The 55,633-nt window shown below is 73.7% G+C and carries 56 protein-coding genes (1 of these 56 cut by a window edge); 19 read left to right on the forward strand and 37 right to left on the reverse strand.

Annotation, left to right across the window (positions count from 1 at the left end; translation table 11 throughout):
- Positions 1-210 precede the first annotated feature (210 nt).
- Positions 211-1,680: an alpha,alpha-trehalose-phosphate synthase (UDP-forming) gene (locus OO48_RS18400; protein ID WP_033217577.1), complete on the forward strand. Its 1,470-nt coding sequence runs from the start codon at positions 211-213 to the stop codon at positions 1,678-1,680.
- A 73-nt stretch (positions 1,681-1,753) separates the two neighbouring features.
- Here the strand turns inward: OO48_RS18400 and otsB are convergent, their stop codons facing one another.
- The 4 genes from otsB to OO48_RS18420 all read right to left on the reverse strand — a co-directional run bounded on the left by otsB (position 1,754) and on the right by OO48_RS18420 (position 5,176).
- Complete coding sequence (otsB, locus tag OO48_RS18405) at positions 1,754-2,599, reverse strand: trehalose-phosphatase (protein WP_033217579.1); 846 nt, start codon at positions 2,597-2,599, stop codon at positions 1,754-1,756.
- Between the two features lie 46 nt (positions 2,600-2,645).
- Complete coding sequence (locus OO48_RS18410; protein WP_033217581.1) at positions 2,646-2,876, reverse strand: DUF3263 domain-containing protein; 231 nt, start codon at positions 2,874-2,876, stop codon at positions 2,646-2,648.
- Positions 2,877-2,972: 96 nt separating this feature from the next.
- Complete coding sequence (locus tag OO48_RS18415; protein WP_245194706.1) at positions 2,973-4,238, reverse strand: extracellular solute-binding protein; 1,266 nt, start codon at positions 4,236-4,238, stop codon at positions 2,973-2,975.
- A 149-nt stretch (positions 4,239-4,387) separates the two neighbouring features.
- Positions 4,388-5,176, reverse strand: a complete 789-nt coding sequence (locus OO48_RS18420) for a DeoR/GlpR family DNA-binding transcription regulator (protein ID WP_033217583.1) — start codon at positions 5,174-5,176, stop codon at positions 4,388-4,390.
- Between the two features lie 182 nt (positions 5,177-5,358).
- Here OO48_RS18420 and OO48_RS18425 point away from each other — a divergent pair, with 182 nt between their 5' ends.
- From OO48_RS18425 to OO48_RS18440, 4 genes are all read left to right on the forward strand, one after another.
- Complete coding sequence (locus tag OO48_RS18425; protein WP_033217585.1) at positions 5,359-6,279, forward strand: SIS domain-containing protein; 921 nt, start codon at positions 5,359-5,361, stop codon at positions 6,277-6,279.
- Positions 6,280-6,426: 147 nt separating this feature from the next.
- Positions 6,427-7,359, forward strand: a complete 933-nt coding sequence (locus OO48_RS18430; protein WP_033217587.1) for an ROK family protein — start codon at positions 6,427-6,429, stop codon at positions 7,357-7,359.
- Positions 7,356-8,531 carry an N-acetylglucosamine-6-phosphate deacetylase gene (nagA, locus tag OO48_RS18435; RefSeq protein WP_033217589.1) on the forward strand — a complete coding sequence of 392 codons (1,176 nt, stop codon included), beginning with the start codon at positions 7,356-7,358 and terminating at the stop codon, positions 8,529-8,531. The genes OO48_RS18430 and nagA overlap by 4 nt, the downstream gene beginning before the upstream one ends.
- 95 nt (positions 8,532-8,626) lie before the next feature.
- Positions 8,627-9,484 (forward strand): class II fructose-bisphosphate aldolase, encoded by an 858-nt coding sequence (locus tag OO48_RS18440; protein WP_033217590.1) that lies wholly within the window; start codon positions 8,627-8,629, stop codon positions 9,482-9,484.
- Between the two features lie 39 nt (positions 9,485-9,523).
- Here OO48_RS18440 and OO48_RS18445 read toward each other — a convergent pair whose 3' ends face one another.
- Positions 9,524-10,468, reverse strand: coding sequence for a carbohydrate-binding protein (locus OO48_RS18445; protein ID WP_033217593.1), 945 nt, complete (start codon positions 10,466-10,468; stop codon positions 9,524-9,526).
- 75 nt (positions 10,469-10,543) lie between these two features.
- Positions 10,544-12,340: a GGDEF domain-containing protein gene (locus OO48_RS18450; protein WP_033217595.1), complete on the reverse strand. Its 1,797-nt coding sequence runs from the start codon at positions 12,338-12,340 to the stop codon at positions 10,544-10,546.
- A 234-nt stretch (positions 12,341-12,574) separates the two neighbouring features.
- On the opposite strand from OO48_RS18450, the gene OO48_RS18455 reads away from it, so the two are divergent.
- On the forward strand, positions 12,575-13,129 hold the full coding sequence (locus OO48_RS18455) for a flavin reductase family protein (protein ID WP_033217690.1): 555 nt from the start codon (positions 12,575-12,577) through the stop codon (positions 13,127-13,129).
- 7 nt (positions 13,130-13,136) lie between these two features.
- Here OO48_RS18455 and arfB read toward each other — a convergent pair whose 3' ends face one another.
- Positions 13,137-13,574, reverse strand: a complete 438-nt coding sequence (gene arfB, locus OO48_RS18460; RefSeq protein WP_033217692.1) for an alternative ribosome rescue aminoacyl-tRNA hydrolase ArfB — start codon at positions 13,572-13,574, stop codon at positions 13,137-13,139.
- Positions 13,575-13,642: 68 nt separating this feature from the next.
- On the opposite strand from arfB, the gene OO48_RS18465 reads away from it, so the two are divergent.
- A complete protein-coding gene (locus tag OO48_RS18465; protein WP_033217693.1) occupies positions 13,643-14,134 on the forward strand; it encodes a hypothetical protein in 492 nt (163 codons plus the stop codon).
- A 115-nt stretch (positions 14,135-14,249) separates the two neighbouring features.
- A complete protein-coding gene (locus tag OO48_RS18470; RefSeq protein WP_033217596.1) occupies positions 14,250-14,825 on the forward strand; it encodes a TerD family protein in 576 nt (191 codons plus the stop codon).
- Positions 14,826-14,886: 61 nt separating this feature from the next.
- On the opposite strand, the gene OO48_RS18475 is transcribed toward OO48_RS18470, so the two are convergent.
- From OO48_RS18475 to OO48_RS18505, 7 genes are all read right to left on the reverse strand, one after another.
- Positions 14,887-15,897, reverse strand: a complete 1,011-nt coding sequence (locus OO48_RS18475; RefSeq protein WP_157845489.1) for a hypothetical protein — start codon at positions 15,895-15,897, stop codon at positions 14,887-14,889.
- A gap of 104 nt (positions 15,898-16,001) precedes the next feature.
- Entirely contained in the window at positions 16,002-16,499 is a 498-nt protein-coding gene (locus OO48_RS18480) for a DUF3180 domain-containing protein (RefSeq protein WP_033217598.1), read from the reverse strand.
- A 112-nt stretch (positions 16,500-16,611) separates the two neighbouring features.
- Entirely contained in the window at positions 16,612-17,361 is a 750-nt protein-coding gene (gene folK / locus OO48_RS18485) for a 2-amino-4-hydroxy-6-hydroxymethyldihydropteridine diphosphokinase (protein ID WP_425338558.1), read from the reverse strand.
- Entirely contained in the window at positions 17,247-17,606 is a 360-nt protein-coding gene (folB, locus tag OO48_RS18490; protein WP_033217694.1) for a dihydroneopterin aldolase, read from the reverse strand. The genes folK and folB overlap by 115 nt, the downstream gene beginning before the upstream one ends.
- Positions 17,607-17,779: 173 nt before the next feature.
- A complete protein-coding gene (locus OO48_RS18495; protein ID WP_209439506.1) occupies positions 17,780-18,286 on the reverse strand; it encodes a nuclear transport factor 2 family protein in 507 nt (168 codons plus the stop codon).
- A gap of 2 nt (positions 18,287-18,288) precedes the next feature.
- Positions 18,289-19,155, reverse strand: a complete 867-nt coding sequence (folP, locus tag OO48_RS18500; protein ID WP_209439507.1) for a dihydropteroate synthase — start codon at positions 19,153-19,155, stop codon at positions 18,289-18,291.
- 92 nt (positions 19,156-19,247) lie between these two features.
- Entirely contained in the window at positions 19,248-21,086 is a 1,839-nt protein-coding gene (locus OO48_RS18505) for a phosphatidylglycerol lysyltransferase domain-containing protein (RefSeq protein ID WP_033217604.1), read from the reverse strand.
- Between the two features lie 393 nt (positions 21,087-21,479).
- Between OO48_RS18505 and OO48_RS18510 the strand changes: the two genes are divergently transcribed.
- On the forward strand, positions 21,480-22,661 hold the full coding sequence (locus OO48_RS18510; protein ID WP_051732284.1) for an alpha/beta hydrolase: 1,182 nt from the start codon (positions 21,480-21,482) through the stop codon (positions 22,659-22,661).
- A gap of 72 nt (positions 22,662-22,733) precedes the next feature.
- Here the strand turns inward: OO48_RS18510 and folE are convergent, their stop codons facing one another.
- From folE to dacB, 6 genes are all read right to left on the reverse strand, one after another.
- Complete coding sequence (folE, locus tag OO48_RS18515) at positions 22,734-23,342, reverse strand: GTP cyclohydrolase I FolE (protein ID WP_033217605.1); 609 nt, start codon at positions 23,340-23,342, stop codon at positions 22,734-22,736.
- Positions 23,343-23,466: 124 nt separating this feature from the next.
- On the reverse strand, positions 23,467-25,509 hold the full coding sequence (gene ftsH / locus OO48_RS18520; protein WP_033217607.1) for an ATP-dependent zinc metalloprotease FtsH: 2,043 nt from the start codon (positions 25,507-25,509) through the stop codon (positions 23,467-23,469).
- Between the two features lie 223 nt (positions 25,510-25,732).
- Positions 25,733-26,272 (reverse strand): hypoxanthine phosphoribosyltransferase, encoded by a 540-nt coding sequence (gene hpt / locus OO48_RS18525; RefSeq protein ID WP_033217699.1) that lies wholly within the window; start codon positions 26,270-26,272, stop codon positions 25,733-25,735.
- 78 nt (positions 26,273-26,350) lie between these two features.
- The gene (tilS, locus tag OO48_RS18530; protein ID WP_033217609.1) at positions 26,351-27,484 is read right to left on the reverse strand and encodes a tRNA lysidine(34) synthetase TilS; all 1,134 of its coding nucleotides are present in this window, start codon (positions 27,482-27,484) and stop codon (positions 26,351-26,353) included.
- A gap of 235 nt (positions 27,485-27,719) precedes the next feature.
- Complete coding sequence (locus tag OO48_RS18535) at positions 27,720-28,901, reverse strand: zinc-dependent metalloprotease (RefSeq protein WP_033217611.1); 1,182 nt, start codon at positions 28,899-28,901, stop codon at positions 27,720-27,722.
- 178 nt (positions 28,902-29,079) lie between these two features.
- Entirely contained in the window at positions 29,080-30,579 is a 1,500-nt protein-coding gene (gene dacB / locus OO48_RS18540) for a D-alanyl-D-alanine carboxypeptidase/D-alanyl-D-alanine endopeptidase (RefSeq protein ID WP_033217613.1), read from the reverse strand.
- Positions 30,580-30,674: 95 nt separating this feature from the next.
- Here dacB and OO48_RS18545 point away from each other — a divergent pair, with 95 nt between their 5' ends.
- A complete protein-coding gene (locus tag OO48_RS18545) occupies positions 30,675-31,166 on the forward strand; it encodes an inorganic diphosphatase (protein WP_033217614.1) in 492 nt (163 codons plus the stop codon).
- A gap of 94 nt (positions 31,167-31,260) precedes the next feature.
- Here OO48_RS18545 and OO48_RS18550 read toward each other — a convergent pair whose 3' ends face one another.
- The 3 genes from OO48_RS18550 to OO48_RS18560 all read right to left on the reverse strand — a co-directional run bounded on the left by OO48_RS18550 (position 31,261) and on the right by OO48_RS18560 (position 33,123).
- The gene (locus tag OO48_RS18550; RefSeq protein WP_030458156.1) at positions 31,261-31,482 is read right to left on the reverse strand and encodes a dodecin; all 222 of its coding nucleotides are present in this window, start codon (positions 31,480-31,482) and stop codon (positions 31,261-31,263) included.
- Between the two features lie 111 nt (positions 31,483-31,593).
- Positions 31,594-32,544: an asparaginase gene (locus OO48_RS18555; protein WP_033217615.1), complete on the reverse strand. Its 951-nt coding sequence runs from the start codon at positions 32,542-32,544 to the stop codon at positions 31,594-31,596.
- A gap of 60 nt (positions 32,545-32,604) precedes the next feature.
- Positions 32,605-33,123 carry an RsiG family protein gene (locus OO48_RS18560; protein WP_033217616.1) on the reverse strand — a complete coding sequence of 173 codons (519 nt, stop codon included), beginning with the start codon at positions 33,121-33,123 and terminating at the stop codon, positions 32,605-32,607.
- A gap of 347 nt (positions 33,124-33,470) precedes the next feature.
- On the opposite strand from OO48_RS18560, the gene dtd reads away from it, so the two are divergent.
- A complete protein-coding gene (gene dtd, locus OO48_RS18565) occupies positions 33,471-33,902 on the forward strand; it encodes a D-aminoacyl-tRNA deacylase (RefSeq protein ID WP_033217701.1) in 432 nt (143 codons plus the stop codon).
- A 3-nt stretch (positions 33,903-33,905) separates the two neighbouring features.
- Here dtd and ygfZ read toward each other — a convergent pair whose 3' ends face one another.
- The 3 genes from ygfZ to OO48_RS18580 form a co-directional block, all read right to left on the reverse strand.
- Complete coding sequence (ygfZ, locus tag OO48_RS18570) at positions 33,906-34,862, reverse strand: CAF17-like 4Fe-4S cluster assembly/insertion protein YgfZ (protein ID WP_033217618.1); 957 nt, start codon at positions 34,860-34,862, stop codon at positions 33,906-33,908.
- 10 nt (positions 34,863-34,872) lie between these two features.
- Positions 34,873-35,319, reverse strand: coding sequence for a Fur family transcriptional regulator (locus tag OO48_RS18575; RefSeq protein WP_033217623.1), 447 nt, complete (start codon positions 35,317-35,319; stop codon positions 34,873-34,875).
- A gap of 85 nt (positions 35,320-35,404) precedes the next feature.
- Positions 35,405-35,989: a heme-binding beta-barrel domain-containing protein gene (locus tag OO48_RS18580; RefSeq protein WP_033217625.1), complete on the reverse strand. Its 585-nt coding sequence runs from the start codon at positions 35,987-35,989 to the stop codon at positions 35,405-35,407.
- 241 nt (positions 35,990-36,230) lie between these two features.
- On the opposite strand from OO48_RS18580, the gene OO48_RS18585 reads away from it, so the two are divergent.
- Entirely contained in the window at positions 36,231-36,593 is a 363-nt protein-coding gene (locus OO48_RS18585; protein ID WP_033217627.1) for a DsrE family protein, read from the forward strand.
- Here OO48_RS18585 and OO48_RS18590 read toward each other — a convergent pair.
- The 5 genes from OO48_RS18590 to OO48_RS18610 form a co-directional block, all read right to left on the reverse strand.
- Complete coding sequence (locus OO48_RS18590) at positions 36,587-36,868, reverse strand: DUF3099 domain-containing protein (protein WP_033217629.1); 282 nt, start codon at positions 36,866-36,868, stop codon at positions 36,587-36,589. The two genes, OO48_RS18585 and OO48_RS18590, sit on opposite strands and share 7 nt — an antisense overlap.
- A gap of 75 nt (positions 36,869-36,943) precedes the next feature.
- Positions 36,944-37,234, reverse strand: coding sequence for a DUF1416 domain-containing protein (locus OO48_RS18595; RefSeq protein WP_014137449.1), 291 nt, complete (start codon positions 37,232-37,234; stop codon positions 36,944-36,946).
- Positions 37,235-37,273: 39 nt separating this feature from the next.
- Positions 37,274-38,107, reverse strand: a complete 834-nt coding sequence (locus tag OO48_RS18600; protein WP_033217631.1) for a sulfurtransferase — start codon at positions 38,105-38,107, stop codon at positions 37,274-37,276.
- A 533-nt stretch (positions 38,108-38,640) separates the two neighbouring features.
- Positions 38,641-39,297: an LmeA family phospholipid-binding protein gene (locus OO48_RS35245; RefSeq protein WP_051732285.1), complete on the reverse strand. Its 657-nt coding sequence runs from the start codon at positions 39,295-39,297 to the stop codon at positions 38,641-38,643.
- 134 nt (positions 39,298-39,431) lie between these two features.
- The gene (locus OO48_RS18610) at positions 39,432-39,737 is read right to left on the reverse strand and encodes a MoaD/ThiS family protein (RefSeq protein WP_081952213.1); all 306 of its coding nucleotides are present in this window, start codon (positions 39,735-39,737) and stop codon (positions 39,432-39,434) included.
- Positions 39,738-40,330: 593 nt separating this feature from the next.
- Here OO48_RS18610 and OO48_RS18615 point away from each other — a divergent pair.
- The 5 genes from OO48_RS18615 to OO48_RS18635 all read left to right on the forward strand — a co-directional run bounded on the left by OO48_RS18615 (position 40,331) and on the right by OO48_RS18635 (position 45,911).
- Entirely contained in the window at positions 40,331-41,062 is a 732-nt protein-coding gene (locus tag OO48_RS18615; RefSeq protein WP_033217633.1) for a response regulator transcription factor, read from the forward strand.
- Positions 41,063-41,210: 148 nt separating this feature from the next.
- Positions 41,211-42,251 (forward strand): LacI family DNA-binding transcriptional regulator, encoded by a 1,041-nt coding sequence (locus OO48_RS18620; protein ID WP_033217635.1) that lies wholly within the window; start codon positions 41,211-41,213, stop codon positions 42,249-42,251.
- A gap of 125 nt (positions 42,252-42,376) precedes the next feature.
- Positions 42,377-43,576, forward strand: coding sequence for a S1C family serine protease (locus OO48_RS18625; RefSeq protein WP_280842424.1), 1,200 nt, complete (start codon positions 42,377-42,379; stop codon positions 43,574-43,576).
- 110 nt (positions 43,577-43,686) lie between these two features.
- The gene (locus OO48_RS18630; RefSeq protein ID WP_033217643.1) at positions 43,687-44,460 is read left to right on the forward strand and encodes a response regulator transcription factor; all 774 of its coding nucleotides are present in this window, start codon (positions 43,687-43,689) and stop codon (positions 44,458-44,460) included.
- Positions 44,461-44,519: 59 nt separating this feature from the next.
- On the forward strand, positions 44,520-45,911 hold the full coding sequence (locus OO48_RS18635) for a sensor histidine kinase (RefSeq protein ID WP_051732286.1): 1,392 nt from the start codon (positions 44,520-44,522) through the stop codon (positions 45,909-45,911).
- A gap of 58 nt (positions 45,912-45,969) precedes the next feature.
- Here the strand turns inward: OO48_RS18635 and OO48_RS18640 are convergent, their stop codons facing one another.
- The 6 genes from OO48_RS18640 to OO48_RS18665 all read right to left on the reverse strand — a co-directional run bounded on the left by OO48_RS18640 (position 45,970) and on the right by OO48_RS18665 (position 53,444).
- Entirely contained in the window at positions 45,970-47,775 is a 1,806-nt protein-coding gene (locus OO48_RS18640; protein ID WP_033217647.1) for a bifunctional metallophosphatase/5'-nucleotidase, read from the reverse strand.
- 144 nt (positions 47,776-47,919) lie between these two features.
- On the reverse strand, positions 47,920-49,266 hold the full coding sequence (locus OO48_RS18645) for an ATP-binding protein (RefSeq protein ID WP_033217649.1): 1,347 nt from the start codon (positions 49,264-49,266) through the stop codon (positions 47,920-47,922).
- Positions 49,267-49,283: 17 nt separating this feature from the next.
- Complete coding sequence (locus tag OO48_RS18650; RefSeq protein ID WP_033217651.1) at positions 49,284-50,867, reverse strand: SCO6880 family protein; 1,584 nt, start codon at positions 50,865-50,867, stop codon at positions 49,284-49,286.
- Positions 50,868-50,874: 7 nt separating this feature from the next.
- On the reverse strand, positions 50,875-52,152 hold the full coding sequence (locus OO48_RS18655; protein ID WP_051732287.1) for a hypothetical protein: 1,278 nt from the start codon (positions 52,150-52,152) through the stop codon (positions 50,875-50,877).
- A complete protein-coding gene (locus OO48_RS18660; RefSeq protein WP_033217655.1) occupies positions 52,142-52,960 on the reverse strand; it encodes a hypothetical protein in 819 nt (272 codons plus the stop codon). Before OO48_RS18660 ends, OO48_RS18655 begins: the two co-directional genes overlap by 11 nt.
- A gap of 136 nt (positions 52,961-53,096) precedes the next feature.
- Positions 53,097-53,444, reverse strand: a complete 348-nt coding sequence (locus OO48_RS18665; protein WP_033217657.1) for a hypothetical protein — start codon at positions 53,442-53,444, stop codon at positions 53,097-53,099.
- Positions 53,445-53,693: 249 nt separating this feature from the next.
- Between OO48_RS18665 and OO48_RS18670 the strand changes: the two genes are divergently transcribed.
- Both OO48_RS18670 and OO48_RS18675 read left to right on the forward strand, forming a co-directional pair.
- Complete coding sequence (locus OO48_RS18670; RefSeq protein WP_033217658.1) at positions 53,694-54,752, forward strand: bifunctional lytic transglycosylase/C40 family peptidase; 1,059 nt, start codon at positions 53,694-53,696, stop codon at positions 54,750-54,752.
- 167 nt (positions 54,753-54,919) lie between these two features.
- Positions 54,920-55,633: the 5' portion of a phosphatase PAP2 family protein gene (locus OO48_RS18675; protein ID WP_051732288.1), read on the forward strand. Its footprint extends 36 nt past the window's final position; 714 of the gene's 750 nt are visible here — the first part of the coding sequence; its start codon is at positions 54,920-54,922; its stop codon lies off the right edge, out of view.

Consider the following 55,633-nt stretch of genomic DNA (forward strand, 5'->3'; position numbering starts at 1 on the left):
GGCCCACCGACCGGCACCCACTGTTCACCCGGTCCGGGCCGCGTCGACACCCCGCACCCCGCACCCTCCCGCCCCGTCCCGCCCCTGTCCCGCACCGCCCCTCCTCCCGCGGCCACCGCCCCCGCGGCCCACCGACCGGCACCCACTGTTCACCCGGTCCGGGCCGCGTCGAGTGGTTTGGTCGGCTGATCGCACGGCAAGGTTGGCTGTATGGCCGATCACGTGTCCGAACGCCCCCAGCACTCCGGAGCCGCCCCGATCCTGGTGGCCTCCAACCGCGGCCCGGTGTCCTTCCGCACGGAGGACGACGGCACGCTGACCCTCCGCAGAGGCGGCGGCGGCCTGGTCTCCGGCCTCTCCGCGATCGACGACCCGAACGCGGTGTGGGTCTGCGCCGCGCTCTCCGACGCCGACCGCACCGCCGCCCGGCAGGCCCCCGAGGGGCGCCTCGACCTGGCCGGGCACGACGTCGGCGGACAGGCCGTCCGGATGCTGGACATCGATCCGGAGACCTTCGCCCGCGCCTACAACGGCGTCGCCAACTCCACCCTCTGGTTCGTCCACCACCTGCTCTACCAGACGCCCGTGCAGCCCGCCTTCGACGCGGACTTCCGCACCGAGTGGGACGCCTACCGCGCCTACAACGCCGCCTTCGCCGAGGCGCTCGCCGCCGAGGCCGCCCCCGGCGCGGCCGTCCTGGTGCAGGACTACCACCTCTCGCTGGCCCCCGCGCTGCTCCGCGAGCTCCGCCCCGACCTGCGGATCGGCCACTTCTCGCACACCCCGTGGGCCCCGCCGGACTACTACCGGCTGCTGCCCGACGACGTCGCCGCCGCCGTCCTCGAAGGCATCCTCGGCGCCGACCGCGCCGCCTTCCTCACCCGCCGCTGGGCCCTCGCCTTCGCCGACTGCTGCGAGGCCGTCCTCGGCGCGGAGGTCGACCGCGACGCCCTGACCGTCACCCACGGCGGCCGCACCACCCGGCTCGGCGTGCACGGCCTCGGCGCCGACGCCGAGTTCCTGCGCGAGCGCGCCCACCGGCCCGACGTCGACGAACGGCTCGCCGCCCTGCGCGGGGCCGTCGGCGACCGCCGCACCATCGTCCGGGTCGACCGCACCGAGCTCAGCAAGAACATCGTCCGCGGCCTGCTCGCCTACCGGCACCTGCTGCGCACCCGCCCCGAATGGCTCGGCGAGGTCGTCCACGTCGCCTTCGCCTACCCCTCCCGCACCGACCTCGCCGAGTACCGCGACTACACCGCCGCCGTGCGGCGCGTCGCCGAGGAGATCAACACCGAGTTCGCCACCGACGACTGGCAGCCGCTCATCCTGCACGTCGACGACGACTTCCCGCGCTCCCTCGCCGCCTACCGGCTCGCCGACGTCGCCTTGGTCAACCCGATCCGCGACGGCATGAACCTGGTCGCCAAGGAGGTCCCCGTCGTCTCCGACCACGGCTGCGCCCTCGTCCTCTCCCGCGAGGCCGGCGCCCACGCGGAACTCGCCGACGACGCGATCACGGTCAACCCGTACGACGTCATCGCCACCGCCGACGCCCTCGCCGAAGCCCTCGCCATGCCCGCCGCCGAACGCGCCGACCGCACCAAGCGCCTCGCCGCGGCGGCCACCGCCCTGCCGCCCCAGCAGTGGTTCCTGGACCAGCTGGACGCGCTCCGGTAGCCACGGGACCGGCGTGGGACCGGCGGAGGACGGGCGTGCGGGGGACCGCGCGCCCGTCCTCCGCCGGTGCCTCCTACCGCAGCAGTTCCGCGAGCCCGTTCAGCAGGTCGACCACCCCCGCCGGTCCGGCGACCACCAGGTCCGCACGGTCCGCCAGTTCCGCGACCGGAGGCTCACCGGTGACGGGGCCGCTGCAGACCAGGAGCCCGGGGTGGCCGGCTTCGCGGCGGGCGGCGACCTCCGCGTAGGCGGCGAGGTCACCGAGGTCGTCGCCGGCGAAGACCACCGGGCCCGCGTCCCGTTCCGCCAGGAACCCGCGGAGGGCGACGCCCTTGTCGACCCCCGGCGGCCGCAGTTCGAGGACCATCCGGCCGGGTTCGACGACCAGCCCGTTGCGGTGGGCCAACTCGCCGAGCGGGCCGCGCAGCCGCTCCAGCAGCGCGTCCGGCTCGGCGGCCCGCCTGGTGTGGACGGCCAGCGCGCGCTCCTTGTCCTCCACGAAGGTGCCCTCGGGCACGCCCAACTCGCGCAGCAGCGCGGGAAGTCCGTCCCGGACGGCGGCGACTCCCGGCGGGGGCGGGGCGGCGGTGACGGCACCGCTGTCCGCGTCCCAGCGCTCGGCGCCGTAGTGGCCGAGGACGGTGAGGTGTTCCAGGCCGGGGGCGTCCGCGAAACCGCCGTACGCGGCGGCGGTCGCGGCGGGCCGCCCGGTGACCACCACGACCGCGCCGACCAGCGGGGCGAGCGCACCGAGCGCGGGGACGACGCCGGGGTGGGCGCGGGCCCGGTCCGGGTCGGGGACGATCGGGGCGAGCGTGCCGTCGAAGTCGAGCCCGACGACCGCGGACTTCGGATCGGCGAGCAGCCCCGCCAGTCCGGTCCGCCCCGCCTGGGTCGTGATCTGTTCAGCGATTCCCATGCCCCGACGCTACCCGCCACCGGGGGTCGGCAGCCCTACCTCGGCGTCACTGCCTGGCGTCGCGCCGCTGCTGGCGGACCCGGCGCAGCCGGTTGACCAGGACCGGGTCGTGGGCGAGCGCCTCGGCGCGGTCGAGCAGGGCGTTGAGCAGCTGGTAGTAGCGGGTGGCGGAGATGCCGAGCTCCTGCCGGATCGCCTGCTCCTTGGCGCCGGCGGTCCGCCACCCGCGGGCTTCCAGTTCGAGTACCGCCCGGTCGCGTTCGGTCAGTTCGGCCATGCGTCCAGGCTAGGCCCCGGGGCCGTCAGCACCCGGTCCGGCCAGCCCCGGCGGCCCGGCGCAGCCCCGGCGGCCCGGTCAGCCCTGGCGGCCCGGTCAGCCCTGGCGGGCCCGGTTCGACTCGGCGGTGGCGTCGGACTGCAGGTCGCCGAGCACCTGGTCGCCACCGCTCTTCACGGCGCCGCCGATGCGCTGCTTGATCAGGCTGCTGACCTTGTCCCAGGAGGGCGCGCCGTACGGGTAGAAGTTGGCGCTGGGCAGGTTGTCCAGGAACTGGGTGAGGTCCTGGTGCTGGGGGTTGTCCTTCATCTCCGTCAGGGTGTCCTGGGTGACGGGGAGCATGTTGTACTCCTCGTCGAACTCCAGGGTGTTCTGCTTGGAGAGGGCGAAGTTCAGGAACTTCTTGATCTCGGTCCGGTGCCCGTTGGCCTTGAAGGCCATCAGCCAGTCGGCCACGCCGAAGGCGACCGGCTTGGCCTCCTTCGTGCTCTTGAGCGGGATCGGCGCGATGCCGTACTGGATGCCGGCCGCGGCGGCGTCCTTGAGCAGCGCGGGGTGGCCGTTGAGCATGGCGACCTCGCCCTTGGCGAAGGCGGTGAAGGCGGCCTTCCGGTTGACCGTGCCGGGGTCGGGGTAGGTCAGGCCCTTGTCGACCAGGTTGGTGCGCAGCCACTTGAAGGTGTCGCGGTTCTGCTGGCTGTCGATGGTGTAGTTGCCGACGCTGTCGGAGATCGCGCCGCCGCCGCTCATCGTCCAGATCATCGACTCGGCCTGGGCCTCCTCGGGGCCGAGCGGCAGCGCGTACGGGGTGACGCCCGGCACCTTGGTCTTGATCAGTTCGGCGTCCTTGCGCAGCTCCTCCCAGGTGGTGGGCGGGGCGCCGATGCCGGCCCGCTCGAAGATCGCCTTGTTGTAGACGAACGCCCGGCTGGAGGAGATGAACGGGATGCCGTACTGGCTGCCGAGCACCTGGCCGGCCTTGTTGAAGGAGTCCAGCAGGTTGGCCTGGGCCTCCATGGAGAGCACGTCGCCGACGGGGTAGAGGCGGTCGGCGGCGACCTGGTCGACGAAGCCGCCGGTCTGCACGATGTCGGGGGTGTCGCCCTTGGCGATCAGCTCGGCGACGTGCTTGTCGATGTCGTCCCAGGAGACCACGTCGACGTGCACCTTGATGCCGGAGTTGGCGGCCTCGAAGTCCTTGGCGACCTTGTTCCAGTAGATGCTGCTGCTGTTGGAGTCGTTGGTGCCGTAGTCGGCCGCGACCAGGTCGAGCGTCACCTCTCCCCCGTCGGACAGGATGCCGCAGCCGGACAGCAGGAGGCATCCGGCGAGGGGCAGAGGGATCAGCGCTGATCGCTTCAAGGGGGACCGCCTTAGGGAGGGTGACAGGCGCGACCCTGGCAGTTACCGCGCGCGATGGTCCAGACCTCTTGGGGCGGAAGTTATCGAAGTGTCAGATCCTGTTGCACCAGGCGCAACGTGGACTGCACAACTGTCCGATATGCGGACTGTCATGCCGTCAGTACGGTCACCCCGGCGTCGGCGAAGGCGGCCGCCACCGCGTCCGGCACCTGGTCGTCGGTGACCAGGGTGTCGACCGCCTCCGAGCCGCAGATCCGGGCGAAGGTCCGGCGGCCCAGCTTGGAGGAGTCGGCGGCCACCACCACCCGCCGGGCCCGCTCGGCGAGCAGCCGGTTCACCGCCGCCTCGCCCTCGTGGTGGGCGGTCGCGCCGTGCCCCGGGTCGAACCCGTCCACGCCCAGCACCGCGGTGTCCAGGGCGAGTTCGCCGAGCACCCGGGCGGCCAGCGGGCCGATCAGCTCGTACGACTGGGGGCGGGCGACGCCGCCGGTGACCACGATCTTCACCTGCGGACGGACCGTCAACTCGTTGGCGATGTTGAGCGCGTTGGTGACCACGGTGAGGCTGCGGCCGCCCTCGGGGCGCTCGGCCAGGTCGGGGCGGACGGCCAGCGCCCGGGCCACCTCGGTGGTGGTGGTGCCGCCGTTCAGGCCGACCACCTCGCCGGGCTCGACCAGGCCGGCCACCAGCGCGCCGATCCGCTGCTTGGCGTCGGCGTTGCGGGCGGTCTTGTACCGCAGCGGCAGGTCGTAGGAGACGCTGTGCGCCACCGCGCCGCCGCGGGTGCGGGTGAGCATCTGCTGGCGGGCCAGTTGGTCGAGGTCGCGGCGGATGGTCGCGGCCGAGACGTCCAGCGCGCCGGCCGCCTCCTCGACCTCCAGCCTGCCGTGCTCGGCCAGCAGTTCCAGCAGCGCGTTCCACCGCTCGTACCTGGACACCGTCCTCGCTCCTCCCGCGCTCGGCCGCGCGCCCCGCGCCCGGTCGGGACAGCTTCGCACACCCGGACCCCACCTCATCGTTGCGTAATCATGCGCGAAACAGCTATAAATCAATCATCTTCGCGCACTCGACTCCGCTCGTCCGTGCGCAGCCCCCGGGGAAGCCGAAGGAGCCCTCACCCATGCCGCACCCCTCCCTCACCGCCCAGGAGATCGCCACCCAGCCCGAGGACTGGCGCACCGCCGCCGCACTGGCCGCGAGCGGCCCGGCCGGGCTGCCGCGGCGCGGCGAGCGGGTGGCCGTGGTCGGCTGCGGCACCTCCTGGTTCATGGCCCAGGCGTACGCCGCGCTGCGCGAGTCGGGCGGCCACGGCGAGACCGACGCCTTCGCCGCCTCCGAGTTCCCGCACCCGCGCCGCTACGACCGGGTGCTGGCGATCACCCGCTCGGGCACCACCACCGAGGTGCTGCGGCTGCTGGACGGCACCGACCTGCCGTCCACCGCGATCACCGCCTGCACCGACCAGCCGGTGGCCGCCGCCGCCGACCACCTGGTCGACCTGGGCTTCGCCGACGAGCGCTCGGTGGTGCAGACCCGCTTCGCCACCACCGTGCTCGCCCTGCTGCGCGCCCACCTGGAGCTGGAGGACGCCCTCCCGGCCGGGGTGCGCACCGTCGCCGAGGCGGCCGGGGACGCCGAGCGGGCGGTCGCCTGGCAGGTGCCGGACGAGCTGGTGGCGCTGGAGCAGGTCTCCTTCCTGGGTGCGGGCTGGACCAACGGCCTGGCCCAGGAGGCCGGCCTGAAGATGCGCGAGGCGGCGCTGGCCTGGACCGAGGCGTACCCGGCGATGGAGTACCGGCACGGCCCGGTCTCGATCACCGCCCCGGGCCGGGCCGCCTGGATGTTCGGCGAGCTGCCCGCGGGCCTGGCCGACGAGGTGGCCGCGGTCGGCGGCCTGCTGGTGGCCGACTCCGGGGCGGGCGGCCTCGACCCGCTGGCCGACCTGGTCCGGGTGCACCGGCTGGCCGTCGCGCTGGCCGCGCACCGCGGCCTGGACCCGGACCGGCCCCGCAACCTGACCCGCTCGATCGTCCTCGGCTGACCGCCGCCACCCGGCGCGGTCGGTAACGGCTTCGCCACCCAAACCGCCCAGGAGGCGGCAAAGAGCGATAAACCTCACCTCTCAGGACCAGACCAATCGAGCAACTGGACTAGACCTCTTAGACCCGGCCAAGGGAAACTGTCCCCCGTGAAGCACGTCATCGCACTCGATGTAGGCGGCACCGGCATGAAGGCCGCGCTGGTCGCCCAGGACGGCTCCGTGCTGTTCGAAGCACGCCGACCGACCGGGCGGGAGCACGGCCCTGACGCCGTCGTCGCCACCATCCTCGACTTCGCCGCCGACCTGGCGCAGGAGGGCCGCACCCGGTTCGGTGCCGCCCCCCTCGCGGCGGGCGTCGCCGTGCCGGGGACGATCGACGAGAAGAACGGGATCGCGGTCTTCTCCGCCAACCTCGGCTGGCGGGACCTGCCGATGCGCAAGCTGCTCGGCGAGCGCCTCGGCGGCATCCCGGTCGCCCTCGGCCACGACGTCCGCTCCGGCGGCCTCGCCGAGGGCCGCATCGGCGCCGGACAGGGGGTCGAGCGCTTCCTGTTCATCGCCCTGGGCACCGGCATCGCGGGCGCCATCGGCATCCGCGGCACGATCGAGGCGGGCGCGCACGGCTACGGCGGCGAGATCGGCCACGTGGTGGTCCGCCCCGGCGGCCCGCAGTGCGGCTGCGGCGCCCGCGGCTGCCTGGAGACCCTGGCCTCGGCCTCCGCGGTCTCCCGGGCCTGGGCCGAGGCCAGCGGCGACCCGGACGCCGACGCCGCCGCCTGCGCGAGCGCCGTCGACGCCGGCGACCCGAGGGCCCTCGCGGTCTGGCGCGACGCGGTGGACGCGCTCGCCGACGGCATCGTGCTGGCGCAGAGCCTGCTCGACCCGTCCACGGTGATCGTCGGCGGCGGGCTCGCCGAGGCGGGTGACACGCTCTTCACGCCGCTGCGCGCCGCGGTGACCGAGCGGCTGACCTTCCAGATGCCCCCGAAGGTCGTTCCGGCCATGCTCAAAGACACCGCCGCGTCCCTGGGCGCCGGCTTGCTCGCCTGGGATCTGCTCTCCTTGGAGGTGACCGCGTGACCGCGGACCGTACTGCACTGGCCGGAGCCCGACTGGTCCTGCCCGGCGGGGTGATCGACGCGGGCCGGATCTCCGTCGAGGGCACCCGCATCGCGGGCCTCGGCGGCGAGGCGGACCCGAGCGACCTCGACCTCACCGGGTACACCGTCGTCCCCGGCTTCGTCGACCTGCACGTGCACGGCGGCGGCGGCGCCTCGTACGCCTCCGGCATCGCCGAGGAGGCGCTCACCGCTGCCCGCACGCACCTGGAGCACGGCACCACCACCACGATGGCCTCCACCGTCACCGGCGAGATCGACGAGGTCTGCCGCCAGGCGGCGGTGCTCTCCGAGCTCGTCGAGGACGGCGTCCTGGCCGGCATCCACTTCGAGGGCCCGTTCATCTCGCACAACCGGTGCGGCGCCCACCGCCCCGACCTGCTGCGCGACCCCGACCCGGCGCTGGTGCGCAAGCTCGCCGACGCGGGCCGCGGCCACACCAAGATGTTCACCCTGGCCCCGGAGCTGCCCGGCGGCCTGGAGTCGGTGCGGATGCTGTCCGACCTCGGCATCGTCGCCGCCGTCGGCCACACCGACTCCGACTACGAGACCACCCTGCGGGCGATCGACGCCGGCGCCTCGGTGGCCACCCACCTGTTCAACGCGATGCCGGGCATCCAGCACCGCGCCCCCGGCCCGATCGTCGCCCTGCTGGAGGACGAGCGGGTCACCGTCGAGCTGGTCAACGACGGCGTCCACCTGCACCCCTCGGTGGTCGAGCTGGCCTACGGCACCGCCGGCGCCGAGCGCGTCGCGCTGATCACCGACGCGATGGGCGCGGCCGGCATGGGCGACGGCCTGTACCCGCTCGGCCCGCTGCAGGTCCGGGTCGAGGACGGCGTGGCCCGCCTGGTCGAGGGCGGCTCCATCGCCGGCTCCACCCTCACCCTGGACGTCGCCTTCCGGCGCGCCGTCACCGTCCTCGGCCTGTCCCTGAACCAGGCCGTCACCTCGCTGTCCACCGTCCCCGCCCGCCTGATGGGCCTGGGCGACACCATCGGCACCCTGGAGGCCGGAAAGAACGCCGACCTGGTCGTCCTCGACTCCGACAGCCACGAACTCGTCGCGGTGATGCGCCGCGGCGAGTGGATCGTCGGCGCGGACCGCTTCGCCAGGGCCGGCAACCCGGCCTGACCCGGCGCCGCCCCGCCGGGCGGCCCCGGTCCTCCCGCCACGGGGGTGAGCAGCGGAACCTGCGCCTCGCTACTCACCCCACCGGGAGCTCCCCCTTGCCGCTCGCCCGCACCTGTGACCTGCTCGCCTCCGCCGTCGCCGAACGGCGCGGCCTGCCCGCGTTCAACGTGATCACCCTGGAGCACGCCGAGGCGATCGCCGCCGGCGCCGAGGCCGCGCGGACACCCGTCGTCCTGCAGCTCAGCCAGAACGCGATCGCCTACCGGGGCGGTCGGCTGCTGCCGATCGCCCGCGCCTGCGCCGAGGTCGCCGCCGCCGCCCGCGTCCCCGTCTCGCTGCACCTCGACCACGTCGAGGACCCGGACCTGCTGCGCGCGGCCCCCGCCGCCGGGTTCTCCTCCGCGATGTTCGACGCCTCCGCGCTGCCGCACGACGAGAACGTCAAGGCCACCGCCGAGGCCACCGCCTGGGCCCACCGCCACGGCCTGCACCTGGAGGCCGAACTCGGCCGGGTCGGCGGCAAGGACGGCGAACCGCCGCTCGGCGCGCACGCCCCCGGCGCCCGCACCGACCCGGCCGAGGCCGCCCGGTACGTCGCCGAGACCGGGGTCGACGCGCTGGCCGTCGCGGTCGGCTCCGCGCACGCGATGACCACCCGCACCGCCGCCCTGGACCACGCCCTGATCCGCGAGCTGGCCGCCGCCGTCCCCGTCCCGCTGGTCCTGCACGGCAGCTCCGGCGTCCCGGACGCCGCGCTCGCCGAGGCGGTCGCCGCCGGCATGGTCAAGATCAACATCGGGACGGCGCTCAACCTCGCCTGCACCCCGGCGATCCGCGCCCGGCTGGCCGCCGACCCCGCCGCCAGCGACCCGCGCGGCTACCTGGCGGCGGCCCGGGACGCGATGGCGCGCACCGTCGAACAGCTGGCCCGGGTGGTCTCCGGCCGGGCCTGAACCGGCGGCGCGGGGGAACCCTCCCCCGCGCCGCCGCCGCTACTTCGGGTACTCGTTGACGCTCATCGGCGTCAGCGCGACCTGGTCCAGCAGGACCGGGTTGGTCGCCCCGGCCGGCACGGTCAGCGTGATGGTGTTCGGCCCGGCCTTCAGCTCCGGCCATATGTTGGTGCTGAACCAGGAGTACGCCGGGTCGGCGGCCGGGTTCTTGGAGTAGTTCTTGAAGGTCACGCCGCCCGGGTGGTCCTTGCCGTTGACGGTGACCTGGGCCGGCTGGTCGGCGCCGGTGTTGTTGAAGTGCAGCCAGAGCTTGGCCTTGCCGTCGGCGTCCGCGTTGACCGTCCAGGTGAAGGTCGACCCGGCCTGCAGCACCAGGTAGCCGCCGTCGGCGGAGACCGCGCCCTTGACGGTGGCGGCGGTGGCGGCGCCCTGCGCCTGCAGCTTGGACGCGTCGCTGATCGGCTCGCTCGCGGCGCTCGGGCTGGGCGCGGCGCTGCTCGCGGGCGCGCTCGGGCTGCTCCCGGTGCTGCCGCCGGCGGTCGCGCTCGCCGCCGGGGCCTTGCCGGTGGGGTCGGCCGCGGCCTTGCCGCCCGGGTCGCCGGTGGACAGCGCCACGCCGGCGCCGATGGCGATCGCCGCGACCACCGCGACGGCGCCGATGATCGCCGCCTTGCCGCGGCCCGCGGGCCGGTCCTCGCCCGGCCGCGGGCGGGAGCGCTCGGCGTACCGGGGCTGCTGGGGCAGCGCCGCGGTGGGATCGTGGGGCGCCACCGGGCCCTGGCCGTAGCCGGGCGGCGGCGGGGCCTGCGGGTAGGTTGGGCGGTCGCCGTAGGTGGCGCGGCCCACCTCCATCGGGCGCTGGTAGCCGCTGCGGGGGCGCTCGGCGGCCGGCTGCTCGCCCTCGGCCGGTCGGTACAGGTACGCGAAGGGGTCTTCCCCGCCCGCGCCCTCGGGCGCCGCGCCGCTGTTGCCGGGCGTGGTCACGTTCGACTCCCCTGGACTGGTTGTACTCGTACCCAGGGCACCCTACCTGCCCCCGGCGAGCGGGGGACAAGCGGTTCAGCCCGCCCGGCGGTGCGAGCGCTCGCCCCGGGAGCCGCGGGCGGGGCCGCCGCGGGTGCGCTTCTCGTCGTACATCCGCTCGTCCGCGGAGTGCAGCACCTCGTCGATGCTCATCCCGCAGCCGGCCCAGCCGATGCCGAGGCTGACGCCGACCCGCACCGCCCGGTTGTCGATCCGCATCGGCGGCAGGATCGCGCTGCGCAGCCGCCCGGCCAGCTCCTTGGCCTCCTCGCGGCCGATGTTGTCGGCGAGGACGACGAACTCGTCGCCGCTCATCCGGGCCACCGTGTCGCCCTCCCGGACGACCTGCTGCAGGCGGCGGGCGATCTCGATCAGGACGGCGTCGCCGGTGTTGTGGCCGTGCCGGTCGTTGACCAGCTTGAAGCCGTCCAGGTCGCAGTAGAGGACGGCCAGCCCGCGCTCGCCCACCGGGGCGCCGCCGCCGCGGCGGTGGCCGTGCCAGAGGTCCCCGGGCGGCTGCTCGGCGGGGACCACGGCGTGCACGTGGTGGGCCGGGACGCCGGAGTGGTGCAGCACCTCCCCGGCGGCGAAGGCGGCCCGGTCGCGCTCCAGGGCCCCGTCGGGGGCCGCGTAACCGTGCGCGAGGGGTACGGGGGCGCCCACCGGCGCGCGGCCGTCCTGGGCGGCGTGGGCGCCCTGGAGGGGCGCCCCGGCGGGCGACGCCTGGCCGGGCACGCCGGCGTGCGGTGCGACCGGACAGAGTCGGCGGGCGAGCCTGGCCCGCAGCTCCGCGCCGTTGGGCAGGCCGGTGAGCGCGTCGTGGCTGGCCCGGTGGGCGAGCTGCAGCTCGTGCCGCTTGCGGTCCTCGATGTCCTCGACGTGGGTGAGCAGGAAACTGGGGCCCTCGGCGGCGTCGGCGACCACCGAGTTGCGCAGGCAGACCCACTGGTAGCCGCCGTCGCGCCGGGCCAGCCGCAGCTCGGCCCGGCCGCCCTCGGCGCTGGTGCGCAGCAGCAGGTCGAGGTCGTCGGGGTGGACCAGGTCGACGAAGCGCTGCTGGCGCAGCGCGGCCCGGGGGCGGCCCAGCAGCCGGCACAGGGCGTCGTTGACGCGGCTGAGCTGGCCGGTGGCCTCGCCGTGCAGCTCGGTGATGGCCATCCCGCTGGGGGCGTACTCGAAGGCCTGCCGGAAGGACTCCTCGCTGGCCCGCAGGGCCTGCTGCTCCTTCTCCAGCCGGGCCAGGGCGCGCTGCATCTCGGCCCGCAGCCGGGCGTTGCCGATCGCGATGGAGGCCTGCAGGGAGAACATCTCCAGGGCCTCGCGGGTCCACGCGCCGGGGCGCTTGCCGCTGCGCGGGCGGTCCACCGAGAGGATGCCGAGCAGGTCGCCGCCGGCGCTGTACATCGGCGCGAGCAGGACGTCGGAGGGGTGCCAGTCGTTGCCGTAGACCGGCATCGGGCCGTTGCCGGTCCAGGTGGGGATGTCGGTGGCTATCGCCCAGCCGCGGTCGTGCGGCAGGAAGCGCAGGGTGCCCCAGTGGTCGGCGACCTGGAGCATCCGCTCCCAGGACTCGCGGGAGCCGACCTGGCCGAGCAGGACGGCCGGGCCCCCGAAGGCGCTCTCCTCGATCTCCCAGACGGCGGCGACCACCAGGTCCCCGTCGGGGCGGACCAGGCTGACCGCGGCGGCGTCGAACCCGAGCCCGTGGACCGCGCCCTCGACGACCGCCTGCAAGGTCCCCGCCAGGCTCCGGGCAGCGTTGAGGTCCGCCACGACCCGGTGCAAGGTGCGAAGGGTCGCGAGGCGGACGTAGGGCTCCGACTCGGCTTCCATGCGGGGGCTCCCCGGCTGCTTCGGATGGTTCTTGACAAGGTTTCGTCCGATTGCCAGAAGAACTGAATCACAGCGAGCACTCCGATAGGCACGCTCGGTCAGCAATAGGCTGTGACTGTGACTCAAATCACATAATGATCAAGACCTTTGCGACCGAGGACCGAACGGACCTACGACCGGACTACGACCACGGCCCGATACCGGCACGCCCGGTCGGCGACTAGCGTGCGGTACGTGTACAGCTCCCAGCAGTCCCCCGCCGCCCCCGCGGCCCCCGCCGGCGCGGCGGCGGCCGGCGCCGCCCCCGAGGAGTTCCGGGCCGCCCTCGGCCAGCTCGCCGCGGGCGTCTCCCTGCTGACCGTGCACGACCCGGAGGACGGCGAGGACGCCGGGATGACCGCCACCTCGCTGCTGTCGGTGTCGCTGGAACCGCCGCTGGTGCTGGTCTCGGTCCGCGAGGACTCGCGGATGGACGAGCTGCTGGCCCGGGCCGAGACCTGGGCGGTGTCGCTGCTCGCCGAGGAGCACCGCGCGCTCGCCTCCCGGTTCGCGATGAAGGGGCGGCTCAGCGACCGGCTGCTGTTCGCCGACGCCGCCTGGCACCGCGGGCCGCACACCGGCGCCCCGCTGATCGACGGCGCGCTGGCCACCCTGGAGTGCCGCACCGAGCAGCGGATCGCCGCCGGCGACCACACCCTGGTGCTCGGCCGCGTCCTGGCCGCCGAGGTGCCCGCCCCGGCCGGACGGCCGCTGCTGTACCTGCGCGGCGGCTACCGCCGGCTCGACTGACGGACCGTCACTGCGGGCGGATCCGGCCGCGGCCCTGCTTGAGCCCCGAGCGGTGCCGCTTGTTCTCCAGCCGCCGCTCGACCATGCCGCGGCTGGGCTTGGTGGCCCGCCGGGCCTTCGGCGGCGGCGCGGTGGCCTCCCCCAGCAGCGCGGCCAGCCGGGCCGCCGCCACCTCCCGGTTGCGCCACTGCGAACGGTGCTCGGAGGCCCGCACCACCAGCACCCCGTCCACCAGCCGCGAGGCCAGCCGCTCCAGGGCGCGCTCCTTCCACACCGCGGGCAGCGCGTCGGAGGCGGCCAGGTCCCACCGCAGCTCGACCCTCGAGTCGGAGGTGTTCACGTGCTGCCCGCCGGGGCCGGAGGAACGCGAGAAGCGCCAGACGAGCTCGGCGTCGGGGACGACCACCGAGCCCCGTACGCGCACGGGCTCAGTCATGCCGCCCATCATCCCGCCCCCTCCCGGCCCCCGTCACCTGGTTAAGGCGCCCGGACCGAACGGGCACAATGGCGGGCGTGATCGAGCTCGGCTACTCCCTCTCCACCCGCTTCCCCGACCCCCCGCAGACCGACTACCGCACCGCGTCGGTCCACTCGCTGCGGCACGACCTGTTCGCCGGCGACGTGTACCTGGAGGCGGACGGGGGCGCGGCCCTGGAGACCCACTGGCACTGGGTGCCGGTGCTCGACTTCGCCTGGGCGGTGTGCGACATCGCCGAACGCCTCGACGAGGGCCCGCGCGGCAGCCGGGAGGCCCGGGTCCGCACCGAGGACCTGGACTTCACCCAGAACACCGAACTGCTGCGCTTCGCCCGCCGGTTCGGCTGGGTGGAGATCACCGCCACCTGGCGCCCCGACGACGAGCCCCTGGTGGTGCGGCACGCCGAACTGCGCCGCGAGGCACGGGACTTCCTGCAGGACGTGCTGGCCGACCTGAGTGAGCTGCACGAGGGACTCGCCGACAACCCGAACATCTGGACCGTGCAGGGCCGCTACCCGAGAATCTGATGCGGCGCGGGGCGTCCGTACGGGGGAGAAATCCGTCCGTCCACCGGGCGGTGGAACCAATGACCGCCCGTCCCGCGTTCTCTGGGCAAAACCGACCGAAGGGACACCACAGACCATGCCCGTGAGCCTCTCCAAGGGTGGCAACGTCTCGCTGACCAAGGAGGCCCCCGGCCTGACCGCGGTCACCGTCGGCCTCGGCTGGGACGTGCGCACCACCACCGGTGCCGAGTTCGACCTCGACGCCAGCGCGATCGTCCTCAACGGCGAAGGCAAGGTCTACTCCGACCGGCACTTCGTCTTCTTCAACAACACCAGCACCCCGGACAGCACCGTCGTGCACACCGGCGACAACCGCACCGGCGAGGGCCAGGGCGACGACGAGCAGATCAACGTCAACCTGGCCGCGCTGCCCGCCGACGTGCAGCGGATCACCTTCCCGGTGTCGATCTACGACGGCAACAACCGCGGCCAGAGCTTCGGCCAGGTCCGCAACGCCTACATCCGGGTGCTGAACCAGGCCGGCGGCGCCGAGATCGCCCGCTACGACCTCTCCGAGGACGCCGCCACCGAGACCGCGATGGTCTTCGGCGAGCTGTACCGCAACGGCGCCGAGTGGAAGTTCCGCGCCATCGGCCAGGGCTACGCCTCCGGCCTGGTCGGCATCGCCCAGGACTTCGGCGTCAACGTCTGACCCGCACCGCACGCGCGAACGGCCCCCCGAGGCTCCCGGGGGGCCGTTCGCGCGTTCCGGGTCAGGACCGGCCGGCCCGCAGCTCGGGCAGCTCCAGCAGCTCGGTCTCGTCGTGCGCGGTCAGGTCGACCACCTCGGGCTCGGTGTCCGACTCGGCGTGCTGGTGGCTCGGCGGCTGCTCCACGGCCTGGTGGCTCGGCGGCTGCGCGGCGTCCACCGGGGCGCCGCCCAGCACCGCGTAGCGCTCGCTGTCGGCCAGCGCCTCGTCGCCCACCACGTCCGCCAGGTCGTCGACCGCGGGCGCCGGGGCGCCCGGGCGCAGCGCGGCCCGGGCCGTGCCGGGGCGGCCGAAGAAGCTGAACGCGGTGGCCCGCGGCCGTTGCGGCGCCGGCACCGCCGCCGGTGCGGCACCCCGCGCGGGGATCGCCGGGCCGACCGGGCGCAGCGCGTCCGCCCCGGTGGCCGGCACCGGGTCGGGCATCTTCGGGCGCAGCTCGACCTGGGCCCGCTCGTCCACCGCGCGGCGCGCCTCGGCGGCCGCCGCCTGCCGCTCCAGGTGCCGCACCGCGGCCTGCGCGCGGACGAACGAGGCGGGGGTGACCGGGTGCTTGGGCCGGGTGGCCTCCAGGGCCTCGCGGGCCGCCTCGGCCTCCTTCAGGGCCTGCTCGGCGACCATCACGGCCCGCTCGCGCAGCAGCCGGGCGATCTCGGTCTCGGCCTTGGCCAGCCGGGACTTCTCCGCGGTCAGCCGCCGCCCGAACCGGGTGGCGCGCTCCTCGGCGACCTCGGCCGCGTACTCGGCCTCGGCGATCTGCTCCTCGTAGCTCTCCTCGGCGCGCAGCCGGCGCACCACCGCCAGCTCGGCGGCGGCCCGGGCGGCCCGGTCGCGCTGGCGCAGCACCAGGGCCAGCCCGACCACGGCGACCACTGCGGCGACCCCGACCGAACGGGCCACGACCTGGTCCGGGCTGGCCACCAGCGCGGCCACCGCCGCGACCACGAGCACACCGGAGGCGGCCGGGGGCAGCAGCCGGCCGAGGACGGAGGAATGACGGTGGCGTCCGCGAGACATGGCTAGAAACTAGCGTGCGAATCACGGCCCTGTCAGCCTCGCCCCCCTTTCGGGCCTTGACAGGCCGTGCCGGGTGCCGGAGGCGACGGGCGGGCGGTGGTGCGTCAGCGCGGGGAGGCGGCCGTCCCGCGCGGGTGCTCGGGGTCGTCGTGGTCGTCGGGGAGCCTGCAGACGTGCTGCAGCCACAGCGCCACCGCGATCACCGCCGCGCCCGCCAGCACCGCGAACAGCGCGGTGGCCGCCTGCGTCCGGCGGGCCGCGATGTCGAGCGAGCCGAGCAGGAACACCCCGACGCCCGCGTAGACCCCGGTCACCACCGCCGACACCAGCGCACTGGCCTGCCCCAGCACCAGCGCGCGGGCCGCGTGCAGCGGGTCCACGCCCTTGGCGCCGGGCTGCCGCTCCCGCACCGCCTTCAGCCGGGAGCGCAGCGAGACCGCCGCGGCCAGCAGCACCACGGCGACCGCGGCCAGCACGTACGGCGCGTAGGCGGGCACCCCGGGCAGCGTGCCCAGCGAGTCCCACAGCCGGGCGCCGCCCCAGGACAGCAGCCCCGTGATCGCGGTGATGCCGAGCAGCAGGCGGAGACGGAGCGGCTTCACGCGGACGGGCTTCCTTCCAGTGGTTCGACGGCGGGCGCCACGACCAGGCCACCGTACCGGCCCGGCCGCGCCCCAGGGAGCTACGCCCGCGGGCGCCCGGAAGTTCCCGGGCCTACTCCGGCAGGCGCAGCTGGAGGTCGGCGCGGAGCCGCACGCCCTGCGCCTCGGCCCCGCCCAGGCCCGCCAGCAGCTCGGCGACCGGCCCGTGGCCCGGTACCTCGGCCGCCGGGTCGGCGTCCTGCCAGGGGGCCAGCACGAAGGCCCGCTCGTGGGCCCGCGGGTGGGGCAGCGTCAGGTGCGGGTCGTCGCTGGTGACCCCCTCGTAGGCGAGCACGTCGACGTCCAGGGTGCGCGGCCCCCAGTGCACCTCGCGGACCCGGCCGAAGGCGTCCTCCACCGCGTTGGCCCGCTCCAGCAGGTCCTGCGGGGGCAGCGAGGTGCGCAGCACCGCGACGGCGTTGAAGTAGCTCGGCTGGTTCTCGGGGCCGCCGACGGCGTCGGTCTCGTACACCGCGGACAGCGCGGTCACCCGCACCCCCGGGGTGTCCTCCAGCGCGTCCACGGCGCCCTGGAGGGTCTCCAGGCGGTTGCCCAGGTTGCTGCCGAGGGCGACGGCGGCGGTGCGGGAGTCGTGCAGGGTCGACTCCGCGCGGTCCACCCTGCCCTGCAGGTCGAACGTGGTCGGCGTGGCGGTCGGGTCGGTCGTGGCCAATGGAGTTCCCTCTGTTCGGGCTCCACCGGGGGCGGTCAGGCCCGGGCCCGGCGGATCGTGATGGTGACGTCGTCGAACGGGACGGTGATCGGGGCGTCCGGCTTGTGCACGGTGACCTCGACCTCCTCGACCACCTCGTGCCGCAGGCACTGGTCGGCGATCCGCTGGGCCAGCGTCTCGATCAGGTCGACCGGGTCGCCCGCGATCACCGCGGTGACCTCCTCCGCGATCACGCCGTAGTGCGCGGTGCGGGTCAGGTCGTCGCCCGCGGCGGCCGGCCGGGTGTCGAGGAACAGCACCAGGTCGACCACGAAGGTCTGTCCCTCGATCCGCTCGCGCTCGAAGACGCCGTGGTGGCCGCGGGCACGCAGCCCGCGCAGGGTGACGCGGTCCAGCAAAAGAATCACTGCTCCCAGCTGACGGCCCCGCCGGGGCGGGGACCGGCGGGCACCGTCGCCCGCCGCCCCTCGAATCTACCTTCGACCGCCGACGGCCCGGGGCCGCCTCCCCGGCCGACCGCCCGAACGGACCGGCCGCCGCGGCCCTTGACGCCGCCCGCCCCGCCGCGCTACTCGTCGTCGTCCTCGTCGTCCTCGTCGTCCCCGCTGGTGAGCACCGGCGAGCCGTGGTGCGACCACAGCTTCCACCCGCCCGCCGTCCGCCGGAACAGGTTGGTCGACACCACCTTGCCGCCCACCAGCGGCCCCAGCTCGCCCTCCTCCTCCGGCTCGCCGCCGGACAGGATGTTCTCCGTGCAGGTCACCAGGGCCACGTCACCCTGCACGTCGGCCTCGACGTCGGTCAGGAAGAACTGGATGTACTCGGTGTTCGCCATGATCAGCATGTACGAGCGGGTCACCTGGGCCCGGCCGACCAGGGCCGGCCAGCCCGGGTGCACGCAGACCACCCCGCCCTTGTCGTCCGCCTCGCCCGGACCGAGCCAGATCGACTCGACGGCCTCCAGGTCGCCGTTCTCCAGTGCCTCGTACAGCGCCTGGTTGACCGCCAGGACCGCTTCCCGGTCCGGCTCCAGCGCCGCCGCCCGGTCGTTGCCGCCGCTCGCTGCCTCCGCCACGCCTACCCCCTCTGCGCCGCCTGCTCCCAGGCCGCGACGACTCGTACGGCGTCAGCCGTGCCGGACACGTCATGCACCCGAACCGCCCAGGCACCCGCCCTCGCCGCCAGCACCGAGACCGCCGCCGTGGCGTCGTCCCGCTGCCGCGCCGGGCGCAGCTCCCCGGTTTCCGGGTTGGCCAGCAGCGTACCCAGGAAGCGCTTGCGCGAAGCCGCCACCAGCACCGGCCGTCCCAGCGCCGTCACCGCGTCCAGCCGGCCCAGCAGCGCCCAGTTGTGCTCGCCGGTCTTCGCGAACCCCAGGCCGGGGTCGAGGATCAGCTGCTCCTCCTTCACCCCGGCGGCCAGCAGTTCCTCCACCCGGACGGTCAGCTCCCGCACCACGTCCGCGACCACGTCGCCGTACACCGCCAGCGCGTCCATGCCGGCGGACTGGCCGCGCCAGTGCATCACCACGAACGGCGCGCCGGTCTGGGCGACCACCCGCGCCATGTCCGGGTCCGCGAGGCCGCCGGACACGTCGTTGACCACCCGGGCGCCCGCCGCGACGGCCGCCGCGGCGACGCTCGCCCGCATGGTGTCCACCGAGACCACCACCCCGGCCCGGGCCAGTTCGGTGACCACCGGCACCACCCGGCGCAGTTCCTCGGCCTCGGTCACCCGCACCGCCCCGGGCCGGGTCGACTCCCCGCCCACGTCCACCAGGTCGGCCCCGCGGGCCGCCAGGTCCAGCCCGTGCGCGACCGCCCGCGCCGGGTCCAGCCACAGCCCACCGTCCGAGAACGAGTCCGGCGTGACGTTGACCACCCCCATCACGGCACAGCGCTCAAGGACGGGCAGACCGGGGACGTTCTCGTTCATGCGTCCCATTATCGGCGCACCGGCCGCCCCCGGCCGACCGGCGCCCGCCGGGTGCGCGGAGGGCCGCCGCGCCGGGCGCGGCGGCCCTCCCGGCCGTCCGGTTACGCGGCCTTGTCCAGCCGCGCCGCGGGCTCGCGCATCAGCCCCTCGCGCTGCCGCTTGCGGCCGAAGCGCGGCATGCCGAGGGTGATGAACGCCTCCGCCTGCATCGCGGCGAAGCCGATCCGGGGCAGGTCGCGGGTGTGCTGGTAGACCAGGAAGCGCGGCTCCCAGACCGGCTGGAACTTCGCGTTGAACTTGTACAGCGACTCGATCTGGAACCAGCGCGACAGGAACACCAGCAGCCCGCGCCAGGCCCGCAGCACCGGCCCCGCGCCGATCCGCTCGCCGCGGGCCAGCGCCGAGCGGAACATCGCGAAGTTCAGCGAGACCCGCCGCACGCCCATCGCCCCGACCTCCTGGAGGGCGGCGACGATCAGCAGTTCGTTGAGGCCCGGGTCGGCCTCCCGGTCGCGCCGCATGAGCTCCAGCGAGATGCCGTCGTCGCCCCACGGGACGAAGTGCAGCACCGCCTTCAGGTCGTCGTCCGAGGCGGTCTCCCCCTCCTCCGGCGCCTTGTGCGCGGTGACCACCACGCAGTCGTCGTCGCCCGGGTCGCCGAAGCGGCCGAGCGCCATGGAGAAGCCGCGCTCGGTGTCGGTGCCGCGCCAGCGGGCCGCCGCGTCGCCGATCCGGCGCTTCTCCTCCAGGGTCAGGTCGCCGACCCGGCGGACCTTGCAGGAGTAGCCGTTGCGCTCGATCCGCTTGACCATCTGGCGGACGTTGCGCATGGCGCGGCCGGAGAGCGAGAAGGTCGCGGTGTCGACGATGGCCTCGTCGCCGAGTTCGAGCGCGTCCAGCCCGGCCTCCCGGGTCCACACCTCGCCGCCGACCTCGGAGCAGCCCATCACGGCCGGCGCCCAGGCGTGCTCGCGGGCGGTGGCCATGAACACCTTGATCGCGCCGGGCCAGGCCTCGACGTCGCCGACGGGGTCGCCGGAGGCGAGCATCACGCCGGAGACCACCCGGTAGGAGATCGCGGCCTTGCCGGTGGGCGAGAACAGCACGCTCTTGTCGCGGCGCAGCGCGAAGTAGCCGAGCGAGTCGCGCTTGCCGTGCCGGGCGAGCAGCTCGCGGACCTTGATCTCGTCCTCGGGGGTGAGCTCCGGCTCGGGCTTCTCCGGACGCAGCGCCAGGTACGCGGTGGCCAGGGCGGTGACCAGGCCGAGCCCGCCCAGCGAGTAGCCGACCAGGTCGCCGATCCGGTCGGAGGTGTAGTGGATCGGGCCCTCGAAGCCGAACAGCCCGTAGCCGACGTGCTCCAGCCGCTGGAACAGCGACGGGTCGCCGACCTCGGCCTTCCAGCGGACCGAGACCACGACCAGGCCGAGCAGCACCGACACCGCGCCGAGCAGCACGAACGCGGCCACCGCGCGCCAGCGGGTGCGCGGGTCGGCCTTGGCGTAGAACTCGCGCCGGTGCACCAGCATCACGGCGAACAGCGCCAGCGAGATCGCGGCCTGCCCGAACTGGTGCCAGCGCATCAGGTGCAGCGCCGCGCCGACCGGCAGCAGCACGCACACCGCCCGCCAGGCGCGCGCCTTGCGGCGGCGCAGCGCGTGCGCCAGCAGCACCAGCAGCATGCCGACCATCAGGGTGCCGGCCGCGGCCAGCGTGGTCGTGCCGCCGGGCAGCTGGCCGACCACGGTGTGCACCCTGGTGAGCCGCAGCCGGGGGGAGACCGCGCAGGCGATGTCGATCAGACCGATGGCCAGGCAGGCGTACCCGACCGCTCCGGGTACCCAGGACCGCGGCACCGCGGCGGCCTGGGTGCGGAGCGCCTGCAGACCCCGCCGCCGGGGTGTGTCGGTGGTCTTCTCAGCGGACACGGGAGCGCTCATGAGAACTCAGCCTAGAGGCACCGGGGCGCTGTGCGCGCACTCCGGGAACGGGGGCGTGATGGACCTTCATGACAGTTCCTTCTTCTGGCAATCCGCACGTCAAGTGCGGTCCACGAGGGGGTGCGGGCCGCCCGGACCGGGCCCGGTTCGAACGGTTGCGCTCGTCGCTCCGGGGGACGCGGCGGCGGCGCCGCGCCTCGCACCCGTGACCGCCTGCCCGGCGGTTCGGCGCGTCTCCCCCCGGGGGACGCCGCGTTCCACTGCGACGGTTCCCTCGCACGAGGCACACCGTTCGTACGTTTTTCCGACGCCCGGTCAGCGTACCCCCACTCGCTGCCGACGGCCCGTCAGATGACGATGGCGGAGCGGGAGTCGAGGAAGGACGCGGGAGCGATGGAGCTGACCAGCCGGACCCTGGTGTACGTGCTGACCTCGGTGGCCGCGGCCGCCCTGCTCGCCACCCTCTGGCTGTGGCCACGGCTGTCCCGGCAGCGCCTGCTGCCGGTGCTCGGCCGGCTGGGGCTGCTGACGCTCACCCAGGCGGCGGTGCTGTCCGTCCTGCTGCTGTCGGTGAACGACGCGTACGGCTTCTACAGCTCGTGGAACGACCTGCTGCGCCCGGGCGGCGCCCCGCTGGCGCTGGCCGCCGCGAAGTCCCCCGGCGCCGCCCCGGAGAACGGGCAGCTGGTGCGGCCGACCGACGAGGGCGGCCTGGAGACGGTCAAGGACGTGCTGCCCGAGGGCACCCCGGAGGAGGTCGGCCGGGTCGACTCGGTGCGGATCGCCGGCCCCGCGTCCGGCCTGTCCGACCAGGTCTTCGTCTACCTGCCGCCGGAGTACTTCAACCCGCGCTACGTCCGCGAGCGCTTCCCGGTGCTGCTGGCCCTGGCCGGCTACCCGGGCCCGTCGCTGCACCTGGTCGAGGGGCTGCGGCTGCCGCAGACCGCCGCCGCGCTGCAGCACGACGGGCGGATGGCGCCGACCGTGATCGTGATGGCCCGCCCGACCGTGGCCCCGCCGCGCAACACCGAGTGCGTGAACGTCCCGGGCGGGCCGCAGGCGGAGACCTGGTTCGCCGAGGACGTCCCGGCGGCGCTGCGCTCCGCGTACCGGGTCAGCCGGTCGGCGGGCTCCTGGGGCGTGTTCGGCTACTCCACCGGCGGCTCCTGCGCGCTGCGGCTGGCGATGCGGCACCCCGACACGTACCGGAACGCGGCCGGGATGCACGCCGACTACACGGTGCCGAACGACCACTGGACGGACGGCGACCTGTTCCGCGGGGACCAGGACGCCGCCCGGCAGTCCGACCTGAACTGGCGGCTGAAGAACCTGCCCGCGCCGCGGGCCGACCTGCTGCTGGTCTCCACCCGGGCCGAGGCCGACTTCGCGGCCACCGAGCAGTTCCTGGCCGCCGCCCGGCAGGTGGCGGCGGCCCACCCGGAGCTGCAGGTGGACTCGATCTTCCTGTCCGACGGCGGCCACTCCTTCGAGACCTGGCGCCGCGAGCTGCCCGCCACCCTGGAGTGGCTCAGCGACCACCTCGACCCGCCGCCGGACCGCGAGCCGAGGCCCTGAGGACGCGCAGGGGCGCCACCCGCACGGGTGGCGCCCCTGCCGCCGCTCGACCGGCCGTCAGCGGACGGCGCGTCAGCGGCCGCCGATGATCAGGCTCATCGCCTCGTTGCGGGTGGCCGGGTCGCGCAGCTGGCCGCGGACGGCGGAGGTCAGGGTCTTGGCGCCGGGCTTGCGGATGCCGCGCATCGACATGCACATGTGCTCGCACTCGATCACCACGATGGCGCCGCGCGGCTCCAGGATCCGCATCAGCGCGTCCGCGACCTGGCTGGTCAGGCGCTCCTGCACCTGCGGCCGGCGGGCGTACACGTCGACCAGCCGGGCCAGCTTGGACAGGCCGGTGATCTTGCCGCTGGTGGACGGGATGTAGCCGACGTGCGCGACGCCGCGGAACGGCACCAGGTGGTGCTCGCAGGTGGAGTACACCTCGATGTCCTTGACCAGCACCAGCTCGTCGTGGCCGAGGTCGAAGGTGGTGGTCAGCACGTCCTCCGGCTGCTGCCACAGGCCGGCGAATATCTCCCGGTAGGCGCGGGCGACCCGGGCCGGCGTCTCCAGCAGGCCCTCGCGGTCCGGGTCCTCCCCGACGGCGATCAGCAGCTCGCGGACGGCGTTCTCGGCCCGCTTCTGGTCGAACTCGCGGACGGGGGTCTCACCGTCGAGCGTCACCGGATCGATCATGCGTGCCTCGCTGCTCGTCAGTCGGGAAAATCTCGGTAAAGAGGGTCGGCGCAGCACGGATGCCGCGCCTCCAGGGTACAAACCCGGGAAACGCGGCATCCATTCCGAACGGATATTCGGTCGTTCAGCTCTCGACCTGGCCGCCGTCGACCGGCGGGAGCTTCACGACGTCGACCGGGTCCGTCGCGGTCGGCGCGGCGCCGTTGGTCAGCGCCAGCTCCTTCGGCGACTGCACCGGCGGCCGGGTGGACGGGGTGCGGCGGGCCGACCCGGTCCACGCCGGACGCGGGGGACGCTTGATCACCGGAGCGAAGATCTCGGCGATCTGCTCCTTGTTCAGCGTCTCCTTCTCCAGCAGTTCGAGGACCAGGTTGTCGAGCACGTCCCGGTTCTCGACCAGGATCTCCCAGGCGTCGTTGTGCGCCGTCTCGATCAGCTTCTTGACCTCCTCGTCCACCAGCCCAGCGACCTCTTCCGAGTAGTCGCGCTGGTGGCCCATCTCGCGGCCGAGGAACGGCTCGGAGTCGGAGGTGCCGAACTTGATCGCGCCCAGGCGCTCGCTCATGCCGTACTGGGTGACCATGGCCCGCGCGGTGGCGGTGGCCTTCTCGATGTCGTTCGAGGCGCCGGTGGTCGGGTCGTGGAAGACCAGTTCCTCGGCCGCCCGGCCGCCCAGCATGTACGAGAGCTGGTCGAGCATCTCGTTGCGGGTGGTCGAGTACTTGTCCTCGTCCGGCAGCACCATCGTGTAGCCCAGGGCGCGGCCCCGGGACAGGATGGTGATCTTGTGCACCGGGTCGGAGTAGTTGCAGGCCGCCGCGACCAGGGCGTGTCCGCCCTCGTGGTACGCGGTGATCTTCTTCTCCTTCTCGGACATGATCCGCGAGCGCTTCTGCGGACCGGCCACGACGCGGTCGATCGCCTCGTCCAGCACCTGGTTGTCGATCAGCTTCTTCTCGGAGCGCGCGGTGAGCAGCGCCGCCTCGTTCAGCACGTTCGACAGGTCTGCGCCGGTGAAGCCGGGGGTGCGCTTGGCGACGGCCGAGAGGTCGACGTCCGGCGCGATCGGCTTGCCCTTCTGGTGCACCTTGAGGATGTCCAGCCGGCCCTGGAGGTCCGGGCGGTCGACGGCGATCTGCCGGTCGAAGCGGCCGGGGCGCAGCAGCGCCGGGTCCAGGATGTCGGGGCGGTTGGTGGCGGCGATCAGGATGACGCCGCCCTTGACGTCGAAGCCGTCCATCTCGACCAGCAGCTGGTTGAGGGTCTGCTCGCGCTCGTCGTGGCCGCCGCCGAGGCCCGCGCCGCGGTGCCGGCCGACGGCGTCGATCTCGTCGACGAAGATGATCGCCGGGGCGTTGGCCTTGGCCTGCTCGAACAGGTCGCGGACGCGGCTGGCGCCGACACCGACGAACATCTCGACGAAGTCGGAACCCGAGATCGAGTAGAACGGCACGCCCGCCTCGCCCGCGACGGCACGGGCCAGCAGGGTCTTGCCGGTGCCGGGCGGGCCGTACAGCAGCACGCCCTTGGGGATCTTGGCGCCGACCGCCTGGAACTTGGCCGGCTCCTGCAGGAACTCCTTGATCTCGTGGAGCTCCTCGACCGCCTCGTCGGCGCCCGCGACGTCCGCGAAGGTGGTCTTCGGAGTGTCCTTGGTGAGCAGCTTGGCCTTCGACTTGCCGAACTGCATGACCCGGGAGCCGCCGCCCTGCATCTGGTTCATCAGGAACAGGAAGACCAGGACGATGATCACGATCGGCAGCATCGAGAAGAGCAGGCTGACGAAGGTCGACTGCTTCTCGGGGCTGACGGTGTAACCGTCGACGATCTGGCCGTCGGCGTACTTGCCCTGGAGCTTGGCGGCCAGGTCGGCGGCCTGCTGTTCTCCGGTGTAGGAGGCCTGGAAGCGGGTGCCGGACGGCGACTTGCCGTTCGAGCCCGCCTTCAGCTTCTGGCCGTCCTGCAGTTGGATCTTGATGAGGTTCGAGTCACCGGTGGTGAGCTGCGCCGACTTCACCTGGTTGTTGTCGATGGCGCTGACGATCTGCCCGGTGTCCGCAGTCTTGTAGCCGCTCGAATCCGAGACGAGCTCCATCAACGCGAACACGGCGAGGGCGGCCAGCACGACCCACATGATCGGCGCACGGAAGTATCGCTTGACGTCCATCCATGCGGGGCGTCACCGCCCCGTCCCTCCTGCCAGTTCAACGGGCGCTGCTCGGCTGTGGGGCCTCGGCGCATCCGATATGTGCTCGTAAGACGAGCGTTTGATTGGACCGTACCGCAGCGACCCCCGGTCCCGGCGGGATCGCATCACGGTGCGGCCTATTTTCCTACCCCCGCACAACGGGTGGGAACGGGGCACTGTTCCCACCCGTCGCCCGAACGGTTCAGCCCCCGTACACGTGCGGCGCGAGCGTGCCGATGAACGGCAGGTTGCGCAGCTTCTCCGCGTAGTCCAGGCCGTAGCCGACCACGAACTCGTTGGGGATGTCGAAGCCGACGTACTCGACGTCGATCTCCACCTTGGCGGCGTCCGGCTTGCGCAGCAGGGTGCACACCTTGAGCGAGGCCGGGCCGCGCGAACCGAGGTTGCCCAGCAGCCAGGACAGCGTCAGGCCGGAGTCGATGATGTCCTCGACGATCAGCACGTCCTTGCCGGCGATGTCGGTGTCCAGGTCCTTGAGGATCCGGACCACGCCGGAGGACTTGGTGCCCATCCCGTACGAGGAGACCGCCATCCAGTCCATGGTCACCTGGCTGTGCAGGGCCCGGGCCAGGTCCGCCATCACCATCACGGCGCCCTTGAGGACACCGACCAGCAGGAGGTCCTTCCCGGCGTAGTCCTGGTCGATCCGCGCGGCCAGCTCCACCAGCTTGGCGTCGATCTCGTCCTTGCTGATGAGCACCTTCGCGAGGTCTGCGCCCATGTCGTTCTGGTCCACCGGGGATACGTCCTCAAACGTTCGGGGTCTGGGTTCGGCGGCGGTGGCGCGACTCGGATCAGCTCAGTCGCCCTGCCGCCGAAACACCAGCGTGCCACACCGGCGCACGGCTTCGACGCCCCCGGGTAGGTGCAGCGGCCCCTGGCCGCGCCAGCCGGTGACCAGCAGGTCCACGGTTTCCAGGTGCCGGGCGAACAGGTCGCCCGCCGGACAGCCCGCGCGCAGCGCCGCCCGCCGCAGCACCCGGCGGCGCACCGCGGGGGGCAGTTCGGCGAGCTTGCCGGCGTCCAGGGCGCCCTCCGGGGAGCGCAGGTCGCGCTCGGCCAGGGCGGCCCACTGGTCGAGGGCGTCGGCGTCGTCGCGGAACAGGCGGGCGGTGCGGGCCAGCGCCTCGACCACCCCGCCGCCCAGGTGCTTCTCCAGCACCGGCAGCACCTCGTGCCGGACCCGGGAGCGGGTGTACGCCGGGTCGGCGTTGTGCGGGTCGTCCCAGACCGGGATGGACTGCGCGGCGCAGGCCTGCCGGGTGGCGGACCGGTCCAGCTCCAGCAGCGGACGGCGGTAGCGGCCCTTCTGGGCGGGCATCCCGGCCAGCGAGCGGGCGCCGGAGCCGCGGGCCAGGCCCAGCAGCACGGTCTCCGCCTGGTCGTCGCGGGTATGGCCGAGCAGCACGGCCAGCGCGCCGTGGCGCTCGGCGGCCAGGTCCAGCGCGGCGTAGCGGGCGTCCCGGGCGGCGTTCTCCGGGCCGCCCTCGCGGCCCACCCGGACGGCGACCGCCTCCACCGGGTCGAGCCCGAGCTCGCGCAGCCGGACGGCGACCTGCTCGGCGCGCTCGGCCGAACCGTCCTGCAGGCCGTGGTCGACCGTCACCGCGCCGACCCGCAGGCCCAGCTTGGGGGCCTCGAAGGCGGTGGCGGTGGCCAGCGCCATCGAGTCGGCGCCCCCGGAGACCGCCACCAGCACCAGCGGGGAGCCGGGCGCGGCGGGCGTGCGGGGCAGGCCGGAGGGGTGCCGGCGGGCGTTGGCGATCAGCGTGCCGGGCACCGCCGCGGTGCCGGCCAGCACGGGCACCGGCACGGGCGCGGGCGTGCGCGGGCGCACCTGCCCGCCGGGGACGACGCCCGCCTCGGCGGCGAGCTCGGCGAGGGTACGACGGACGGCGAGGCGTATCGCCGCGACAGCGGGGTGTGGGCCCATGGTTGGCACTCCTTGGCGGAGGGGGGGTTCGACGGCCGCCTGTCAGCTCTCGGTCACCAGGCGCTCACAGATGGTCGCAGAATCCGGCCACCGCCCACGCCACCCGCGCCAACGGCGGATCCACGGTCCCACGTACGGGTGAATGGAGAAACGTTACGGCTGCCGCCAGGTGTACGACTCGACAGGTTGAGGGACCGGTCGCGACCGGACGCGGAGCGCGCCTTCCCGGTCGGGTTCAGCCGATCACCCGGGCCACCCAGGACGCCGGGTCGTGGATTTCCTCCTTGGTCGGCAGCGTGTTCGGCGAGGTCCACACCCGGTTGAAGCCGTCCATCCCCACCCGCTCCACCACGCCCCGGACGAACACCGCGCCGTCCTGGTACTGCCGCAGCTTCGCGTCCATCCCGAGCAGCCGGCGCAGCGCCAGGTCGAGCCGGCCGCTGCCCCGGTCGCGGCGGCGCTGGAACTTCTCCCGGATCTCCGCCACCGAGGGCACCACCGCGGGCCCGACCCCGTCCATCACCACGTCCGCGTGGCCCTCCAGCAGCGACATCACCGCCGTCAGCCGGGCCAGGATCTCCCGCTGCGCGGGCGTCTGCACCAGCTCCGTGACGCTGGTCGTGCCCGCGCGGTCGGCACCGCCCTCCCGGTCCGCGCGCCGACCGCCCAGGCCCGGGATCGGCAGGCCGCCGAACGCCTCGCGCAGCCGCTCCAGGAAGGCCGCCGGGTCGATGTCGGTCTGCGCCAGGAAGTCCTGCACCTCGGACTGGATGTGGTCGCGCAGCCACGGCACCGCGGTGAACTGGGTCCGGTGGGTCTCCTCGTGCAGGCACACCCAGAGTCGGAAGTCGCTCGGGGAGACGTCGAGTTCGCGCTCCACCTGGACGATGTTCGGCGCCACCAGCAGCAGCCGCCCGGGCGGGGCGGCCAGCCCGCGCCGGGGCTGGTCGAACAGGCCCTCCGGGCTGTCCGGGGCGCTCGGCAGCTCGGCCGGGGCGAAGGTCTCGTACTGGCCCAGCACCTTCGTCGACAGGAAGGCCAGCACCACGCCGACCTCCACCCCCGTCGCCTTCGCGCCCGCCGAACCGGCCACCGCCGCGCCGCGGCCGCCGCCCTGCCGGCGGGCCGCCAGCTTCTCCGTCAACGGGCGCACCACCGTCCGGAAGCCCGCCACGTTCGCCCGCACCCAGCCCGGCCGGTCCACCACCAGCACCGGCGTCCCGGCCACCGCGGTCGACCCCATCCGGGTGTACTCCCGCACGTGCCGCTCGGCCTCCGCCGCGTGCCGCCGCAGTTCGGCGACGGCGGCCCCGGCCTCCTCCCGACCGATCCGCGGCCCCGGCCGGGCGAGCCGCGTCGCGGTCGCCACCGCGAGATCCCAGTCGACCATCTCCGCACCGCCGCTCGCGCTCGTCATGCCCTCACCGTACGTGCTCGTCCCCGCCCGGGGGAGGGACCCCGCGCACGGCTACCCCGCGAGAGCCCGGACACACCCGTCCCGGACGCGCGGGGACCGGTCCCCCGCGCGCCGCGCCGCCACCGCCCTGGCGCACCGCGACCGCCCTGGCGCGCCGCCCTCCGGTCGGCCGCCGGGGTCAGCAGCCGCAGGCGGCGATCTTGGCGACGACGCGGTCGACGGCGGCGCGGGCGGCGGTCGGGTCGGCGTCGGTGCGGGTCATCAGGGCGAAGGCCAGCACCCGGCCGTCGGCGTCGACCACGGTGCCGGCCAGGGTGTTGACGCCCTGGAGGCTGCCGGTCTTGGCGCGGACGATGCCCGCGGCCTCGCCCGCGCCGGACTTCGCGCCGAAGCGGTTGAGCAGCGTGCCGGAGAAACCCGCGACCGGGAGGCCGGTGAGCACCGGGCGCAGTTCCGGGTGGGCCGGGGCGGCGGCCGCGGCGAGGAGTTTCACCAGCGTGATCGGCGGGATCAGGTCGGCCTTGGCCAGGCCGCTGCCGTCGACGATCCGCACGCCCTCCAACGGCACGCCGAGCGCGGCCAGTTCGCCGGTGACCGCCTTCGCCGCGCCCTCGAAGCTCGCGGGCTGCCCGGCGGCGGTCGCGGCCTGCCGGGCGACCGCCTCGGCCAGCGTGTTGTCGGAGGTGGTGAGCATCCGCTCCACCAGCCGCCCGACCGTCGGCGACTCGACCCGGGCCAGTTCGACGGCCCCGGCGGGCGCGGCGGCCTGGTCGGGCTTGCCCCGCACGGTGACGCCCTCGGCCCGGAGCAGGCCGGCGAAGGTCTCGGCGGCCTGCCCGGCCGGGTCGAACACCCGGGCCGGGGCCTCGTCGGGCGAGCGCGGGTCGATCCGGCCCTCGTCGACCATCAGCGGGGTGACCGCGGCGACGTTCACCGCGTCGTGGTCGGGGTGCAGCAGCGGGCCGGCGTACAGCGAGGTGTCGTAGGAGAGCTTCACCGCGGTGGTGCCGGCGGCCTTCAGCGCGGTGGCGGTGCGGTGGGCCAGGTCGGCCATCGAGGCGGGGGCGCTGTCCCGATCGACCGGGGCGCCGCCGATCCGGACCTGGTCGGCGGGCAGGGCGGTCAGGGTGGGGTCGCCGCCGCCGACCAGGGTGATCTCGTCGGGGGCGCCCCGGACGACGGTGGTGGCGATCCGCCGCTCGGCGGGCAGCAGGGCGAGGGCGGCGACGGCGGTGGCGAGCTTGGTGGTGGAGGCGGGCGTGGCCGGGGCGTTCTCCTGGGAGCCGAACAGGAACTCCCCGGTGGCGGCGTCGGCGACCGCGAAGTTCAGGGTGCCGAGCGCCTTGTCCTGGACGGTGCCGCCGAGCGCGGTGCGCAGCCCGCCGCCGGTCGGCGCCCTGCTGTCGGCGGCGTCGCCCGCGGCCAGCACCGGGCCCTTGACCGGCACCGCGCGGTGCCGCCCGTCCTGGCGCCGCCGCGCGGCGTCGTCCCCGCCGTCCCCGCCGTCCGGCCCGTTCCGGTCCTGGTCCTGGCTCCGGTGCCGGTCGTCGTCGGCGCGCCCGCCGTGCGCGGAGTCCGGCGAGGACTGGGCCGCGGCGGCGGGCCCGGCGAGCGTCGTCCCGGCCGCCAGCACCACTGCCAGCGCGGCCGCCAGCGCGGTTCCGCGCCCGCGTCCCACCCCTGCCCCTGATCTCACCGACCGGCCCCTTTCCTGAGCACACCCCGCCGTAGGAGACACTTGGATTCTGTCAGTCCCAACCCTTGGAGGAACCGTTGGAGTTCGACGTCCTGATCGAGATCCCGAAGGGCTCGCGCAACAAGTACGAGGTCGACCATGAGACCGGCCGGCTCCGTCTGGACCGCATGCTCTTCACCTCGACCCGCTACCCGGCCGACTACGGCTACGTCGAGGGCACCCTCGCGGACGACGGCGACCCGCTGGACGCACTGGTCATCCTGGAGGAGCCGACCTTCCCCGGCTGCCTGATCAAGTGCCGCGCCATCGGCATGTTCCACATGACGGACGAGGCCGGCGGCGACGACAAGCTGCTCTGCGTCCCGGCGACCGACCCGCGCTGGTCGCACCTGCAGGACCTGCAGGACGTGTCGGAGTTCGACCGCCTGGAGATCCAGCACTTCTTCGAGGTCTACAAGGACCTGGAGCCGGGCAAGTCCGTCCAGGGCGCCGACTGGGTCGGCCGGGCCGAGGCCGAGGCCGAGATCGAGGCCTCGATCAAGCGCCTGCAGGAGCAGGGCGGCCACTGAGCCGTGTCCGCCCTCCGGGGCACCCCGCAGCACCCGTGCGAGGGGCGGGAGTCCGACCGGACTCCCGCCCCTCGCGCGTTCCCGGGTACCGGGCTCAGGCGCCGTCGTTGTCGTCGAGCCGGAAGCCGACCTTCAGGCCGACCTGGTAGTGCTCGACCTCGCCGTCCTTGAGGTGGCCGCGGACCTGCACCACCTCGAACCAGTCCAGGTTGCGCAGCGTGCGGTTCGCCCGGGCGAGGCCGTTGCGGATCGCGGCGTCCACGCCCTCGTGCGAGGACCCGACGATCTCGGTGACCCGGTAGGTGTGGTCGGTCATGGCGGTCTCTCCCTGGTGCGGCGGCGGGTGGCTCCCCCGCCGTCCACCGTGCACCGAAGTGCCGCCCCGGGCATCCCGGAGTCCGCCGATGGTGCGTCCGCCGACGGCTCGTCAGAAGGCCGCGCGGACCTCGCCGACCACGTTGCCGCCGCCGTGCAGCGGGGCGGCGGCGATCCGCTCCAGCACCGGGTCCTGGACGCCCAGTCGGCGCAGCGCGGCGGCCAGCACCGGGCCGCGGGCGCGCTCGGCGCCGTCCTCGATCTTGAAGGCGAGGGCCCGGCCGTCGGGCAGCGCCACCACCTGGACGGCCTCGGCGCCCATCTTGGACAGCGCGCCGGGCACCGCCCGCATCAGCCAGGTGTCGGCCCGGCGGGTGCCGGCCACGTACTCGGGGTGGGCGCGCATCGCGTCGGCGACCCGGCGCTGCTCGGTGCCGGGGCCGGCCAGCAGCAGGGCGCGGTAGCCGCGGGCCAGGCCGGTGAGCGAGACGGCCAGCAGCGGGGCGCCGCAGCCGTCGGTGCCCAGGTGGGCGGCGGCCTCGCCGGTGGCCTCCTCCAGGGCGGCGCGGGCCAGCCGCTGGATCGGGTGGTCCGGGTCGAGGTAGTCCTCCAGGCTCCAGCCGTTGGCGGCGCTGGCGGCCAGCCAGGCGGCGTGCTTGCCGGAGCAGTCCATCAGGATCGGGGCGCGCTCCCCGCCGGAGCGGAGCAGTTCCTCGGCCTCCACCTGGTCCAGCGGCAGGTCGGCGGGCAGCCGCAGGGCGGCCTCGGTGAGGCCGGCGTCGGCGAGGACCTTGCGCACGGCGGCGCGGTGGAACGGCTCGGCGGAGTGGCTGGAGGCGGCCAGCGCGAGCTGTTCGCCGCGCAGGTCGAGGCCGGCCCGCAGGGTGGCCACCGCCTGGAAGGGCTTGGCGGTGGAGCGCGGGTAGACCGGCAGTTCGGGGGTGCCGAGCGCGTACTCGACGGCGCCGTCGGCGTCGAGCAGGACCAGCGAACCGCGGTGGCGGCCCTCGGTGAAGCCGGAGCGTATGACCTCGGCGAGGGCGGGCGGGGCGGACTGCGACACGGGTGGGTCTCCAGGGCGGTGCGGTGAGGGTGAGGGCGGCCCCGGCCGCGTCCGCCCCGCTCAGCCTTGGCTGAGCAGGTCGTCGACCCGGGCCTCCCCTTCACGGTACCTGCGGGTGATCTCGGCCCCGCAGTCGTCCGCGGTGCGCTGCAGGGCCTGGCGGCGGCCGGAGACCTCGCGCTGGTGCTCGTCCAGGCGCTCGACGGCGGCCAGCAGGTCGGCGGTGGCGTGCGCGGCCAGGTCGGCCAGCTGGACGTCGCCCATCAGGGCGTCGGCCTCCTGCTGGTAGCGCGCGCCGCGCGGCGGACCGAGGGTGACGTGCCGGGCCGGGCGGCGGGTCGCGGAGGGGGCGTCGGCGAGGATCGCCGGCAGCCGGTCCAGCAGCGCGCACGGCGTCTCGCCGGCGGCCTGCAGCGGGATCTCCCGGCGCTGCAGTTCGGCCCGCAGGATGTCCATCCGGCCGTGCAGCAGGCGGCGCAGGTAGGAGAGGTCGGCCTCCTGCTCCAGGGCGTCCCGGCGGAGCACCCGCAGTTCCTCCAGGGCCAGGCCGGCCAGCCCGTCGACCGCGCTCACGTCCATCAATCCGACCACCTGCCGTAGTACCAGTGCCCGCCGTTGACACGGGCCGCCCGCCCCCAGGGTTCCCCCCGGCGGGCGGTGCCACTCGTGCGGGTGACGCGGTTCGCCGGGACGGCGGACACCCCCGCGGGGCCCGGAAGGCCCCGGGCCGTCGGACAGCGTGCCACTCCGGGCCCCGGCGCCGCACGCCCGGGTACCCGAACGGCCCCGTGGCGAACACCCCTGGCTAGTACGAAGAATCCCCGCCACGGGCTCACCTGCACGGATCGGGGCGCACCACGCGCGACCCCGGCGTGCAACCGGACGCCGTGCGCCCCCCACGGGCCCGGCCCGGCACAATGGGCGGCATGCGAGCAGTGGTGCAGCGGGTCGCCGGGGCGGCCGTGACGGTGGACGGCGAGACGGTCGGCGCGATCGAGGGGCCCGGCCTGTGCGTCCTGGTCGGCGCCACCCACGAGGACACCCCGGCCCGCGCCGCCCAACTGGCCCGCAAGCTCTGGACGCTGCGGCTGTTCCCGGGCAGCCCCGAGCGGTCCTGCTCGGAGCTCGGCGCCCCGCTGCTGGTGATCAGCCAGTTCACCCTCTACGGCGACGCCCGCAAGGGCCGCCGCCCCACCTGGAACGCCGCCGCGCCCGGCCCGGTCGCCGAACCGCTGGTGGACGCGGTGGTCGCCGAGCTGCGGGCGCTGGGCGCGAAGGTGGAGACCGGACGGTTCGGCGCCGACATGAAGGTGTCGCTGGTGAACGACGGGCCGTTCACCGTCCTGCTGGAGGTCTGACCCCTAGGCGGGAACGATCACGTCCTGGGTGCCGGGGACGCCGTCGGCCAGCAGCAGTGCGTCCACCGGGGTGTTGCGCTTGACCAGGGCCAGCGCGATCGGGCCCAGCTCGTGGTGCCGGGCCGAGGAGGTGACGAAGCCGACCGGCCGCTCCTGGCCCGCGACCCGGACCTCGGTGCCGTGCGCGGGCAGCTTCTCCTCGGTGCCGTCCAGGTGCAGGAAGACCAGCCGGCGCGGCGGCCGGCCCAGGTTGTGCACCCGGGCGACCGTCTCCTGGCCGCGGTAGCAGCCCTTCTGCAGGTGCACGGCGCTGCCCAGCCAGTCCACCTCGTGCGGGATGGTGCGGTGGTCGGTCTCGAAGCCGAGCCGCGGCCGGTGCCCCTCGATCCGCAGCGCCTCGTACGCCCAGACGCCCGCCGCCGGGCCGAACTCCTCGGCGGCCGCGGCGAGTTCGGCGCGCGGCAGGAACACGTCCCGGCCCCAGGGGAGTTCGCGCACGGCGGCGGCCCGCTCGGCCGGGGCGGTGGAGCCGGCCGGCAGGAACACCACGGCGTACCGCTCGGTGGCGTCGGCGACCTCGACCCGGTTCCAGAACTTCATCGACTCCAGGTACGCCACCAGGGCGGGCGCGCCGCCCGGCTCGACGTGGATCCAGGTGGTCTCCCCGTCGTCGACCAGGTAGAGCGCGTGCTCCACGTGCCCGTTCGGGGAGAGCACCAGCGCCTCGGTGGCCCGCTGCGGCGGCAGTTCGCTGACGTGCTGGGTGAGCAGCAGGTGCAGCCAGCTCAGCCGGTCCGGGCCGGTCGCGGTGATCACGCCGCGGTGCGACAGGTCCACGAAGCCGCGCCCGGCGGCCAGCGCGCGCTGCTCGCGGAACAGGTCGCCGTAGTGGGCGGCGACCCCCTCGTCGGGACCTTCGGCCGGGACGGCGCCGGGCAGGGCAAGCAGCGGACTCTTCATACCCGCCAGCTTACGGCCGGCCGTCCGCCAGCTTGGCGGTGCAGTCCGCGCAGCGGCCGAAGATGGCGAAGTGCTTGAGGTCGGTGTCGAAGCCGTGCTCGGTGCGCAGGCTGTCGATCAGCGGGGCGGCGATCGCGGTGTCGGTCTCGGTGACCTTGTCGCAGTCCCGGCAGACCAGGTGCAGGTGGGTGTGCCGGCCCGCCAGGTGGTAGGTGGGGGCGCCGTGGCCCAGGTGGGCGTGCGAGACCAGGCCGAGCTCCTCCAGCAGCTCCAGCGTCCGGTAGACGGTGGAGATGTTGACGCCGCTGGCGGTCTTGCGGACTTGGCCGAGGATCTCGTCCGGCGTCGCGTGGTCGAGCACGTCGACGGCCTCCAGCACCAGCTGGCGCTGCGGGGTCAGCCGGTAGCCGCGCTCGCGCAGGTCGGCTTTCCAGTCGGTCGTCTCGCTGTTCGCCACGTGTGTCCCTGCCCGGTGAGAGGTCGTGCGACAAGTGTAGGGACCGACCGACCGGTCGGCCCCTACCCGTGCGTGGGCGATCGGGTCAGCGGAAGAACGCGATCCCGTCGTCCGGCAGGTCGTTGATGTCGTTGATCAGCTGCGCCGGGTTGAGCACCTTCTTCAGCTGCGCCGACATGTACGGCCGCAGCGGCACCTCGGGGGCGGCCTTCTCGCCGACCCACAGCAGCTCGTCCTTGACCAGGCCGTACAGCCGCTTGCCGCCGCTGTAGGGGGCCGCGCCCTCGATCCGGGCGACCGCGTCGGTGGCCAGGTCGATCTGCGGCTTGCCGTCGTGCAGCTTGCCGTACCAGATCTCCACGGTGCCGTCGTCGCGGACCGAGGAGACCTCGATCTCGCGCTCGCCGCTGGTGCCGTGCTGGTTGCTGGTGACCCGCCAGAAGGAGTGCTCGGTCTCCAGCGGGCGGACCTTCTCGCCCTGCTCGTCCAGCACCCAGGTGCGGGAGCGGAACTCCAGGAAGGGACGGCCGTCGTGCCGGAAGACGATCTCCTGGCCGAAGTTGCACTTCTCGCTGCCCGGGAAGTCGTGGACGCCCGCGCCCTCCCAGGTGCCGAGGAGGAAGGCGAGCGGGACGACGTCGCGGTGGAGGTCGGAAGGAATCTCGATCATGGTCCTGGCTGGTGTCGTCGGACGGTTACCGGGTCAACCGTACGGCAGTCGTCAGCGCTGGCCCTGGTAGAGCTTCATGACGGAGAAGATGGCGAACCAGGTGATCAGCACGGCCATCAGAGCCAGCAGGCTGTCGAAGAAGATCTCAAGACCGGACACGGTGCGCTCCAGGGGCGGGTTCGACGGGCTGTGGTACGGCGCGAGTCTATCCGGCGACCCCCGCGCCCGTAGTCTCTGGGGCATGTCGAAGAAGCTGGTCATCAAGGTCACCGCCGGTGCGGACGCCCCGGAACGCTGCTCGCAGGCCTTCACGGTCGCCTCGGTCGCCGTCGCCAGCGGCGTGCCGGTCTCGCTCTGGCTGACCGGGGAGTCCGCCTGGTTCGCCCTGCCGGGGAGGGCCGCCGAGTTCGAGCTGCCGCACTCGGCGCCGCTGCCGGACCTGCTGGAGGCCGTCCTGGCGGGCGGGAGCGTCACCCTGTGCACCCAGTGCGCGGCGCGCCGGGACATCGCGCAGGCCGACGTGATCGAGGGGGTGCGGATCGCCGGCGCGCAGGTGTTCCTGTCCGAGGTGATGGCGGACGACGCCAGGGCGCTGGTCTACTGACGCCCGTCCGGGGGCTCGCGGTCCGGCCGGTCCCGGTCGTGGCCGGGCTGCTCCCAGCGCGGGTCGTCCCAGCGCGGGTCGTTCCACCAGTCGTCGTCCCGGTCCCGCTTGTTGGCGAGGACGGCGGCCACCGGCGGGATCACCATCGCGACCACGCACATGCCGATGGCGGCGCCGACCGACCAGAAGCGCACCACGCCCCAGGCCAGGACGAACAGCGCCAGGCAGACGCCCATCATCACGAAGTAGCGCACGTGCCGCCGGTGTGCCTGCACCCTTCCAGGGTAGGCCGAGGGGCCCGGTCGTCAGAAGACGTCCGGGCCCCTCGGCACGCTGCTGCCGCGCGGTCGTCAGACCGCGATCGCGACCTCGGTGAACTCGCCCTGGGTGGCGACCACCTGGCGGTCCACGGTGGCGCCGGGCACCAGGGCCCGCAGCGTCCACTTGCCCGGGCGGGCGAAGAACCGGAACTGCCCGGTCGCCGAGGTCGGGACCTCGGCGGTGAACTCGCCGTTCTCGTCGAGGAGCCGCACGTAGCCGTTGACCGGCTCGTCGTTGCGGGTCACCGAACCCTGGATGATCGTCTCGTTGGCCACGTCAACTCCTGCCAGGTCCGGGCCGCCGGCCTTCGCACCGCACATGTCTGTTTCCCTCTTCCTTGCTGTCGCGCGAGCCGGGTCTCAGTTGCCGAGCTCGATCGGCACGCCGACCAGGCTGCCGTACTCGGTCCACGAACCGTCGTAGTTCTTGACGTTCTCCTGGCCGAGCAGCTCGTGCAGCACGAACCAGGTGAGCGCGGAGCGCTCGCCGATCCGGCAGTACGCGATGGTGTCGGTCGCCAGGTCGACGCCCTCGGCCTCGTAGAGGGCCTTGAGCTCGTCGTCGCTCTTGAAGGTGCCGTCGTCGTTGGCGTTCTTCGCCCACGGGATGTTCTTGGCGGACGGGACGTGGCCCGGGCGCTGCGACTGCTCCTGCGGGAGGTGGGCCGGGGCGAGCAGCTTGCCGGAGAACTCGTCGGGCGAGCGGACGTCGACCAGGTTCAGGGTGCCGATCGCGTTGACCACGTCGTCGCGGAAGGCGCGGATCGAGGAGTCGGCCGGCTGCGCGGTGTACTGGGTGGCGGCCCGCTCGGGCTGCTCGACGACCAGCTCGCGGGAGTCGAGCTCCCACTTCTTGCGGCCGCCGTCCAGCAGGCGGACGTCGCCGTGGCCGTACAGCTTGAAGTACCAGTAGGCGTAGGACGCGAACCAGTTGTTGTTGCCGCCGTAGAGCACCACGGTGTCGTCGTTGGCGATGCCCTTGGCGGACAGCAGCGCCTCGAAGCCGGCCTGGTCGATGAAGTCGCGGCGGACCGGGTCCTGGAGGTCCTTCTTCCAGTCGATCCGGACCGCGTTGCGGATGTGGTTCTTGTCGTAGGCGGCGGTGTCTTCGTCGACCTCGACGATGACGACCTTCGGGTCGTCCAGGTGCGCCTGGACCCAGTCGGCGTCGACCAGGACGTCGCTGCGGCTCATGTGGTTCTCCATCCGGGGGCGGTTGGCGGAAGGGCTGCTGGAAGGTGTCCGGACCGCACGCGTCCCGCACACCCGTCCGCATGGTGGGACGGGGAGGGCGCGGCTTCGGCCGGGGTGACTCAGGGGGTGATTTCGTCGCTCCGGACGCACCGGTGCCCGCGGCTACCGGTCAAGCGGCGTCGGAACGGGGCGGACGTGCCGGGACTGCGGGGCGCGACCGCCGGGTCAGCGCATTCGACACAGGCAGCTCGACACGCGGCAGTGGTCTACCGCCCGCCGCTTCGTGAGGTCCGCCTGTCGCTTCATGACGACGATGCTAGGGAACCGGTGGGGGCGCTGTCATCATCGTGTCGGATGCTGAGACTCGATCATCCGAATATTGGGATTTCCCGGTTTTCGCTCGCGCGCCGCTCGGCCCGGACCCCGTGCGGGGACCGGGCGAGCGGGCGATCCGGGACGTTCCGGCACCCGGCCTGGACAGCTCGTCTCGCCCAGCGGACGGCCGGACGGCCTGACGCCGGGGCTCGGTGGACCTAGTGGCCGAGCCTGGTGCCGGGGGCGAGGGTGAAGCGCAGCCGGACCCCGTCCGGCTCCGGGGTGGCCTCGGAGAGCGAGAGGCCGGTCGGCAGGCCGGTCAGGGCGAACCGGCGGGGCTTCAGCAGGTCTCCGGCCAGGCCGTTCAACTTGGCCGCCACGCCGTTGAGTTCGAAGCCGTCCACCACCACGTCCGCACCCTCGCTGCGCAGCTTGCCCTCGACCGTGACGCCGGCCACCGAGGTCTTCACCTTGCCCGGGCCGGCGTACTGCAGGACGATCTGCCCGCCCGCCACGAACTTCGACAGGTCCTGGTACGAGATCACGCCCTGGCCGTCGCCGCGCCCGACCGTGACGCCCCGGTAGGAGTCGGTGAACTTCACGTCGGACATGTTCGCCCTGAAGGAGTGCACCGTGACGGTCTGCCTCCCGTCGGTCACGGTCATGCCGTCCGAGCTCATCGTGACCTTGTCCAGCTCGCCGGCCAGCGCGCCGGTCAGGAACGGGAAGTCGTCGATCTCGACGTCCGGCCTGCTGGTCATCCACCCGGAGGAGACGGCCGCGTCCGCCGCCTGGTCCTCCGCGACCCCGACGGCGATCCGGTCGGCGCCGACCAGCAGGCCGCCCACCACCCCGAGGCCGATCAACAGCTTCACCGAGCCATGCATCGCACTCCCCCTGAGACGTTCGGTCCGGAGGCAGTTCGAAGACGAATGACTTCCGGGCTACGGACATAGGGACGATCGCACGCGTGCCCCAGTTCCGGAACGCCACCCGGGTGAACCGGTGATCAGCCTCCGGCGAACGGCGGCAGCACCTCCACCGTCCAGCCCTCGGACAGCACCACCCCGGCGGCCTCCCGGCCGCCCGTCTGCTCGCCGTCCAACAGGAACGAACACACCGCCAGCAGCCGCAGCAGCTCCGGCCGGTCGGCGTGCGCGGCCCGCACCTCGGCCAGCGCCCCGGCCAGCGTGGCGGCCTCGAAGCGCTCCTCGGCCCGGCCCGCCGCGGACTTGGCGGCGGCCCAGTAGCGGACCGTCCCGCTCACCCGCACGGGTGATCCGGCGGTGCTGCGGGCATCGGCGGTCGCGGTCACGGCAACCCCTCTCGACTGTCCTCGCCCGGTACGGCGGCCGGCCCGGTGCCGGCCGGCCCACCCGTGGAACGGGGTACACGTACGGTGCGGCCGGTGCGGCCCCCATCATCGCCCGCACCCCCCACCCGGAGGCAACCACCCGGGCCCGCGGCGCCCCCGCGCGCCGCCCCGGCCCGCCGCCCGGAGCCCGGATCGACCCCGCGCGCCCCGCTCGCGCCTCTCCCCAGGCCACGGTCGGTCGGCTATTCTCGGTTCCGTGAGGGATCCGGGCAGAGTCGCCCCCGGGTCCTTTTGTGCTTTCAGGACGCCGTACGGACGTTCTTGCGAACGGTGCACCACCCGCACCCGCCGCCGGAGCGCCCCCGCCGCCGGCCGCACGACGAGGTGCGCAGCCGGCGGGACAGACCGGAGGGTACGCCGATGGACGAGGTACCAGCGGGACGCCAGGGGTTGCGGGACCCCGGGCGGGCAACCGCCGCCCCGTCCGTCGACGCGCCCGTCGGCCCTGTCGGCGCTCCCCCACCCTGTACCGTTGCCGCCACCCTCCCCCGGCGGCCGCGACCGCGACGACCCGGAAAGGGGACTAACCGGGTATGAGTTCACTGCTCCTGCTGACCAACGCCCTGCAACCCTCCGCCGAGGTGCTGCCCGCCCTCGGGCTGCTCCTGCACAGCGTCCGGGTGGCCCCCGCCGAGGGGTCCGCCCTGGTCGACACGCCCAGCGCCGACGTGATCCTGGTCGACGGCCGGCGCGACCTGCCGCAGATCCGCAGCCTGTGCCAGCTGCTGCGCTCCACCGGCATCGGCAGCCCGCTGATCCTGGTGGTCACCGAGGGCGGCCTGGCCGCCGTCACCGCCGACTGGGGCGTCGACGACGTGCTGCTCGACACCGCCGGACCGGCCGAGGTCGAGGCCCGGCTGCGGCTCGCCCTCGGCCGGCTGAACGCGACCGCCGACGACAGCCCGATGGAGATCCGCAACGGCGACCTCTCGGTCGACGAGGCCACCTACTCCGCCAAGCTCAAGGGCCGCGTCCTCGACCTCACCTTCAAGGAGTTCGAGCTGCTCAAGTACCTGGCCCAGCACCCCGGCCGGGTCTTCACCCGGGCCCAGCTGCTCCAGGAGGTGTGGGGCTACGACTACTTCGGCGGCACCCGCACCGTGGACGTCCACGTCCGCCGACTGCGCGCCAAACTCGGCGTCGAGAACGAGCAGTTGATCGGCACCGTGCGCAACGTCGGCTACCGCTTCGTGGTGCCCGAGCGCCCCGAGAAGGGCACCGACCGGGCCGAGCAGAACCGCACCGGCGCACGGCAGGAGCACTGACGGACGGCCGGGCGGGCCGCACCTCGCGCGCACTCGCCCGGCCCCGCGGGGACACTCGCCCGGCTTTGCCCGGATCGGTCCCGAAAGCGCCGTCCCACCAGGTGTCACCCCGGGCCGGAGCGCCGAACCACCCGCGTAGACTCCCCCCGTGGCCAAGGTGACGCGCGACGACGTAGCCCGACTGGCTGGCACCTCGACGGCGGTCGTCAGCTATGTGATCAACAACGGTCCCCGGCCGGTCGCCCCGGCCACCAGGGAGAAGGTGCTCGCCGCCATCGAGCAGCTCGGGTACCGGCCCAACTCGGTCGCCCAGGCGATGGCCTCCCGGCGCACCAACCTGATCGGCATGGTCGTCCCCGACGCCCGGCAGCCGTTCTTCGCCGAGATGGCGCACGCCGTGGAACGCGCCGCCTCCGAGCGCGGCAAGCTCGTCCTGATCGGCAACTCCGACTACGTGGACGACCGCGAGGTGCACTACGTCCGCGCCTTCCTCGGCATGCGGGTCTCCGGCCTGATCCTGGTCAGCCAGGGCCCCTCGCAGCGCGCCGCCGAGGAGTTCGCCGCCATGGAGGGCGCCAAGGTGGTGCTGCTGCACCGCCGCCCCGAGGCGATCGACGACGTCGCCGTGGTCACCGACGACATCGGCGGCTCCGAGCTGATCGTCCGCCACCTGCTGGAGGTGCACGGTCACCCGTACGTGGCCTGCTTCGGCGGCCCGGTGGAGTCCCCCGCCCCCGGCGACCCGGTCATCGACCACGTGGCCGGCTGGGAGCTCGCGATGACCGCGCACGGCCTGCCCACCGAACCGCACCTGATCGACGCGCCGTTCCACCGCTACGGCGCCTACCAGGTCGCGCTGGAGCTGCTCGGCTCCGACCGGCGGCCGCCCGCGGTCTTCTGCTCCACCGACGACCAGGCGATCGGCGTGCTCCGGGCCGCCCAGGAACTCGGCCTGCGCGTCCCCGAGGACCTCGCGGTGGTCGGCTTCGACGACATCCCCGAGGCCGCCTTCGCCTCCCCGCCGCTGACCACCGTCGCCTCCGACCGGGACGCGATGGCCCGGGCCGCCGTCGACCTGGTCCTCGACGACTCGCTGATGGTGCCCGGCAGCGACACCGAACGCGTCCGCAAGTTCCCGTCCCGGCTGGTCGTGCGGCGCTCCTGCGGCTGCGGCGGCCACCCGGCCTGACCTGCGCGTCCGCTGTCGGCCCGATCACCGGCCTGACCAGGCTTTATGAGAAGCTGACGCGCTTCTCGGGGAACCTGTACCACGCTCTCATCCGGTCTTCATGAAACGGGCGGAGCTTGGTCGTCATGAGCGACCAGCACCGCAGCACCCACGAGCCCTACCCCCAGGACGGCGGCGCGGGCCGGTTCGCGCCGCAGCCGCCCGCCGCACCCGCGTACCCGCCGCACCCGGCCGAGCCGTACCCGGCCGATCCGTACGATCCGTACCGGGACGTCCCGTACCAGGAGGCCGCCTACCCGGCGCTGCCGCCCGCCGCCGACACCGCCGACCCGGCCCCGCTGCCCGCGTCCTCCGCCGCCGCGCCCCCCGTCGGCGGCGCCGACCAGCCGCCGCCCGCCGGGCACCGCGCCCGCCGCGGCCTGCTGCGCGGCCGGCTCGCCCTGGTCACCGCCGTCGCCGCGGTCGCCGCGCTGGTCGGCGGCGTCACCGGCGGCGCCCTCGCCCACGACCACGCGGGCTCCACCAGCGCGGGCAGCACCCTGGTGCGCCCCGTCTCCGCCAACGCCGACGGCAGCGCGAACGTCTCGGCGATCGCCGCCGCGGTCTCCCCCGCCGTCGTGCAGATCACCGTCAAGACCGACAGCGGCACCGCCACCGGCACCGGCGTGGTGCTCACCGCCGACGGCCAGATCCTCACCAACTACCACGTCGTCTCCGGCGCGGTCGGGGGTGGCGGCCGGATGACGGTCACCTTCCAGGACGGCTCCACCGCCTCCGCCACCGTCACCGGCACCGACAAGTCCCTGGACACCGCCGTCGTCACCGCCTCCGGCGTCAGCGGCCTCACCACCGCCGTCCTCGGCGACTCCGACGCCACCGCCGTCGGCGACCCGGTGGTCGCCATCGGCAACCCCGAGGGCCTCACCGGCACCGTCACCTCCGGCATCGTCTCCGCCAAGGACCGGCAGGTCTCCGTCCAGGTCGACGAGAGCACCACCAGCAACAACGGCGGCTTCGGCTTCCCCGACCTGCCCGGCCGCAGCGGCTCCTCCGGCTCCTCCAACTCCTCCGGCTCCTCCGACACCGCCACCTACCGGGCGCTGCAGACCGACGCCGCGCTCAACCCCGGCAACTCCGGCGGCCCGCTGATCAACACCGCCGGACAGGTCATCGGACTCAACTCGGCGATGTACTCCGCCTCCGGCTCCGGCTCCGGTTCCGGCGGCGGCAGCTCCGACGCCGGCAGCGTCGGCCTCGGCTTCGCCATCCCGATCAACAGCGTCAAGCAGGTCCTGTCCCAGATGCAGGCCGGCAAGACCCTCTGACTTCCCCCGGCGACCCCCGCCGACAACCCTCCCGATCCGTCCCACCCGATCCGCCCCGACCGGCGGACAATGGCCAGGACCGCACCGGACTCAGAAAGGGCCCCGCGCCGATGACTCCCCCCGCCGACGACCGCGCTCCCGCCGAGGCCCCGGGCGGCGGCGCCCGCGTCCTCGTGGTCGACGACGAGCCCGCGCTGCGCGACGCGCTGGAATCCAGCCTCGCCTTCGAGGGCTACCAGGTCACCACCGCCACCGACGGCTACGAGGCCCTGGCCGCCGTCGAACGCGACCGCCCCGACCTGGTGCTGCTGGACGTCATGATGCCCCGGATGGACGGCCTCACCGCCGTCCGCCGGATGCGCTCGCGCGGCGACACCGTGCCCGTCCTGATGCTCACCGCCCGCGACGCCGTCGGCGACCGCGTCACCGGCCTCGACGTCGGCGCCGACGACTACCTGGCCAAGCCCTTCGAACTCGACGAACTCCTGGCCCGGGTCCGCGCCCTGCTGCGCCGCAACGCGCTCGCCGCGGAGGCCGCCGCCCGCACCGCCGCCGACGAGGACGGCGGCGAGGTGCTCGCCTTCGCCGACCTGCGGATGAACACCGCCACCCGCGAGGTCACCCGCGGCGGCACCCCCATCGAGCTCACCCGCACCGAGTTCATGCTGCTGGAGATGTTCCTCTCCCACCCGCGCCAGGTCCTCACCCGCGAGCAGATCCTCAAGGCCGTCTGGGGCTTCGACTTCGAGCCCTCCTCCAACTCCCTCGACGTCTACGTGATGTACCTGCGCCGCAAGACCGAGCAGCACGGCATGCCCCGCATCATCCAGACCGTCCGCGGCGTCGGCTACGCGTTGCGCGCCGCGACCGGCGCCGCGGCGTGAAGCCGGTCGGCCGGCTCACGGGGTGGTTCCGCAGCAGGTCGCTGCGGAGCAGGCTGGCCATGCTCACGGCTGCCGCGGTGGCGGTGGCGATCGCGGTCGCGGCGGCGGCGTGCTGGTTCCTGGTCCGCGACACGCTCTACCAGCAGGCGCGCACCAAACTGGAGGACGCTCCCCGGCCGGGCCCGGGCCGCGACATCGGGCTCCCGTTCTGCGGGGACAGTGCCGAGGAGGCGCTGGCCGGCGTGCCTCCCACCAACGACAAGTTCCACCAGAACGAGTGGGACATCCAGGTGCTCGTCGCCAACGGCAAGGTGTGCTTCCCGCTCGGCTCCACCAAGGCGATCGACACCGTCGCCTCCGACCTCGCCCACGGCGACTCGTCCCGCCCCACCTACCGGGAGGGCCAGTACGCCGACGGCGAGCCCGCCATGATCCGGGTGCTGCCCGTCTCGGTGGCCAACACCTCGGTGGGCAACACCAAGGCGGTCATGCTGACCGCCACCTCGCTCAAGAACGTCCAGGACTCGCTGAACAGCCTCGCCCTGCTGATGGTCGGCGTCGCCGGTCTCGGCGTGATCGGCGCGGGCGTCACCGGCCGGCTGATCGCCCGGTCCGCGCTCAAGCCCGTCGACCGGCTCACCGACGTGGTCGAGCACATCGCCCGGACCGAGGAGGTCGGCACCACCATCCCGGTCAACGGGCAGGACGAGATCGCCCGGCTGTCCACCTCGTTCAACTCGATGTCGACCGCGCTGGCCAACTCCCGGGAGCGGCAGACCAGGCTGATCGCCGACGCGGGCCACGAGCTGCGCACCCCGCTCACCTCGCTGCGCACCAACGTGGACCTGCTGATCCGCTCGGACGCGCAGGGGCGGGCGCTGCCGCCGGAGACGCGGGCGCGGATGCTGGGGAACATGAAGGCGCAGATGCAGGAACTGACGCTGCTGATCGGGGACCTGCTGCAGCTGTCCCGGCCGGACACGCCGAACCCGGAGGCGGTGCGGACGGTGGTGCCGTTCCACGAGACGGTGGGGCGGGCGCTGGAGCGGGGCCGGCTGCGCGGGCCGTCGCTGGTCTTCGACGCGGACGTGCGGCCCTGGTACGTGCACGGGGACCCGGCGGCGCTGGAGCGGGCGGTGATCAACCTGCTGGACAACGCGGTGAAGTACTCGCCGCCCGCCGGGACGATCGAAGTGCGGCTGCAGGGCGGCCGGTTGACGGTGCGCGACCACGGCCCGGGCATCCCCGCCGACGAACTGCCGTACGTCTTCGACCGGTTCTGGCGTTCGCCGTCCTCGCGGCAGCTGCCCGGTTCGGGCCTGGGCCTGTCGATCGTGGCGCAGACCGTGCAGGACGCCGGCGGGCAGGTCTCGCTGGGCCCGGCCCCGGACGGCGGGCCGGGGACGCAGGCGGTGATCGTGCTGCCGGGGCAGCCGGACGAGCCGCGCTGAGCGGAACGCCGGAGGGCGGGGCACCCGGGTGCCCCGCCCTCCGTCACGTGCCGTGCGGTCAGCCGGTCTGGCCGGCCGCGATGACCTTGATCCGGTCGGCGGCCGGCGGGGCGAGCGGGGCGCCCGCCGAGCTGTGGCCGGTCAGGTACGCGTTGAACAGGTCGAGGTCGGAGGCGCCGACGAGCTTGTCGGTGCCGGCCGCGAAGGCCGGGAAGCCGTCGCCGCCGCCGGCCAGGAACTCGTTCGCGGCGACCCGGTAGTCGGCGGCCGGGTCGATCGGCGCGCCGTTCAGGCGGATCGAGTCGACGACCACCCGGGCCGCGCCGGACTTGGTCAGGTCGAGGGTGTAGTGCAGGTTCGAGGAGACCTGCAGCACCCGCGGGGAGGCCTCGTTGGAGCCGGAGACCTGCTGCTGCAGGACCTGCACCAGCTGGGCGCCGGTCAGCGTCTTGACCTGCATCATGTTGGTGAACGGCTGGACGGCGAACGCCTCGCCGTAGGTCACCACGCCGTCGCCCTCGGCGCCACCGGCCTTGTACACCAGGTCGGCGCGGATGCCGCCGGGGTTCATGAACGCCACCTGCGCGCCGCCCTTGTCGGCGGCCGAGAGGCCGGCCAGCTGGGCGTCGGCGATCACGTCGCCGAGCGGCTTCTCCAGCGCGGTGGAGCCGCGGCCGTTGATGTCGGCGGTGATGTAGCCGGTGGCCCGGTTGGAGATCGGCGCGGCCAGCTTGCTGTACCGCTCGAGCAGCGCGGTCAGGTCCGGCGCCTTCGGCAGGTCGCGGCGCACGACGTGGTTGGCGGCGGTGACCGACGGGCGGACGATGGCGCCGGTGCGCTTGTCCAGCTTGAGGTTGATCTCGGTGTACAGGCGGCCGAAGGAGGCGGCGCTGGTCACCGAGCGGGGCACGCCGTTCGGGTCCGGGATCGAGCAGGCGTACGAGTTGTGGGTGTGGCCGGTGACGATCGCGCCGACGGCCGGGTCGATCTTCCTGGCGATGTCCACGATCGGGCCGGAGACGCCCGCGCCGGCCGCGCCGCAGTCGTAGTTGTAGACGTTGCTGGCGGGCAGGCCGCCCTCGTGGATCAGCGCCACGATCGAGTTGACGCCCTGCCGCTTGAGCTCGGCCGCGTACTTGTTGACGGTGGCGACCTCGTTGCCGAACTTGAGGCCCTGCACGCCGGCGGCGGTGACGATGTTCGGGGTGCCCTCCAGGGTCACGCCGATGAAGCCGACCTTGACGCCCCGGACGTTCTTCACCCAGTACGGCTTGAGCAGCGTCTTGCCGGTCTTCTCGCTGGTGACGTTCGCCGCCAGGTAGGGGAAGTCCGCGCCCTCGAAGGTGCGGCCCTCCTCGTAGCAGCCGTCGGTCGGGTGGCAGCCGCCGTTCTGCATCCGCAGCAGCTCGGCCGAGCCCTCGTCGAACTCGTGGTTGCCCACCGAGGTGACGTCGAGGCCGATCTCGTTCATCGCCTCGATGGTCGGCTCGTCGTGGAACAGGCCGGAGACCAGCGGGCTGGCGCCGATGATGTCGCCGGCCGCGACGGTCAGGCTGTTGGCGTGGCCCTTGCGGGCGTCGCGCAGCGCGGTGGCCAGGTACTCGACGCCGCCGGCCGGGGTGGCGACGGTCTTGCCGGTGGCCGGGTCGATCTCGGTGATCGTGCCCGAGGAACCGGCCGGGGGCTCCAGGTTGCCGTGGAAGTCGTTGATCGCGAGGAGCTGCAGGTCCTCGTACTTGGGCTTGTCGTGGCCCCGGCCGTGGGCCTCGGCGGTGGCCGGCAGGGCCATCGTGCCGAAGAGGGCGGCGGCCGCGGCGACCGCGAGGGCGGTCGTGCGGCGGCCGGTGGTAGCGGAATTGGGCATGGGTGTCCCCTGGACCGTCGGGGCCGCGGCGGCGCGGCCTGGCGTTGTCAGGGTGCAGCCTAGGGTCAACGCGCGTAGCTGTCAGGAACCTGCGAGTAACGAGCTGGTATCCGCAACCTGACGAGCACCCGTCGCGACGGCCCGTCAGATCCTCGGGTGCGCCGCCAGCTGCTGGTCCGCCCGGTCCCGCTCGGCCACCGTGTCCTCGGTCATCGCCCGGTCGGTGTAGACCAGCGGCCGCTCCGCCTCGGTGATGATGTGCTTCACCACCTGCACGTTGCCGTTGACGTCCCACACCGCGATGCCCGGCGACAGCGTCGGGATGATCTCCACCGCCCAGCGCGGCAGGCCCAGCACCCGACCGGTGGCCCTCGCCTCCTCCGCCTTCTGCATGTAGATCGTCCGGGTCGAGGCCATCTTCAGGATCGCCGACGCCTCCTTCGCCGCCGCCCCGTCCACCACGTCCGACAGGTGGTGGACCACCGCGACGAAGGACAGGCCCAGCCGGCGGCCGAACTTCAGCAGCCGCTGGAACAGCTGCGCCACGAACGGGCTGTTGATGATGTGCCAGGCCTCTTCCACCAGGAAGATCCGCTTCACCCGGTCCGGCCGCAGCCAGGTGTGCTCCAGCCACACGCCGACGATCGCCATCAGGATCGGCATCGCGATCGAGTTCCGGTCGATGTGCGACAGGTCGAAGACGATCAGCGGCGCGTCCAGGTCGATGCCCGCCGAGGTCGGGCCGTCGAACATGCCCCGCAGGTCGCCGTCGACCAGCCGGTCCAGCACCAGCGCCACGTCCAGGCCCCAGGACTGCACCTCGCCGACCTCCACGCCCAGCGACTCCACCGCCGACAGGTCGGGGCTGCGCAGCGTGTCGATGATGTCGTTCAGCACCGGCTGGCGGTCCTTCACCGTCGCGTGCACGTACGCGTGCGCGGCCTTCAGCGCGAAGCCGGCCCGCTCCTCCAGGCCGCGCCCCATCGCCACCTCGATGATGGTGCGCAGCAGCGACAGCTGGCCGGTGGTGGTGATCGCCGGGTCCAGCGGGTTCAGCTTCACCCCGCCGTCCAGGGCCGCCATCGGGTCCAGCCGGACGGACTTTATGCCCAGCGCGTTGGCGATCAGGTTCCACTCGCCGACGCCGTCCTCGCCCTGCGCGTCCAGCACCACCACCTGGCGGTCGCGGAACCTCAACTGCCGCAGCACGTACGTCTTCTCCAGCGCCGACTTGCCGTTGCCGGACTCCCCCAGCACCAGCCAGTGCGGGGCCGGCAGCTGCTGGCCGTACAGCTGGAACGGGTCGTAGACGTAGCCCTTGCCGCTGTACACCTCGCGGCCGATGATCACCCCGGAGTCGCCCAGGCCGGGCGCCGCGGTCGGCAGGTACACCGCCTGCGCCTGGCCGCTGGAGGTGCGCACCGGCAGCCGGGTGGTCTCCACCCGGCCGAACAGGGTGCTGGTGAAGGAATCGGTGAGCTTACCGAGCATCGACGGGCCTCCGGGGGTCAGCGGCGGATGCCGGTGGCGAACGGCAGGGTGTTGGCGAACGCCCGGTGGTGCTCGCGGTCGCACCACTCCAGCTTCAGGTAGCTCTTGCCGGCGGACGCCCGGATGGTGCGCTTGTCCCGGGCCAGCGCCTCGGGGCTGCGCGAGGACACCGTCAGGTACCCCACCAGGTTCACCCCGGCCGCGCCGGACGCCAGGTCGTCGCCGCGCTGGTCCACCCGTCCGGTGTGCGCCAGGTCGCGCGGGTCCACCGTGCGGTTCATCTTCGCCGCCCGGCTGGCCTCCGCCTCGTCGTTGGTCTTCTCGGTCAGCATCCGCTCGATCGCCACGTCGGTCGGCTCCAGGTCCATGGTCACCGCGACCGTCCGGATCACGTCCGGCGTGTGCACCAGCAGCGGCGCCAGGAAGTTCACCCCGACCGGCGTCAGCGGCCACTCCTTGATCCACGCGGTGGCGTGGCACCACGGCTCCCGGGTCGCCGCCTCGCGGGTCTTCGCCTGCAGGTACTGCGGGTGGGTGGCGTCCAGCTCGGCCGGCCAGGCGTTGCGCCGGCTCATCGCCTGGATGTGGTCGATCGGGTGGTCCGGGTCGTACATCGAGTGGATCAGCGACGCCAGCCTGGCCTGCCCGAGCGGCTGCCGCACCCGGATGTCCGCCTCCGCCAACCGCGCGCAGATGTCGGTCAGTTCACGCGCCATCACGGTCGCCAGACCGTCGTCGTCGCGGGCCCGCTTCTCGCCCCGCCCGTACGCGGTGCGGCCCATCGCGTGCGCCTCGGCCGCCAGGTCCCGGGTGTAGTGCATGCACGCCACCAGGTACGCCCGGTGCTGCTCCGAGGAGGTAGACACCATCGACTGCAACTGGTCGTAGCTCTCCTGCAGCCAGCGCGGCGCCGTGTGGTCGCCGCGCCGCTCCACGTCCTTGGCGTGCGCGTCCGGGTCGGCCGGCAGGGTGCGGGCCAGGATCTGCAGCCTGGTCACGAAGCCGTCGCCGTTGGCCACGTGCTTGAGCAGCGTCCCGAACCGGTCGACCAGCGCCTCCTGGTCCTCCGAGTCGCGCAGGCCCACGCCCGGGCCCTCGATCTCGATCGCCGCCGTCACCGTCCGGCGCTCCAGGTGCATCAGCACCGCGACCTCGTCCGGCCCGAACGGCGCGGTGAGCCAGCGCAGCCGCCCCACCCCCGGCGGCGGGCCGACCTCCACCTCGCGCCCGTCCAGCCGCGTCCCCGCCTCGTGCACGTCCGGCTTCCACACCGCGCGGCCGCTGCGGATCGTCCGCCGGAACGTCCGGTTGATCTCCACCCACTTGTAGAACGTCCGCCGCCGGTACGGCACGTACACCGCCATGATCGCCAGCAGCGGGAAGCCCACCAGGCCCGCGATCCGCAGCGGCAACAGGCTCGGGATCAGCCCCCACACCATGCCCAGGCCGGCGCCGGCGATGATCAGCACGATCTCGCCGTTCTCCCGGTTGCGCCCGATCGGCGCGTTCGGCCGCGCCTTGCCGATCAGGTAGCTGCGGCGCTGATGGGCGTACGGCTGGGCGTACTGGCTGCCGTACTGGCCGAGCTGTTCGCTGCTCATCTGACCGTCACCCTCCCTTCGGGTTGTTGACCGGAGCCTGGACCTGGGCCTGCGCGGGCGGCGCCGCGGGGCGTGGCGGGTTGGCCGGCCGGGAGGCGTGCGCCGCGATGCCCGCGCCCGCCCCGCCGCCGCCAGCCGGGGCGCCGCCGCCCCCGCCCTCCGCGCCGCCGCGCGAACCGTGCGTCGAGATGCCCTGCTTCACGAAGTTCGCCGGGCCGTTGATCATCGCGCTGCCGGCCTGCATCGCGCTCGACCTGGCCCGCCGCATCGCCATCAACTCGTCGCCGAAGCCCGGCACGAACCGGTACACCGCCGCGCTCGCGAAGATCGACAGGAACAGGATCGCCAGCCCCGCCAGCACCCGCCCGAAGTCGTCGTCCGCCCCCGAGCCGGTCGCCACCGCGCCCGCCAGCCCCAAGATGATCACCACGATCGGCTTCGCCAGGTCCACCGCCAGCATCATCGCGGCCCACCGGCGGACGTGCTTCCACATCTGCTTGTCCACCAGCCCCGCGTACACCGCCGTCCCCAGCAGCGCGCCCACGTACAGCATCGCCGCCCGGATCACCAGCTCCACCCACAGCACCGCCGCGGCCAGCACCGCCACCAGTGACACCAGGATCAGGATCAGCGGGCCGCCGCCCATGCTCCCCTTCTCCAGGGTGTCCGCGAACCCGCCCAGGTACGTGCCGGTGTCCGACTTCGTCCCCGACGCGATCGCCTCGGTCAGCCCGTCGGTGACCGTCACCACCGTGTACAGGATCAGCGGCGTGAACGCCGAGGCGATCACCGTCAGCCACAGGTACCCGACCGCCTCGCCGAACGCCTGCCCCAGCGCCGCCCCGCGCACCGCGCGCTTGGTCACCGCCAGCAGCCACAGCACCAGCGTGATCACCGTCGAGACCGCGAACACCACCGCGTACTGCTGCAGAAACGCCGCGTTCGTGAAGTCGACCTTCGTCGTCCCGTCGATCGCCCCCGACAGCTGCCGCACCACCCACGCCGCCGCCTGCGCGCACCCCTTCGCCAGCGACCCCAGCGGATCGGTGACCCCGGACACCGCGTCCGTCCCGGGGATCACGGTGGCACCGGAGGGGGCGCACTGGCTACCCGCCCCGGGCAGCGGCACGTTCTGCGCGGCGCAGGTGGGGGAAGGGCTCGGCGACGGGTCCGCCGCCACCCGCTGCGCGACCACCAGCGCGGTGAGCTGGAACACGCTCATCGCGGCGCCGAGCGTTCCGGCGCGGCGCAGGAAGCGGAGTCTGGGCGACCCGTCAGCGGGCATAGCGGAACCCTCCGAACTGCTGGACGGCATCGGCGATCTCTTTCGCGGTGGCCGCCTGCTGGTCGCCCGGCAGGGGGGCGGGGCCCGCGGCGCGGGAGTAGTCGGTGAGCTTCCAGTCGCTGCCGGTCCAGCGCATGGTGACGGTCAGGGTGTACCAGTCCTGGGTGACCGGGACCGTGGAGCCCTCGCCGGCCAGGCCGTACAGGCCGGTGCACCAGACGTCGACCCGGGTGGCGGTGTCGGCCCCGTTGGTGGTGCGGGTGCCGACCGGGACGATCCGGCTGACGAAGGTCTGGCCCTTGGGCGCCCTGCCCTCGGCGTCGAGCCCGTACCGGGTGACCGTCTCCGGCGTGAACGCCTGGTCCAGGCGGGCCTGGAGGGCGGGGAGGGCGGTGGGGTCGGCGAGGGTGGCGAGGACGGTGCGGCGGCTGTCGGTGCGGAACATGTCGGCGGAGCCCAGCGCGACGGCGTAGTTGGCGGCGGCGGACTGCGCGCCCTGGTCGGTGTGCGGGTAGCCGGTGCCGATGCCGTTGACCGTGGCGGTGACGGGCTGCTGGCCGCTGGCCGCGGTGCGGTCGGGGGAGGCCCCGGCGGCGGGGGCGCGGTCGCCCGAGGTGGCGGAGGTGCCGCGGTCGACCGGGGGCTTGTCGCGGTTGGCGACGGAGACGGCGACGACCAGCAGGGTGACGATGCCGAGGACGGTCAGGAGGGCGCGCAGCGGCCTGGGCTGGCGGCCGGTCACGTGGGCGGTCTGTTCGGCGACCGGTAGCCGCGTACGGGTGTGCGGCTGGTCGTCGGACAACGGCACGGGGGCCCTCCTGGTGGGGCGCCGTCGCGCGGGGCGGCGGCGCGGTGGCGTGACGGGTGCCCGGTGCGGGAGCGGGCGGTGGCGGGGTGGTGGGTCGGGTCGGGTCGACTGCGCCGGGGCGGGAGTTGTCCGATCGTCAGATGGCCATGCCGTACACAATGGTGAACAGGGTGCCGAGCGAACCGATGATGAACACGCCGGTCAGGCCGGCGATGATCAGCCCCTTGCCCTGTTCGGCGCTGAAGGTGTCGCGCATCGCGGTGGCGCCGATCCGCTGCTTGGCGGCGCCCCAGATGGCGATCCCGAGGCAGACCAGGATCGCGACGGCCATCACGACCTGCACCATCACCCGGGCCGAGGAGCCGAGGGTGGCGAACGGGCCCCAGTCGGGGGCGATCCCGCCGATGATGGTGTCGATGTCGGCCTTCTTCGGCGGGTCCTCCGCCAGGTACCGGATCACTGCGCTGTCCACGTTCAAGTCCATCCCATCTCACCGCCCGATCAGGAAAATTCAAGGCCCCGGACCACGGTCGAGCGAAGGGGCAGGTCCCATTCTTGGCCAGATCTGACGTCGACTTGGCTGCTTCTCGCGGATTGCTCGTGGCTGGCCGGACGCCTCCGCCAGGATGGCCGGTGCCTCAAGGATACTTCGCGCTCCTGGTATCTGTGATGATTGCACCGGGCAATTGCGCAACAGGACATGGCCGCTGACGTTCCGTCGGGATGGTGCTGGATGGTGCTCCGGAAAGCTCGGCTGGCGGGTGCCGCGACGGCGGTGCTCGCCATCGGTTTCGTCGGCGTCGTGACGCTCGGCACGTACGCGGCCGGCGGGGTCCCCGGGCGCTCCTCCGCGCGCAACCCGGGGCTGTCCGGCGGGACGGTGCCGGCCGCGTACCGGGAGCAGATCCAGAAGTGGGGCGCGCTCTGCGCGGAGATCTCCGCGCCGATGCTGGCCGCCCAGCTCTACCAGGAGAGCGGCTTCGACCCGCAGGCCAAGAGCCCGGCCAGGGCGTACGGGATGGCCCAGTTCCTGGAGGCCACCTGGGCCACGTACGGGACGGACGGCGACGGCGACGGCAAGCGGGACATCTGGAACGCCTACGACGCCATCGCCTCCGCCGCCACCTACGACTGCGCGCTGGCCCGGGACGTGGACAAGGTGCCCGGCGACCGGCAGGCCAACATGCTGGCGGCGTACAACGCCGGTCCGTACGCTGTGATCGAGCACAAGGGGATCCCGCCGTACAAGGAGACCCAGGGCTACGTGCGCAGCATCCAGGCGCTGGCGAAGTCCTTCACGACGCCGGTCGACCCGGGCACCCGGTCGGCGCTCTCCAAGGAGGCGGCCGGGGCGATCTGGTTCGCGCAGGGCAAGCTGGGCACCGACTACCTGTGGGGCGGCACCGGGCAGACCTGGGAGGACGGGCGGTTCGACTGCTCGGGCCTGACCCAGGCCGCGTACGAGAGCGTCGGCATCCAGCTGCCCCGGGTCGCCAACGACCAGTGGTACGCCGGGCCGCACCCGTCCCGGGACCAACTGCTCCCCGGCGACCTGGTGTTCTTCGCCAACGACCTGGGGGACCCGCGCACCATCCACCACGTCGGCATCTACGTCGGCGGCGGGTACATGATCGACGCCCCGCACACCGGGGCCAAGGTGCGCTACGACACCATCGACCAGCGGGACTACATCGGCGCGACCCGGGTCACCTCGGACGGGGCCGCCGCGCTGCCCAACCGGAACCCGAACGACGGCACCATCACGAAGAGCGGGGGCCCGGTCGTCAGCTGACCCGACATGTGCACGCCCGGTGGACGGTGAGTCAAGTTTGCATAACAGTGCGTTTCGACGGAAACCGCGGCGGCCTTGATCGCGTTGACTGAGGAGGCTACCGGTCGTCCGCACCCGGAAGCACCACGATCTGGGACCACTGCGGAGAGCGGACAGGGAGGTGCGGCGTGCCGACGCTGCTCGCCGACGCCGGAACCGGTTCGGGCGACCCCGACCTCGGCCTGCTCAAGGCCGTCAACGGCCTGGCCGCCGACGCCCCCGGCTGGCTGGACTCACTGGTCGCCTGGACGGCCGAGTACGGCATCCTGCTCGGCCTGGCCGTGGTCGGCCTGGTCGCCTGGCTGAGCGCCCGCCGCCGCCCGGACGCCCCGGTCGCGGTGGCCGGCGTGCTGTGGGCGCCGCTGGCCGTCGCCATCGCCGAGCTCGCCAACCTGCCGATCTCCAAGCTCGTCGACCGGCCCCGCCCCTTCGTCAGCCACCCCGAGCTGGACGTCCTGGTGCCGGGCAAGGAGGACACGCTCTCCTTCGTCAGCGACCACTCGTCGATGTCCATGGCGATCGCGGTCGCCCTGTTCCTGGTCAACCGCAGGCTCGGCCTGGTCGCCGGCGCGCTCGCCCTGCTGCAGGGCTTCTGCCGGCTGTTCGTCGGCGTGCACTACCCGACCGACGTGATCGGCGGCTACGCGCTGGCCACCGCCGTGGTGCTGCTGCTCGCCCCGATCGCGATGGCCGTCCTGGTGCCGCTGTGCCACGCCCTGTCGCGCACCGCGCTGCGTCCGCTGGTGGTGGCCCGCGGCGCCGGCGCGGCTTCCGGCGGGCGCCGCTCGGCCGCGTCCGCCGCCCGCCGCCCGGGGCGCCGCCGGGGCCAGGACGAGCCGCGG

It is taken from the genome of Kitasatospora phosalacinea (assembly GCF_000716545.1).
Taxonomy (GTDB): domain Bacteria; phylum Actinomycetota; class Actinomycetes; order Streptomycetales; family Streptomycetaceae; genus Kitasatospora; species Kitasatospora phosalacinea.

Coding starts and splice junctions, on each gene's coding strand:
- OO48_RS18400 (WP_033217577.1), top strand. CDS start 211: ATGGCCGATCACGTGTCCGAACGCCCCCAGCACTCCGGAGCCGCCCCG.
- otsB (WP_033217579.1), bottom strand. CDS start 2,599: ATGGGAATCGCTGAACAGATCACGACCCAGGCGGGGCGGACCGGACTG.
- OO48_RS18410 (WP_033217581.1), bottom strand. CDS start 2,876: ATGGCCGAACTGACCGAACGCGACCGGGCGGTACTCGAACTGGAAGCC.
- OO48_RS18425 (WP_033217585.1), top strand. CDS start 5,359: ATGCCGCACCCCTCCCTCACCGCCCAGGAGATCGCCACCCAGCCCGAG.
- OO48_RS18450 (WP_033217595.1), bottom strand. CDS start 12,340: ATGGAAGCCGAGTCGGAGCCCTACGTCCGCCTCGCGACCCTTCGCACC.
- arfB (WP_033217692.1), bottom strand. CDS start 13,574: ATGGGCGGCATGACTGAGCCCGTGCGCGTACGGGGCTCGGTGGTCGTC.
- OO48_RS18470 (WP_033217596.1), top strand. CDS start 14,250: ATGCCCGTGAGCCTCTCCAAGGGTGGCAACGTCTCGCTGACCAAGGAG.
- OO48_RS18475 (WP_157845489.1), bottom strand. CDS start 15,897: ATGTCTCGCGGACGCCACCGTCATTCCTCCGTCCTCGGCCGGCTGCTG.
- folP (WP_209439507.1), bottom strand. CDS start 19,155: ATGGGACGCATGAACGAGAACGTCCCCGGTCTGCCCGTCCTTGAGCGC.
- OO48_RS18505 (WP_033217604.1), bottom strand. CDS start 21,086: ATGAGCGCTCCCGTGTCCGCTGAGAAGACCACCGACACACCCCGGCGG.
- OO48_RS18510 (WP_051732284.1), top strand. CDS start 21,480: ATGGAGCTGACCAGCCGGACCCTGGTGTACGTGCTGACCTCGGTGGCC.
- folE (WP_033217605.1), bottom strand. CDS start 23,342: ATGATCGATCCGGTGACGCTCGACGGTGAGACCCCCGTCCGCGAGTTC.
- ftsH (WP_033217607.1), bottom strand. CDS start 25,509: ATGGACGTCAAGCGATACTTCCGTGCGCCGATCATGTGGGTCGTGCTG.
- hpt (WP_033217699.1), bottom strand. CDS start 26,272: ATGGGCGCAGACCTCGCGAAGGTGCTCATCAGCAAGGACGAGATCGAC.
- tilS (WP_033217609.1), bottom strand. CDS start 27,484: ATGGGCCCACACCCCGCTGTCGCGGCGATACGCCTCGCCGTCCGTCGT.
- OO48_RS18535 (WP_033217611.1), bottom strand. CDS start 28,901: ATGACGAGCGCGAGCGGCGGTGCGGAGATGGTCGACTGGGATCTCGCG.
- OO48_RS18550 (WP_030458156.1), bottom strand. CDS start 31,482: ATGACCGACCACACCTACCGGGTCACCGAGATCGTCGGGTCCTCGCAC.
- OO48_RS18560 (WP_033217616.1), bottom strand. CDS start 33,123: ATGGACGTGAGCGCGGTCGACGGGCTGGCCGGCCTGGCCCTGGAGGAA.
- dtd (WP_033217701.1), top strand. CDS start 33,471: ATGCGAGCAGTGGTGCAGCGGGTCGCCGGGGCGGCCGTGACGGTGGAC.
- ygfZ (WP_033217618.1), bottom strand. CDS start 34,862: ATGAAGAGTCCGCTGCTTGCCCTGCCCGGCGCCGTCCCGGCCGAAGGT.
- OO48_RS18580 (WP_033217625.1), bottom strand. CDS start 35,989: ATGATCGAGATTCCTTCCGACCTCCACCGCGACGTCGTCCCGCTCGCC.
- OO48_RS18585 (WP_033217627.1), top strand. CDS start 36,231: ATGTCGAAGAAGCTGGTCATCAAGGTCACCGCCGGTGCGGACGCCCCG.
- OO48_RS18595 (WP_014137449.1), bottom strand. CDS start 37,234: ATGTGCGGTGCGAAGGCCGGCGGCCCGGACCTGGCAGGAGTTGACGTG.
- OO48_RS18600 (WP_033217631.1), bottom strand. CDS start 38,107: ATGAGCCGCAGCGACGTCCTGGTCGACGCCGACTGGGTCCAGGCGCAC.
- OO48_RS18615 (WP_033217633.1), top strand. CDS start 40,331: ATGAGTTCACTGCTCCTGCTGACCAACGCCCTGCAACCCTCCGCCGAG.
- OO48_RS18625 (WP_280842424.1), top strand. CDS start 42,377: ATGAGCGACCAGCACCGCAGCACCCACGAGCCCTACCCCCAGGACGGC.
- OO48_RS18630 (WP_033217643.1), top strand. CDS start 43,687: ATGACTCCCCCCGCCGACGACCGCGCTCCCGCCGAGGCCCCGGGCGGC.
- OO48_RS18635 (WP_051732286.1), top strand. CDS start 44,520: ATGCTCACGGCTGCCGCGGTGGCGGTGGCGATCGCGGTCGCGGCGGCG.
- OO48_RS18640 (WP_033217647.1), bottom strand. CDS start 47,775: ATGCCCAATTCCGCTACCACCGGCCGCCGCACGACCGCCCTCGCGGTC.
- OO48_RS18645 (WP_033217649.1), bottom strand. CDS start 49,266: ATGCTCGGTAAGCTCACCGATTCCTTCACCAGCACCCTGTTCGGCCGG.
- OO48_RS18650 (WP_033217651.1), bottom strand. CDS start 50,867: ATGAGCAGCGAACAGCTCGGCCAGTACGGCAGCCAGTACGCCCAGCCG.
- OO48_RS18655 (WP_051732287.1), bottom strand. CDS start 52,152: ATGCCCGCTGACGGGTCGCCCAGACTCCGCTTCCTGCGCCGCGCCGGA.
- OO48_RS18665 (WP_033217657.1), bottom strand. CDS start 53,444: ATGGACTTGAACGTGGACAGCGCAGTGATCCGGTACCTGGCGGAGGAC.
- OO48_RS18670 (WP_033217658.1), top strand. CDS start 53,694: ATGGTGCTCCGGAAAGCTCGGCTGGCGGGTGCCGCGACGGCGGTGCTC.